The organism is Variovorax sp., from assembly GCF_965279555.1.
GTDB lineage: Bacteria > Pseudomonadota > Gammaproteobacteria > Burkholderiales > Burkholderiaceae_C > Variovorax.
The window spans coordinates 4,484,704-4,541,242 of record NZ_OZ257247.1; the positions used below are offsets into that span (position 1 = coordinate 4,484,704).

The window sequence follows — 56,539 nt, forward strand, 5'->3', positions numbered from 1 at the left end:
GGCCAGCACCTGTGCGCGATGCAGGTCGGCAAGCACGTCGACCGCCTTGAGCTCGACGATGACCGACTGCTCGATCACGAAGCCCGCGCGGTACACCTCGCCCAGCGACCGGCCCTTGTAGCTGGCCGACAGTGCCACGTCGCGCGTGAAGCCGATCTCGCGCTCGGCCAGCTCTATGGCCAGCGCCGCGGCATAGGCCGCTTCGTCGAGCCCCGTGCCGAGCACGCGCTGCACCTCGACGGCGGCGCCGATGATCTCGTGCGAGAAGTCGTTCTGAATATCGGGTGCGTTGCTCATCATTCCAGGCCTTCCTCGACCAGTTCGGCGGCACGCAGGAGTGCGCGCGCCTTGGCTTCTGTTTCCTTCCACTCGAGCTCCGGCACCGAGTCGGCCACCACGCCGGCCGCGGCCTGCACGTGCAGCATCTGGTCCTTCACGATGCCGGTGCGAATGGCAATGGCCACGTCCATGTCGCCCGCATAGCTGATGTAGCCGCAGGCGCCGCCGTAGAGGCCGCGCTTGGTGGGCTCCAGCTGGTCGATCAGTTCCATCGCATGCACCTTGGGGGCGCCGGTCAGCGTGCCGGCCGGGAACGTGGCCTTCAGCACGTCGATGGCGGTCATGCCGTCCTTCAGCGTGCCTTCGACGTTGCTCACGATGTGCATCACGTGGCTGTAGCGCTCCACCGCGAAGGCCTCGGTCACCTTCACGGTGCCGGTCTTGGCGATGCGGCCGATGTCGTTGCGCGCAAGGTCGATCAGCATCACGTGCTCGGCGCGCTCCTTCGGGTCGTTGATGAGTTCCACCTCGGCGGCCTTGTCGAGCTCGATCGAGGCGCCGCGCGGACGCGTGCCGGCCAGCGGGCGGATGGTGATCTTCTGCTCGCCGTCGCCCGTGTTCTCCTGGCGCACCAGGATCTCGGGCGACGCGCCCACCACGTGGAAATCGCCGAGGTTGTAGTAGTACATGTAGGGCGACGGGTTCAGCGAGCGCAGCGCGCGGTACAGCGACAGCGGCGACTCGGTGTAGCGCTTGCTGATGCGCTGGCCCACCTGCACCTGCATGAAGTCGCCGGCGGCGATCATTTCCTTGGCGCGCTCCACCGCCGCAAGGTAGTCGGCCTTGGCGAAACTGCGCTCGGGCGGATGCGGCTGCGTGGGCTTCACGATGGGCGCGCTCACCGAGTACTTGAGCTTTTCCTTCAGTTCGCGCAGGCGGCGCTTGCCCACGGCATAGGCCTCGGGCTGCTTCGGATCGGCATAGACGATGAGGTAGAGCTTGCCAGACAGGTTGTCGATGACGGCCAGCTCTTCGCACTGCAGCAGCAGGATGTCGGGGCAGCCCAGCGTGTCGGGCGGGCAGCTTTTTTCGAGCTTGCGCTCGATGTGGCGCACGGTGTCGTAGCCGAAGTAGCCCGCGAGGCCGCCGCAGAAGCGGGGAAGGCCCGGGCGCAGCGCCACCTTGAAGCGCTTCTGGTATTCAGCGACGAAGTCGAGCGGATTGCCCTTGACGGTTTCCACCACCTGCCCGTCGGTCACCACCTCGGTGACGGCCTCGGCGCCGAAGCCGCTGGCGCGCAGCAAAGTCCTTGCGGGCAGTCCGATGAAGCTGTAGCGCCCGAAGCGCTCGCCGCCCACCACGGATTCGAGCAGGAAGCTGTGCTTGCCGCCGCCCTGCGAATGGGCGAGCTTGAGATAGAGGGAAAGAGGCGTCTCGAGGTCGGCGAAGGCCTCGGCCATCAGCGGAATATGGCTGTAGCCCTGGGCGCTGAGGCTCTTGAATTCAAGTTCGGTAATCACGGGTTCGTTCTCCAATTGCCAGCCGGCGCTCCTTTGGCCGGGGGCAAGGTCATTCACGGGTGGTCCGGCGTCGTCGAGTATGTGTCGATCCGGAACCGCGGGCGCACGGCGTGCGCCGTGCAATCAAACAGTCAGCGAAGTATGGCTACGCCAGGGCCAGGCTCCCCGGCTGCCTTCACCTGTTTGATTGATGTGATGAACGAACATGGAAAGCCGAGTTTAGCCCACGAAAACGCCGGTTCGCACGACAACAGCCGTTCCAGGGCGGCTTCAGGGTTCCCCCCGAGGCTGGCCGTAAAACAAAAAGATACATTCGCACGACCGTTCGAAAAATAACGAGGAGACCTTCCGTGCCAGCTTTTTCGCTCCCGACCGCGTTCTCCCGGCTCACCCTGGCGGCCTGCCTTGCCACTGCCGCGCTCGGCGCCGTGGCGGCACAGGTCGACGTGGCCGGCGTCAAGCTAGAAGACCGCATGGACCTGCATGGCAGTCCGCTGCAACTCAACGGCGCGGGCATTCGCTACAAGGCCATCTTCAAGGTCTACACGGCGGGGCTGTATGTGGGCAAGAAAGTGTCGACGCCTGAGGAGGCGCTGGCCGCGCCGGGCCCCAAGCGCGTGGCCATCACCATGCTGCGCGACATCGACGCCAACGAACTCGGCAAGCTCTTCACCAAGGGCGTGGAAGAGAACTCGCCCAAGAGCGAGATGGTCAACCTCATTCCGGGCCTGTTGCGCATGGGCCAGATGTTCGCGGACCAGAAGCAGCTGAAGACCGGCGACACCTTCAACATCGACTGGGTGCCCGGCACGGGCACCGTGATCACCGTGCGCGGGGTGCCGCAGCCCGACCCGGTGAAGGAGCCGGCCTTCTTCAACGCCCTGCTGCGCATCTGGCTGGGGCCGAATCCGGCGGACTGGAAGCTGAAGGACGCGCTGCTCGGCAAGCAGTAGTCAGGCGGGCGCGAGTTCGGCCAGCGAATCCACGAAGCCATCGGCATCCACCGCCCGCACCGGCTCGCCGTGGTTGTAGCCATAGGTCACGAGCACCACGGGGCAGCCGGCGGCGCGCGCGGCACGCGCGTCATTGCTCGAGTCGCCCACCATCAGCGTGCGCGCGGGCGCCGTGCCCAGCGCCTCGCAGGTCTTCAGCAGCGGCAGCGGATCGGGCTTCTTGCGCTCGAAGGCGTCGCCGCCGAACACCAGTTCGAAGAATCCGTCGAGCCCCTTCTCGGCCAGCAGCGGCTTCGCGAACGAGGTCGGCTTGTTCGTGAGGCAGGCCAGCCTCAGCCCGTGGGCGCGCAATCCCTTCAGGCCGTCGATCACGCCCGCGTACACGGCCGAGTGCTGGCCGTTCACCGCCAGGTAGTGATGCTGATAGCGCTCCCAGGCGTGGTCGAACGATGCGCGCGCCTTTGCTTCGGCGGCATCGCCTTCGGTGGGCGCCATCACATGCACGAGCGCGGAATGGATCAGGTGCTCCGACCCCTTGCCCACCATGCGCTCGATCGCAGCAGGCTCGACCGCGGGCAGGGAAAGATCGGCCAGCATGCCGTTCAGCGATGCGGCGAAGTCGCCGAGCGTGTCGACCATGGTGCCGTCGAGGTCGACGATGGCGGCGTCGAAGCGGTTGGGGTGGAAGCTGATGGAGTTCAAGACAGATCGATCGAGTTGCGATAAGGGAGGAACGGCGGGCAAAACATAGCAGACCCGGGCGCGAGTCCCGCCGTCTCTCTCAGTCGTCGCCGTCCCGCGCGGCGAGCCTTGCCACCTCGCGATCGAAAACCTCGTACTGGCCGTCGCAGAAAAGTTCGCAAAGGCGATCGACCTCCGCGCGGCTGCACTCATCCACGACCGCCGCGTCCTGCTCCGGCTTCGCCTTGCCGAAGAAGCCTTTGCGCATCTGAATCGACACCGACTGCAGCTGGTAGCTGCGGTTGCGTTCGTCGCCCAGCGCCGAGATCCAGAGCTCCCGCTGATCGGGCTCGTTCTGCAGCACCAGCGTCGGCAGCGGGCCGTCCTGCTGCTCGTCCCATTGCGCGAGCTGCTCGGTCCACGGGAAGGCGTCGATGGCGGCCATGAAGGCGATCAGGTTCGTCTCTCCCTGCGGGTCCGTCTGCTTGTAGTCGTAGCCAACTCTCTGGATTGCGTAGGTCAACATGGTGTGTGGATCGGCGAATGCCCCGGGGGTGTTGATGAGAGCGCCATTCTGTGGTCCGGTGGTGCCTGGCGCCAGCACGCGGGGATAATGGCCGACCGATGATCGTCCGACCCCGCCCTCATTGGCTGCGCATGCTCTTCGTGTGGCGCGGCTCGGTTCTGCCGGACATCGTGCCGCAGCTGTTGTGGACCACCGCCTTCGCGGTGCTGGTGACGGTGCTGCACGGGCGGCTTTTTCAATGGAAGGTGCCGCTCAACTTCGTGCCCTTCTCGCTCATCGGCCTCACGCTGGCGATCTTCCTGGGCTTCAGGAACAGCACGAGCTATTCGCGCTACTGGGAAGCCCGCACGCTGTGGGGCACCCTGCTCAATGAAACGCGCTCGCTGGTGCGCCAGGCGCTGACATTGGGCGACTCCCACTCCGACTCCACCGCGCACGCCGGCGTGGCGGCCGCGCGCCTCATCGCCTTCGTGCATGCGCTGCGCCATCAGCTGAGAGGCACCGATCCCTCCACCGACCTCGCGCGACTGCTGCCGCCCGAAGACTGCGAGCGCCTGCGCACAGCGCGCTTCAAGCCGGCCATGCTGCTGCTCATGGTCGGCGAATGGCTGCGCGACCAGCGCAAGAGCGGCCGGCTCGACCCGATGCTCGCGCAGGCCATGGAAATTCCGCTGGGGCGGCTGACGGAGGCACTGGGCGGCTGCGAGCGCATCGCCAGCACGCCTATCCCCTTCACCTATTCCGTCATCATCCACCGCACCATCTATCTCTACTGCGTGCTGCTGCCCTTCGGCCTGGTCGATGCCATCGGCGCGATGACGCCGGTGGTGGTCGCGTTCGTCGCATACACCTTCTTCGCACTCGAGGCACTGGGCGCGGAAATCGAGGAACCCTTCGGCACACAGCCCAACGACCTGGCCCTGGACGCCATGTCCCGCATGATCGAAGCGACCCTGCGCGAAATGATGGGCGAGCCCCGATCGCCGGAAACCACTGACGCACGAACCGTTGGTTACATCCAGACCTGAAGAAGCTTAAGAAGCATTCCGGAAACTTTTCGGGGCTTTCGGACACCTACGTTCCGGCGCTGTCTTCCGCGAACGCGCAAGACAGCCATTCATTCAATGTCTGTATTCCAGACACATCCATGAGGAACACTCCATGCGTCTGACGACGAAGGGCGGCTTCGCCGTGACGGCCATGATCGATGTCGCGCTGCGCGAGCAGGCCGGCCCCGTGGCCCTGGCGTCCATCGCCAAGCGCCAACACATTGCCCGCTCGTCGCTGGAGGCACTCTTCAGCAAGCTGCGCCAGCATGGGCTGGTGAAGGCGACCCGAGGCCCGGGCGGCGGCTATACGCTGATGCGCAAGGCGTCGGAGATCACCGTTGCGGACATCCTGTTCTCGGTCGACGGCCAGGCCACACCGGAGGTCGAGGCCGAAGCCGCACCGCCGCGCCACAAAGCCGGCACCAGCGCCGCAGCCGGCGATTCCGGCTGCTACTCGACCGACGCGCTCTGGGCATCCGCCAACCACCATGTGATGGAGTTCCTCGACTCCGTCACGCTGCAGAGCCTGGTCGTCGACCAGCTGGCCAAGGGCGTACGCGTCGAAGAGGAATCCCCCCGCAAGAAAGAGCCGCAGCCGCGCCCCGTGCCCAGCCTGCGGCATGTGAACGCACCCAACTCCGTGTTCGCATGGAGCGGCGTGTTCGCCAAGCGCTGACCGACTGACACCGCTCTCGCCCCGCCCGCGGGCGGTCAGCGCAGCGTGGCATGCGGATGCAGCGGATGCGCCAGCGTGTCCGCAATGAGCCGCAGCGCCTGATCGCACTGCTCGCGCGACATCGGCCCGCCCAGGCAGATGCGCACCGCATCGGGCGGATCGCCGTCGGTGGAAAAGGCCGCGCTCGCCACCACGCCCACGTTCTGCGTGCGCAGGTAGGACGCAAACTCCACCGGACTCCAGCCCGGCGTGAGCGGCAGCCATGCATGAAACCCCTCCGGATGCGCCTGCAGGCCGCTCGCGCCCAGATGGCGCGTGGCCAGCACCTGCCGCGCCATCGACTCGGCGCGCACCGCCTGCAGCATTTCTTCGGCGGTGCCGTCTTCCACCCACAGCGTGGTCAGCGCATTGGTGATGGGTGAGGCCATCACCGTGGTCGCGCGCATTGCGCCGGCCAGCCGCTGCGACTGCACCACCGTCGGCGAGCACACGTACGCGCTGCGCAGCCCCGCGCCGAAGCATTTCGAAAATCCGCTCACGTAGTAGGTGAGCCCCGGCGCCAGCGTGGCGAGCGACGCGGGCACCTGGCGCGGGAGCATGCCGTAGGCGTCGTCCTCGATGATCGGTACCGCGTAGCGCAACGCCACGTCCGCCAGCGCCTCGCGCCGGGCGCGCGACACCGTGGCGGAGGTCGGATTCAGCAGCGTGGGGTTGCAGTACAGCGCCTTGGGCTTGAGCGTCTTGCAGGCGTGCTCGAAGGCGTCAGCGATGGGGCCGTCGTCGTCCATCTGCAGCGCATGCAGCTGCACGCCCAGCTGCGCCGCGATGGCCTTCACGCCGGGGTACGTGAGCGACTCCACGCACACCAGTTCGCCCGGCCGTGCGAGCTGCGAGAACAGCGCTGTCAGCACGCCGTGGATGCCGGGGCACACCAGGATGCGGTCGACGCTCGCATCGGGCACGAAGGGCCGCAGCCAGTGCATGGCGGCGGCGCGGTCGTGCGGGGTGCCGCCGAAGTCCTGGTAGCGCAGCAGGTCGTGGAAGTCGGCCTGCGCGAAAGCCCGGCTCGCGCTGTCGTGCAGCCGCGCCATCAGGTGTTCGTCGTCGGGCTCGGGCGGCATGTTCATCGTCATCTCGGCGCCGCTGCCGCCGCGCAGCCGCAGGCTCGGGCTGCCCGAGCGGATGAAGGTGCCCGTGCCCGCGCGCGAATCGATCAGCCCGCGCTTGCGCGCCTCGGCATAGCCGCGCGCCACGGTCGTGTAGTTCAGTTCCAGGTCGTTAGCCAGTTCGCGCAGCGTGGGCAGCCGGTCGCGCACGCCGAGTCGCCCGGTCTTGATGTCGTCGGCGATCAGCTCGGCCAGTTGCAGGTAGGCCGGACGGGCGCTGTTGCGCAGTTGCCTGCGCCAGTGGGCGGTGATGGTGGTCATCGGGGGGCTCCGGCGAAGTTGATCGCATTCATTGATTGCATCCGGCCACCGATCAACACGCAGGATTCGCGCCCGCCCCAGAGGGCCCGGATGCTTCGATCAGGTGCGATCAACCCCATTGATCGGGTGCATTGATCGCACGGTGCATGCGTCTTGCCGGTGCGCGGCGAGCCGCCCGGCCCGGCCGCCGGCCGGCCTTTGCACCTGTCCGAAAAAATTTTTGCGGCTTGCGGCCCGCGCCGCTGCGCGTTGATCGCGACTTGATTGCACACAGCCGCGCGAACGCTGGCACATCGCCTGCGAAGAGGAAGGCACGCAAGACCTGCGTGTCCAACCACCCAACCGGAGTCCCACATGCCCAAAGTCACCCGCCCCCGCAACGAAAAAGGCGAGTACCTCGTCGACTACGAAGAGAAGGTGTTCGAAGACGTCAAGGCCGAACCCGGCGAGAAGGCACTCGTCACCTTCCACACCGTGGCCTTCGAAGGCTCCATCGGCTTCGTCAACCTGCTGCAGGCCACGCGGCTGCGGCGCAAGGGCTACGAGACCTCCGTCCTGCTGTACGGCCCCGGCGTGACGCTGGGCGTGCAGCGCGGCTTTCCCACGCTGGGCGACGAGGCCTTCCCGGGCCACCAGAACTTCAACAAGCAGATCGTCAAGTTCATGGAAGAAGGCGGCAAGGTCTACGCCTGCCGTTTCGCGCTGCAGGCGCTGTACGGCCACGGCGAAGGCGCGCTGATCGAAGGCATCACGCCGATCAACCCGCTCGACGTGCTCGACCTCGTGCTGCTGCACAAGAAGGCCGGCGCCGTCATCCTCGACACCTGGACACTGTGAGCGAAGGCGCGGCGATGGCATCCACACCCACCACCGTTCGGGCGGCGGCGATCCAGATCGCACCCGACTTCGAGCGGCCCGACGGCACGCTGGAGCGCGTGTGCAGCGCCATCGACGCGGCCGCTGCCAAGGGCGCGCAGCTCGCGGTCTTTCCCGAGACCTTCGTGCCCTATTACCCCTACTTCAGCTTCGTGCTGCCGCCGGTGCTGCAGGGCGCGCCGCACCTGCGGCTGGCGGAGCGCGCGGTGGTCGTGCCCGGCCCGGTCACGCAGGCCGTGGCGGAAAGGGCCCGCGCACGGAACATGGTGGTCGTGCTCGGCGTGAACGAGCGCGACCACGGCAGCCTCTACAACACGCAGCTGGTGTTCGACGCCGACGGCACGCTGGTGCTCAAGCGCCGCAAGATCACGCCGACTTATCACGAGCGCATGGTCTGGGGCATGGGCGACGGCGCGGGCCTGAAGGTGGTCGACACCGCCGTGGGCCGCGTCGGCGCGCTGGCCTGCTGGGAGCACTACAACCCGCTCGCGCGCTACGCGCTGATGGCGCAGCACGAGCAGATCCACTGCGCGCAGTTCCCCGGCTCGCTGGTCGGCCCGATATTCGCGGAGCAGATGGAAGTGACCATCCGCCATCACGCGCTCGAATCGGGCTGCTTCGTGGTCAACGCCACCGGCTGGCTCACCGACGAGCAGATCCGCTCGGTCACGCCCGATGCGCAACTGCAGAAGGCGCTGCGCGGCGGCTGCCACACGGCCATCGTCTCGCCCGAGGGCAAGCACTTGGCGCAGCCGCTCACCGAGGGCGAAGGCATGGTGGTGGCCGACCTCGACATGGCGCTGATCGCCAAGCGCAAGCGAATGATGGATTCGGTCGGCCACTACGCGCGGCCCGAGCTGCTGTCGCTCGCCATCAACGACCGCCCGGCGCAGACCACCGTGCCCATGCACCTCACGCAACCTTTCGCCCAACGGAGCCCCGACCATGACCACAACACCCATGACGCCGCAGCAGCAGGACAGCCGGCAACTGATGACCGAGCTCCAGTCCTTCGGGTTGCGGCTGGTTGATCCGTCGGCCGGCGTCTCGAGCCGCCGCGGCGGCGCTGGCCCTTCGGACCACAAGGCCGTGACCGTCGACGGCCACACGATCATGGTGCCGGTGCACACGTCGACCGCCTGGCACTCGCCCTTCACCGCCGAGGCGCCGGACGCGAGCGGCATGAGCCGCGTGATGCGCGGCAGCATCCCCATCGCGAGCATCAGCTTTCCGAAGCAGCCGCGCTTCTACGCCATGCAGACCTTCGACGGCGTGCCCTACTCGCACATCGCCACGCTGCACGGCAGCGACGTGCTGGCCACCACCGTGCTGCAGACCTGCATCCGCTACGAGAGCCGCAAGAAGAGCTGCAAGTTCTGCGCGATCGGCCAGTCGCTCGCGGCCGGCCGCACCGTCGCGCGCAAGACGCCCGAGCAGCTCGCCGAAGTGGCGCGCGCCGCCGTGCTGCTCGACGGCGTGAAGCACATGGTGATGACCACCGGCACGCCCAACGCCACCGACCGCGGCGCGGCCGTGCTGTGCGAGAGCGCCTTCGCCATCAAGGCCGCGGTCGACATCCCCATCCAGGGCCAGTGCGAGCCGCCCGACGACGATCAGTGGTTCCACCGCATGAAGGCCGCCGGCATCGACACGCTGGGCATGCACCTCGAAGTGGTCACGCCCGAGGTGCGCGAACGCATCATGCCGGGCAAGGCAAGCGTGCCCGTCTCGCGCTACATGAGCGCCTTCGAGGCGGCCGTGGGCGTGTTCGGGCGCGGGCAGGTCAGCACGTACATCCTGGCCGGGCTGGGCGACACGCGAGAAGCCATCCTCGACACCTGCGACCAGCTGCTGGCGCGCGGCGTATACCCCTTCGTCGTGCCCTTTGTGCCGATCAGCGGCACGCCGCTGGAAGACCATCCGGCTCCCACGCCGGAGTTCATGAAGTCGCTGCTCGCACCGCTGGGCGAACGCGTGGTGGCGGCGGGCCTGCGCTCGGCCGACATCAAGGCCGGCTGCGGCAAGTGCGGCGCGTGCTCGTCGCTGTCGATATACGAAAAAGAAAGCGAAAGCTGACCATGCTGTGCATCGACGACCTCTGCGAGATGGCGGACCACTACGCGCCCGTCGAATACCTGGTGCGCGAAGCCGCCCAGCAATGGGAGCGCGACGAAGCCATGGCGCTGCGCCGCGCGGTGTTCTGCATCGAGCAAGGCATCTTCGTGCGCGACGACCGCGACGCCATCGACGACCACGCGCGCCTGCTGGTGGCCATGTCATGCAACGGCGGCATGCCCGAGCAGGTGGTGGGCACGGTGCGCATCCATCGCGGTGAGGCCGAAGGCGAATGGTGGGGCTCGCGGCTGGCCGTGCACCCCGCCTTCCGCAGCCAGGGGCACCTGGGCGCCACGCTGATCCGGCTGGCCGTGTCGCGTGCCCATGCGCTGGACTGCGAGACCTTTTTCGCGCAGGTGCAGATGCAGAACGTGCCGCTTTTCAACAAGCTCGGCTGGACGACGCTGGAGGAGACCAGCGCTCACGGCCGTCCGCATGCGCGCATGCAGGCCGACCTTGCGTGGTATCCGCCTTGCCACGATCCCGTCAGCGGCTTCGTCACCCGCGCCAAGGTGGCGGCATGACGCAGCACGTCCACGACATCGCCGAGGCCCTGCGCGCCACGCGCGGATTCGCCCACAAGCGCGACATCAGCGACGTGGTGTCGGCGCTGGGCCGTTCGCTGCCCGGCGGCCATGCCGCGCTCGCGCAGGCCGTGCCCATCGGCGACGACTGCGCGGCCATTCCGGACGGCCACGGCGGCTACCTGCTGTTCGCCATCGAAGGGCTGGTCGAAGACTTCATCGTGCGCATGCCGTGGTTTGCCGGCTACTGCGGCGTGATGGTCAACGTGAGCGACATCTACGCCATGGGCGGGCGCCCAACGGCCGTCGTCGATGCGCTGTGGAGCACCGGCATGAGCCCCGCCGACGACGTTCTGCGCGGCATGGCGGAAGCCGCCGTGCGCTACGGCGTGCCCATCGTCGGCGGCCACAGCAACAACCGCAGCGAGCGGCCGCAACTGGCGGTTGCCATCCTCGGGCATGCGCGCCGGCTGCTGACCAGCTTCGACGCGAAGCCTGGGCATCTGCTGGTGATGGCGGCCGACCTGCGCGGCGCCTACGAAGAGCCTTTTCCGTACTGGAACGCATCGACCCGCGCACCCGCCGCGCGGCTGCGCGCCGACCTCGAGCTGCTGCCGGCCATTGCAGAAGACGGCCTGTGCGGCGCCGCCAAGGACATCAGCATGGCCGGCGCCGTAGGCACGGCCATGATGCTGCTCGAATGCTCGGGCGTGGGCGCGCGCATCGACCTTGATGCGCTGCCACGGCCCGACGGCGTGCCGCTGCTGCGCTGGCTCTCGTCGTTCCCGAGCTACGGCTTCGTGCTCAGCGTGGCGCCCGCGCAGGTGGCTTCGGTGATGGCGCGCTTTGCCGCGCGCGACATCGCCTGCGGCGTGATCGGCGAGGTCGATGCCACGCGGCAGGTGCGCCTGCGCGCCGGAGGCGAAGAGGCGCTGCTGTGGGACTTCGGCAGCGACGCCTTCATCCAGCCGCCCAGCCTGCAAGCGGAGGCCGCCGCATGCCCGTGACCCACTTCCGCGTGCGCTGGCCCGACGCCAGCGAGACGCGCTGCTACTCGCCCTCCAGCGTGGTGCGGGAGCATCTCGCGCCCGGCGAGCGCTATGCCCTCGCCGACTTCATGCAACGCACCCGCGAGGCATTGGGCCAGGCCTCCGAGCGGGTTCGCGCGAAGTACGGCTTCGCATGCTCGCAGGCGATGGACCAGCTCGCGCAGATCGAGCAGACCGCCGCACGCTTCGCGGCCACCGCCGACCCCCATGTCACCGTAGTCGCCATCGACTGACGCGTTCCCCACATCCAGAGAAAGAAGCATCCCATGTCACATCCCTACGGCGGACGCAGCCACTACAGCGTCGTCATCGTCGGCGGCGGCCAGGCCGGCCTGTCGCTGAGCCACTGCCTGCAGCAGCGCGGCATCGACCATCTCGTGATCGAGAAGCGCAGCCTGGTGCACACCTGGCGCACGCAGCGCTGGGACTCGTTCTGCCTCGTCACGCCCAACTGGCAGTGCCAGTTGCCGGGCTGGGGCTACACCGGCGGCGATCCGCACGGCTTCATGGTCAAGGACCAGATCAACGAATGGCTCGCGGGCTTCGTCGAGCACGTGAAGGCGCCGGCCATCGAGGGCGTGACTGTCGAACGCGTATCGCGCGACGGCGAGCGCGGGCGCTTCAGCGTGCAGACCGACGCCGGCCTCTACACCGCCGACCAGGTGGTGGTGGCCTCCGGCGGCTACCACCGCCCCATCGTGCCGCGCCTGGCCGAGAAGCTGCCTGCGGGCGTGGCGCAGTTCCACTCGGCGCAGTACCGCAACCCGGCGCAGTTGCCCGAGGGCGCGGTGCTGGTGGTGGGCTGCGGCCAGTCGGGCGCGCAAATCGCCGAAGACCTGCACCTGGCCGGCCGCAAGGTGCACCTGGCCACCGGCAACGCACCGCGCTGCGCGCGCTTCTATCGCGGCCGGGAGGTGGTCGACTGGCTCGCCGACATGAAGTACTACGACATGCCCGTCACCGAGCATCCGCTGCGCGAAGGCGTGCGCGACAACACCAACCACTACGTGACCGGCCGCGACGGCGGGCGCGACATCGACCTGCGGCGCTTCGCGCTCGAAGGCATGGAGCTGTACGGCCTGCTGAGCGGCTTCGACGACGGCAGCTTCGAATTGCAGCCCAACCTGCGCGACAACCTCGACCAGGCCGACGGCACCTACAACCGCATCAACGCATCGATCGACAAGCACATCGCCGCGCAGGGCATCGAGGCGCCGCCGCCTTCGGTCTACATGCCGGTATGGGAGCCGCAGGAAGAACGCACGCGGCTCGACCTTGCCGCAGCGGGCATCACCAGCGTGGTGTGGTGCATCGGCTTCTCGCCGGATTTCGCATGGGTCGATGCACCGGTGTTCAACGGGCGCGGCGCGCCGGTGCACCTGCGCGGGATAACGAACGAGCCGGGGCTGTACTTTCTGGGGCTGCCCTGGCTGCACACGTGGGGGTCGGGTCGCTTCTCGGGTGTGGCTCGCGATGCCGAGTTTCTGGCCCAAGCCATTGCGCAGAGAAAAGAGGGACTGCGCGGCAGCGCCGATACCGCACCGCCCCCTGAATTGCGCGCAGCCTAGGCCTGCTGCGCTTCGGTCAGTGCCTGCGCCGCCACCACCGCCTCGGTGCGGTTGCGCACGTTCAGCGCGCGGAAGATGGCGGCCAGGTGGATCTTCACCGTGCCTTCGCTGATGCCCAGGCTGCGCCCGATCAGCTTGTTGGGCTTGCCCTGCGACAGCAGCTGCAGCACCTCGACCTGCCGCTCGGTCAGCACGTTGCGAAGGTGTTCCAGCGTCTGGCTGCCGGCACCGCCGCGCGACGGCGTCTCGACCGCCTGCGGTGCCACGCCCGCCACGATGCCGGGCGGCAGCGCGGTGAGCATCATCGGCGGCACGTACACGCCGCCGGCCAGCACCAGCCGCACCGCCGAGAGCATCACCTCGGGTGAATAGGCCTTGGGAATGAAACCGAGCACGCCGCGCTCCAGCGCGCTGCGCATGATGGCCGGGTCTTCGTAGCCAGACAGCACCATGACGGGCAGGGCCGGATGGCGCTGGCGGATCTGGTCGATGTGCGCCTGCCCGTCGGCGCCGGGCATGTTGAGGTCGATCAGGGCCAGGTCGAGGTCGTCGGAAGCACCCGCAAGCAGCTCGTCGACGCTCATCGCCAGAACGAACTCGATGCCGGGCTCCAGCTCCGACAACTTGGCTTTGACCGCCTCGATGACGAGCCGGTGGTCGTCGGCGATCAGGATTTTCATGTCTTTTTTCCCGTGCCCCAGCACGCGTTGAACTACCGGGTGCAGAAGATACCGGTGATTTCCCCGCACAGCAAGGCCACGGCCCCACCAACGGCATAGGCCCCAAGCGGTATGGCGCCCCCGCCGGCCCCTTTGAAACAATGAAGGCCTACTCGAAGGAACCGGGGACATAGGCATGTGCCATCGCTGCAGACGCCGGTACAAGGCATCCTTCGCAATGCACGCCTGAGCAGGCACCTCCATGGCTCGCCTGCTCGACTGCTTCTCCGGCTTCATCGCATACGGCCTCGCCCTCGATGCATCGGTCGCCGCCGGGCGCCCGATGCCCGCGCTCGCGACGGTGCAGCACAAGGCCATGCAGCTGCTCGACACTGCCCGCGCCGACGCCGCGGCTGCGGGCAAGCCCGCGCCGCAAGTCGAGTCGGCAGTATTCGCGATGGTGGCGTGGATCGACGAGATCCTCGCGCGCCACCCGGAAGCAACGGTGGGCGCGGGTGCCGGCAGCGGCCCCTCGCCGCTGCAGGCGCAGCTCTTCAACTCGAACAATGCGCACAGCGAGTTCTTCCACCACCTGTCGGCCCTGGGCGCGCAGGACAACGACGTGCGCGAGGTCTACTGGCACGCGCTGGTGCTGGGCTTCAAGGGCCAGTACTACTTCGAGGACGGCGACCAGGGCGAACTCGGAAAACTCAAAGACCTGCACGGCCGCCAGCTGCAGCTGCGCCCGCTCGCGGCCGACAGCCTGGCGCACGACCGCATCACGCCGCAGCCGTACAGCGTGCCCGACCCGCGAGGCCCCAACGACACGCACCGGCGCGACCGCGCGCTGCTGCGCGCCGGCGCGGCGCTCGCACTGCTGCTGCCGCTGCTCTACCTGCTGTGGCTGTGGTCCACCGGGCCGCCCACGGCCGGCTCCGGGCTGAGCCAGCGCATCGAGCAGCACCTGCAGACTTTCGCCTGTGCCGACCTCACGGCCACCGTGGACACGGAGGGCCGCACGCGCGTTTCCGGCTTCGTCTCGCTGCCCGGCGACCTGTCGCGGGTGGAGCGCGAAGTGATCATGGTGCCCGGCGTGAAATCGCCGAGCTTCGACGTCGGCCTGCGCGTGTGGCCGCACTGCGAGGTGTTCGCCATCCTCAAGCCCTACCAGGCGCGCAACCGCGAGCGGGCCTACGGGCTCGACATCGACTCGCCCTCCGCGCTCGAAGGCAAGCTGCGCGAAGGCGACCCGGTGCGCGTGCAGGTGGTGGCGCCGCGCCATGACAGCTACATCTGGGTCGACTACTACACGGCAGACGGCGCGGTCATGCACCTCAACGCCGGGCAGGCGCCCACCAGGCTGCAAGCGGGCGAAACACTGACGCTGGGACGCGAGATCCCTTCGAGCTGGCTCGTGAGCCCGCCCTTCGGCAGCGTGCTGATCACCGTGCTCTCGGCGCCGACGCCGTTCACCGAAACCGCCGACCGGCCGCCCTTCGAACTCGCGTCCGACTACCTGCTGCGGCTGCGAGAGACCGTCGCGGCCGGCAAGAACAGCGACCGGCTGATCGCCGACTTCGTGTTCCTGGAGACCGTGTCGCGATGACCGCCATGCTCCCGCACGACCATCGCTTCTGGCTGCTGCTGGTGCTGTGCCTCGCAGGCTTCGCGCTGCTGTGCGGCGTGGTGCGCGATGCCGGACGCGGAGCACGGCGCCGCGCGCTGCAGCGGCGCATCGAGGCGCTCGGCGCCCCCGCCTCGGAAGCCGGCGACACGGAGCTGGCCGCCGCCGCACTCAGGGAAGGCATGGCACAGGCACAGCAGGCCGTGAAGCGCAGCCGCCCGCGCGCGCCTGTTCCATGGTTCCTGTTCTTCGGCGATGCCGCCGCCAACCTGCCCGGCCTGCTTTCGGCGGCGCATGGCGAACGCCTGCCCGCGCACGAAGCAGGCGAAGCCAAGGCCGACGCCTGGTGGCACTGGTGGCTGACCGGCGCCACCGTGTCCGTCGAGATTCCCGCCTGCACGGTCGGCGAGGCCGCCGACACGCCAGCGCAGCGCGGCCTGTGGCTGCAGTCGCTGCTGGCACTGGCCGAGCGGCGCCATCGCCTGCCGCTCAACGGCATGGTCGCCTGCGTGTCCGCGCGCGACCTGCTGCATGCGGACGAGAGCGAGCTCGCGGCCCTGGCCGCGCGCATGCGCCGGCTGCTCGACGAGACCGGCGACACCCTGCGCCTGCAGATTCCCGCGTATCTCGTCGTCACCGGGCTCGAACAGCTCGCGGGCTATGCGGTGCTGCGCGACGCATTGCCTCCCGAAGTGCTGTCGCAGGCCGTGGGCCATCGCCTGACCGACGCCTCTGCCGTCATCGCCACGCCGCCGCGCGAACGGCTCGATGCGGTGTTCGATCCGCTCGCACGGCACCTGCATGCGCTGCGAATGAGCCTGCTGCACCGGCAGGCCAGCGCCGCGGACCGGCTCGCGGTGCATGAGTTCGTGGAGGCGGTGCGCGCGCTGCAGCCCGGGCTGCGCACCTTCGCACAGGTGCTGTTCGAGAACCACGGCAAGGGCACGCGCGCGCCGCGCTGGCGCGGCCTCTACCTGACGGCTGCGGCATCGCCTTCGCACGGTGTGGGAGCAGCCTTCGTGGATGACCTGTTCAGCCGCTTCCTGCCGGCCGATCAGCCACTGGTGCGGCCGGGCCGCCCGTCGCCCGCCGGCGCCACGGCCTGAGCAGGCTGGCCGCCTGTGGCGCTACTTCGCGTCGATGCGCATCTGCCGCGCACCGAGCAGCACGTCGAGCGACTGCGCCTTGCCGGTGGTGACGGGGCGCACCTCGCGCCAGCGCGCGCGGTCGAGATCGCGGAACGCCGCCATCACGCCGATGGCCTTGGCGTCGGGTGGCAGGTTGAAGTCGAGCTTCTTGCTTTCGCCGGGCCGCAGCAGCACTTCTTCGCGCTGCACGAGTTCGGCGCCGAGCGTGGCCTGGTCTTTCTCGAACAGCGAGAAGAAGTCGGCGCCCTCGAACGGGCCGGGCGACTTCAGCGCATACACGCGCACCGTGAGCGGCGAGGCGCGTCCGCGCGCATCGGGGTTGGCGTCGGGGCCCGCCGTGAGCGAGACCGCGACGGTCGTCACCACCGGCTTGCTCGCGCATCCCATGAGCGAAAGACCCGCTGCAGCAAGGCCAAGAACGGCGATGCGACGCCGCGGCAATGCAGCGGAGTAGCTCTCATAGGACGAATGGTGTGTACCCAGCGTGCGCATGCTATTCCCTTCGTTGCATTGACCGGTCAAGACGCATCTTTGATTATCACCAGCCAACTTCAACAGGCAATATGCTGAACAACCAACTTGCCGCCGCACTGCTCACGCCCATCGGCGAAGCATCGCCGTGCGGCGACGACCTGGAGTACGACGCGGACTTCACCGCGCTCGTCTCGGCCGCGCAAGGCAAGCCGGAGCAGCAGTTCGGCGACACGGTGATTCCCGCGGTCGAGCCCGAGTGGCGCGAAGTCGCCGAGCAGTCCGACGCCATTCTTCGCCGCAGCAAGGACGTGCGCGCCGCGGTGCTGCTGCTGCGCGCCGCCACGCGCTTGCAGGGCGTTGTTGGTTTCGCCGCGGGGCTGCGCCTGCTGACCGACCTGCTCGACAGTTTCTGGGACGGCATACATCCAAAGCTCGATGCTGACGACGACAACGATCCGACGATGCGCCTGAACGCGCTCGCGCCGCTGACCGACGAAGGCATGGGCCTGCGCGACCTGTACGACGCGCAGGTCGGCATGGCGCGCGGCGTCGGGCCGATCCGCGTGCGCGACATCGCCATTGCGCACAACACGCTCACCGCCGTCGGCGGCGAGGCCGCGTATTCCATGGCGCAGGTCCAGGGCGGGCTCGAAGCCATACAGGCCGAGCGGCCCGAGGCCATACAGGCTGCCGTAGAAGTGCCCGCGCTGATCGAGCGCCTGCACAGGCTCATCGTCGATCGCACCGGGCGTGCCGACGCGGTCGACTTCGACGCGCTGCGCGGCATCGGCCGCGTGCTGCGCAAGGCCTGCACTGCCGCCAGCGGCGCACCGGCAGATGCCGCGGGCGCGGCTACCGGCGAGGGCGATGCGGGCGCGCAGGACGCAAGCGCCACGGCCGCACATCCCGCAGCCCCGCGCGGCGAGATCCAGAACCGCCAGGACGCGGTGCAGATGCTCGACCGGGTGATCCGCTACCTCGAGCAGGCCGAGCCCGGCAACCCAGCGCCGCTGCTGATCGAGCGCGCGAAGAAGCTCATCGGCGTGAGCTTCCTCGAGATCATGGCCAACCTCGCGCCCAACGCGATGGACACCATCGAGACGGTCACGGGCCGACGCCCTTCCGAATGAGCAAACGCCATCTCGCACCAGACACCCGTCCCATCCCCACCCGCAAGGAGCATCTTCCATGGCCAAGAGCAGTCAGAAATTCATCGCCCGCAACCGGGCGCCCCGGGTCCAGATCGAATACGACGTGGAGCTGTACGGAGCCGAGAAGAAGGTACAGCTGCCCTTCGTGATGGGCGTGCTGGCCGACCTGTCGGGCAAGCCCGCCGACCCGCTCGCGCCGGTGGCCGAGCGCAAGTTCCTGGAGATCGACGTCGACAACTTCGACTCGCGCATGAAGGCGATGAAGCCGCGCGCCGCGTTCGCGGTGGAGAACTCGCTCACAGGCGAAGGCGACCTGAAGGTGGAGCTCACCTTCGAGAACATGGAAGATTTTTCGCCCGCCGCCGTGGCCCGCAAGGTGGGCGCGCTGAACAAGCTGCTCGAGGCGCGCACCCAGCTGTCGAACCTCGTCACCTACATGGACGGCAAGGGCGGCGCCGAAGACCTGCTGGCCAAGGTGCTCGAAGACCCGGCCCTGCTGCAGACGCTGGCCGCGAGCAAGAAGCCCGAAGACGGCAGCACGCCCGCCGCCTGACGACGCCCCCCATCCGAGCAAACGAGGAGTACACAACCATGGCCGAAGCACTCGAACAGAGCGCGCTGAAAGATGTCGCGTACGCGGGCAGCGACTTTTCGTCGCTGCTGCAGAAGGAATTCAAGCCGCGCAGCGACGAAGCCAAGAGCGCCGTCGAGGCCGCCGTGCTCACGCTGGCGCAGCAGGCACTGAGCAACAGCACCGTCATCGGCAAGGACGTGACCAAGTCGATCCAGGCCATGATCGCCGCGATCGACGCCAAGCTCACCGACCAGGTGAACAAGATCATCCACCACCCCGACTACCAGAAGCTCGAGAGTGCGTGGCGCGGCCTGCACTACATGGTGAACAACACCGAGACCGACGAGAACCTGAAGATCCGCGTGATGGACATCTCCAAGACGGATCTGGCCAAGAGCCTGAAGAAGTTCAAGGGCGCGGCCTGGGACCAGAGCCCGATGTTCAAGAAGATCTACGAGCAGGAGTACGGCCAGTTCGGCGGCGAGCCCTTCGGCGCGCTGGTGGGCGACTATCACTTCGACCAGAGCCCGCCCGATGTGGAACTGCTCGGCGAGATGGCCAAGATCGCCGCTTCGGCGCACGCGCCGTTCATCACCGGCGCAAGCCCCAACCTGATGCAGATGGAGTCGTGGCAGGAGCTCGCCAACCCGCGCGACCTGACCAAGATCTTCCTCACGCCCGAGTACGCCGGCTGGCGCAGCCTGCGCGAGTCGGACGACTCGAAGTACATCGGCATGTGCATGCCGCGCTTCCTGGCTCGCACGCCCTACGGCGCCAACACCAACCCGGTGGAAGAGTTCGACTTCGAGGAAGACACCGCCGGCGCCGACCACAACAAGTACGCCTGGGCCAATGCGGCCTACGCTATGGCGACCAACATCAACCGTTCATACAAGCTCTACGGCTGGGGTTCGCGCATCCGCGGCATCGAGTCGGGCGGCGCGGTGGAGAACCTGCCGCTGCACACCTTCCCGAGCGACGACGGCGGCGTGGACCAGAAGTGCCCCACCGAGATCGCCATCAGCGACCGGCGCGAGGCCGAACTCTCGAAGGCCGGCCTGCTGTCGATGATCCACCGCAAGAACTCCGACTTCGCGGCCTTCATCGGCGCCCAGTCGCTCAACAAGCCGGCCGAGTACGACGACCCCGATGCCACGGCCAACGCCAACCTGGCGGCGCGCCTGCCCTACCTCTTTGCCTGCAACCGTTTTGCGCACTACCTCAAGTGCATCGTGCGCGACAAGATCGGCAGCTTCAAGGAGCGCGAGGACATGCAGCGCTGGCTCAACAAATGGATCATGAACTACGTGGACGGCGATCCGGCCAACTCCTCGGAAATCACCAAGTCGCAAAAACCCCTGGCTGCCGCCGAGGTGGTCGTCGAGGAAGTGGAAGGCAACCCGGGCTACTACACGTCCAAGTTCTTCCTGCGCCCGCACTACCAGCTCGAAGGCCTCACGGTTTCGCTGCGCCTGGTGTCGAAGCTGCCTTCCGCCAAGGGCGGCGCATGAAAAACAGCCCGAACTTTTCTTGAAATTCCGGCTTCCGTTTCGTTCTATCAACAGCTGCCGCGCATCGGTCTTCACTACAGGCCGCCGGCAGCCCGGGTAACCGTCTGGATCATCATCAACCGCCCGAACGCAATCGGGTTCCAAGGAGTAGGAACATGTCTTCTGACTTTCACATCAAGCTCGACGGCGTAAAGGGCGAGTCTTCCCACAAGGATCACAAGGACGAGATCGAGATTTCGTCGTGGTCCTGGAACGTGAGCAACTCGTCGGGCGCGGGCTCGGGCGGCGGTTCGGGCAAGGGCAAGGCCACGCCCGGCGAGTTCCACTTCACGCACACCTACGACAAAGCCTCTCCGGTGCTGGCCAAGAACTGCGTGAGCGGCAAGCACTTCAAGGACATGGTGCTGACCTGCCGCAAGGCCGGCGAAGGCCAGCAGGAGTACCTGAAGGTCACCATGAAGGAGGTCTTCATCTCCGGCGTGAGCCCCGGCGGCGCGCAGGGCGGCGACGTGCATGAGCAGGTGCTCTGCTCCTTCAAGGACATCGAGTTCGCCTACAAGGCGCAGGACGACAAGGGCGCGGCTGGCGGCGAAGTGAAGTTCGGCTGGAACGTGCCGACCACCGAAACCCGCTGACGGGCGACGGCCACGCCAAAGTGCGGCATCGGGCGCGCAAGTGCCCGGGCCTGTCCCGACGTGTCCTCACCGGAGAAATGCCATGGCATTCAGCACCACATTCATCGGCTCGAGCGGCAATCCGCGCACGGCCTACAACATCGACTGGTCCGTCGGCCTGATCGGCTCCAACACGCGCGAAGACGTGATGCTGGTGCAGGCGCTGTTCAGGATCTTCTACTACGAACTGCTCGGCTTCAACGACGGTTTCGATCCACCGCCCGGGGAGAACGAAGTGATCGTCGTGGACGGCCAGAAAGGTCCGATCACGCAGAAGCACATCGTGCACTTCCAGGAACAGGCGATCGCGCGCGGACAGAACTTGAAGCCGGACGGCATCTTCGATCCGTACCGGGCGCCGGGCGCGAGCAGCACGATCAGCAAGACGCGCTACGCACTCGACCTGCTCAACAACGGCTGCGCCAACCTCTGCGACGCGCAGGGTATCGACAACTACAACAACTTGCCGAACCGGCAGGACATGCCGCTGTTGCTGCGCAGCGCGCTGAAGCGGGTCAAGAAGACGGCCAACAAGTACACCTACGTCGCGCCGGTGGTCGTTCCGTCCACGGGTGGCGCCTGACCGGCTGCCAGCCTGCTGTTGCGGCAACGGCCAAGGCCTGAAGCACCCGTCCGCCGGACGAGCGCTTCAGGCCTTTTGTTTTCCGGGGGAAGAGTCAGGAATCGGTCGACGCGGCACTCTCGGGCATCAGCCGGGTCACGTCGTCCTCGTCGTCCTCGATCACCCACAGCGTCAGCGCCGTGTAGTTGTCGTAGCCCGGCTTGGCGTTGGCCTTGACTTGCGCATCGATCAGCTCGGTCCATTGGGTGGGCGTGCGCGAGGCGTGCAGCGTGTCGATCAGGCACTCGTCACCGAGCGGCTCCCACACACCGTCGCTGCAAAGCAGCAGCACGTCGCCGGGCAAGAGGCGCATGCGGTCCGACACCGCGATGTCGGGCGCCTCCTCGACCGAGCCCAGCGCCGACAGCAGCATGTTGCGCTGCGGATGCAGCCGCGCACCCTCTTCGTCGAGCATGCCGCCGGCCACCATCTGCTGCACCAGGCTGTGGTCGGTGGTGCGCGCCACGATGGCGCCGCCGCGGAACAGGTAGGCCCGGCTGTCGCCGCTGTGCACCCAGGCGAGCGCATGGTCTTCCAGGTCGATGGCCGCGAACACGATGGTCGAGCGCATGCCCGCGAGCTTGCCGCCCTCGGCCTGGCGCGCCACCACGTCGAGGTTGGCCTGCTCCACCAGCCGGCGCAGCGTGGCTTCGTCCAGCCCCGGTGCGGCCGAGAAGCCGCCCAGCATGCTGCCGCGAGCGGTGGCCGCCGCCACGTCGCCGCCGCCATGGCCGCCAGCGCCGTCGGCCACCAGGCAGGCGACATGGCGCTCGTCGTGCCAGTGGCCATGCACGTCCTCGTTGTAGGTACGGCCGCCTTGCCGGGAGAGCGTGACGATTTCGATTTCCAAGCGGGGTGCCTCGCGAATGCTGCGGTTGTCGTTGTTGCTGCCGTGTTTTTCTTCTTCAGGCGTCCGACTTCAGGCGCGCCATCTGCTCTTCGTAGGCCTGCAGGAAGGCCTTGCCGAAGAGGCTGTGGAAGTCGTCCTCCGCCTCGCTCGCGATGCCGCCGTACAGCGACACGAACTGGTCCCATAGCCTGGCCTTGCGGTTGGCGCTGAAGAGCGCGTCGAGCGCGGTCTTGGCGCTGATCTTCTTCTCCAGCTCCGCCGGCTCGAAGCGCGCGATGACATGGGCCAGCGCCGCGCGCATGCCCACCATCACGCCGAACTGATGCGCGCGCAGGTCGTCGAAGGCGTCGCGCATCGCGGCCTCGGGCGGCATGAAGCCGCGCACGCCGGGCCCCAGCAGGTGCGCGAGCGCGACCTCGACCGTGGGCGAGAACTTCAGCGGGTTGTTGGCCTGCGCCGCGATCATCGTGACCTCGGCGCGCACCTCGCGCTTGAACTCCTGGCGCGTGAGCAGCAGCTGCAGCGTGCCTTCGGTGGCGCTGCGCAGCATCGAGCCGATGCGCTCCATGAGGCCGGGCGTGAGCATGTCGGGCGGCTGGTGCGTGCTGGCCAGGCCGCGCAGGAAGGCGGCGAGCAGTTCGTCGTCGCTCGCCGCGCGCCTGGGCGCAGGTGGTGCGACCGGGACGGGCGCCACAGGAGGCGCGGGCGGCTCGAAGGGCTTGCCTGAACTCTCGGGGCCGCTGATGCGTATGGGCTGGCCGGTCATGTCGTCGAAGTTCGCGACCGGCTGCACGGGCGCCGGGCTGCTGATCGCCTTCGGCGGCGTGAAGCCGAACTGGTCGATCGGCAGGTGGTCCGCGCGCGCTGGCGGCGTGGCAGGCGCGGCGCGCTGCAGCGCGGCCAGCGGATCGGCGTCCGATGCGGTGTTGGGCTGCAGCAGCGGATCGGCCAGCGGCGACAGCGCGAGCGGATCGCCGCCGATGCCGCCGCCACCGCCGTGCATGCCGCCGAAGAGATCGTCGATGCCCGAGGCCTTGCCGTGCGCGGGCGGCGCGCCGAGGTCGGAGAAATCGTCGAGCGCGCCCAGGCCGGCCACGGGTGTCGATGACGACGTGGATCCGAGCAGGTTCGCGAAAGGATCGATCTGCGCGGCCTGCGCGTTGCGCGAACCGCTTTCCATCGGGTCGGGGAACAGCAGCGATTCAGGCGGTGCCGCTGCAGGGGCCGGGGCGGGCGCTGCGGCTGGCGCGGCCGGCGGCGCGAGGCCCGCGAGCAAGTCGGCGAAGGGGTCGTCGCTCGTCGGCGCAGCAGGCGCGGCCGCAGAGCCCCCCAGCACGGTGTTCGGGATGGCCAGCGACGGCGGCGCGGCGGCGGCCGTCACGCGCACCGTGAGCTCGAAGCTGCCCACCACCAGCCGTGCGCCATCGGTCAGCGCGGCTTCCTTGCCCGAGCCCAGCGACACGCCGTTGCACTGCATCGGGTTGCTGCCCCGGTCGATGACGAAGTACTGCCCGTCGCGGCACAGCACTTGCGCATGCACGCGCGAGACGGTGCGATCGGGGTCGTCGAGCACCAGCGTGTTGGTGTCGGCCCGGCCGATGGTGCCGCCATTGGGGCCGAAGTCCGCGGCAATGGCCTGCCCCGCCGGAGCGCCTTGCCGGGTGATGACAGCGATATGGATCATGAATCGGCCCCCGAAGGCTCTGTGCCTGAATGCGCCCGAACAAACTCGCAAGGAGTATTCATTCCGTGGGGCATGTTGGCAATCTCGCCTAAAGAGGTATGCCGTCGCCGAGCCAGCGCTGCTGCCGCCACGCCGGCGCGCTGGTTGCGAACAGCGGCGCGCCCGCGTCGAGCAGCGCAAGGTGCAGCGCCGCTGCCACGCGCTGGCGCTGGAAGCCCTCACGCAGTACACCAGAGCAGCTGTCGGGCGAGACCGGCTGCCCCATGAAGAGCCGCACGCCGGGGGCGAAGCGTGCGCCGTTCTGCTGCCACCATGCGCGGATCTTGTCGATGTCGGGCCAGGGCAAGGCGATGTCCTCGGGCAGCTCCACGTTGTCGTCATCGGGGTCGTCGGTCGGCCCGTCCTCGAAGCCGTCGGGCGGCGGAACCTCCATCTGCGCGAGGTTGAAGTCCACGCCCGTGATGGTCACGAAGGCCTCGGCCGCGATGCGCGCCGTGGCCGGCTGCGCCATCTGCTCGATGAGCCAGGGCACGTAGCGCGCGTCGCCGATGAAGCCCGAGCCGATGATGCGCAGGCGCTGCGCCTCGGGCAGTGCCGCGCTGTCGAGCAGCAGCGCGTGGCCCGGTGCCGGCTCCATCGCCTGCAGCGCGAGCTGGAACGCGCGCGGCTGGCGCGGCCCGCTCTTCAGCGCGAAGGCCGAGAGCACGTCCAGCGCCTGTGCCCTGTCACCGAGCAGCACCGCCGCCCACGCGGCCCAGAAGCGCAGCTCGGGCTTGGCCTCTCCGAGCAGCGACCGGGCCTGCGGCAGCAGGTCGGCACGGCCCAGCTCGCCGGCTGCACGCAGCGCGCGGATGCACACGCTGTCTGGCGCACCCGCGAGCAGCTGCCCAAGCAATGCGCCAGGATCGCGTCGATGCAGCGCGCAGGCCGCCACACCGAGCTTCTGCCGCAACGGCGAGGCGTCTTCGAGCAAGGCCTTGACGCGGCCGCCAAGATACTTCGGCTCGACCCAGCCCAGCGCGGAGACCAGGCCGGGCACGACCTCGGGCAGGTCCTTGGCGCGCTCGACCAGATCGTCGAAGCGGGAATCGACCGCCTCGATGGCGAGCACTGCGGCGACGAAGAAGTCTTCGGGGCCTTCGTTGTCGGTGAGCGACAGGGCATGCTGCCAGCCTTCATCGCCGGCTACGCGCAAGCCGTCGATGTGGGCGGCGAGGCGTTCGTCGAGGTCGGCGAATTGCTGGGGCGAGTAATTGGGGGCGTGGACTGCGCTGTCGCGTTGGAGCCAGAGGAAGGAGGCTTCGTCGGCGTGCTCGGCGACAACGGAAGACAGCGTGTCGGAGTCCACGGGCAAGCTCCTATTCGAAGTGCAGCCGCACGATGGGCAGTGTCTCGTGCCAGGCGCAGCACAGATTGACGATCAGATCCCATGCCTGTGCGTCCGCGTTGTCCCAGATCCATTCGTAGTAGTGGATGGTGCGCGGATCGTTGAACATGGCTTGCGCACCGCTGACTTCCACCGCATCGTCAGGGTCGGATCGATACGCAAGCGTCAACGCGTCCCACAACGCAAGGGTTTCGAGCAGGCCCTGCCCGACCTCAGGCTGCACCGGCAGTGCGAATTCGATCTCGACCAGCAAGGCATGGTTACCACCCAGGTTCTCCGGGAACTCAACGGCAAACGGCGGTTCCTCCGGAGCGGCCGGACGCACGCCTCTCTCGCTCAGCAAGTCAAGCTCGCGCTGGCCCAGCATGGCACGCGCCGCGTGGAAAAAGACTTCGTGCTGACGGCAATCCGCCAGCATGCCACCCAGCACATCCAAGGCCGCAACAGGGAGATCCACGACTTGCAGCCGCGCCTGCAACGACATGCCGGCGGCGCGAAGCTCGGCAGGCACAGAAGGAAGCCGCCTCCCCGGGAAGAAGAACCCCGCATCGACCGCATCGAGAAAGACGCGAACGCGCCGCTCCACGAGCCCGACCGATCCTTCCGGGCCGTGCTCCAGCATGGCCTGGAGCAGAACCGGGCCGCTGTAGCGCTCAGACGAAGAAGCGTCGAAGCCAGTCATGGGCCGCCTCCTCGGACATGCCTTTGATGAATATCTGGTCCAGCGCCTCGTCGGGCGCGACCACATGTGCGACAAGCTTGCCCACGGCGCCATAGATCGGCACGGTCTCTTGCCGATTCACGTCACCGATCTGCGGCGCATCGCCGGCGCGCAAGATCACGCCGGCCTTGCCGAGCGCAAGCGCGGACACCCCCAAGGGGGCACTTCGCTCAAGGGCTGCCAGACCGCCAAGCGCCGCCGCCGCATCGGCGCCGAGGAAGGTCAACCAATTGACGGCCGCGACACCATGCAGCGCTCCATTCGACATGCGCAAGGCGTCGCCGTAGCCGAGGCCCGGATACCGCAGCATCAGCGGTATCGACCATTGGAGGACTTTCCGATCCACCAGTGAATCCGCGTCCTCCCAGAGCAAAGAGTAGCCGGCATATCCACTGTGAAGCGGGAGTTCGGCAAGCGCCTCCCGGGCCAGCGCGATCACCTGCTCGGGATGGTCTCCCCACTCGACGGGGAGCGCCATGCGCAGCACAAAGCGCGACGGATCCAAGGGTCCGGCCAACGACATCCTTATCGCGGGCGACTGAATCTGGCCGGCCTTTTTGCCCGAATGCGCTCGGTGGCTCAGTATTTTGGTTGCGAGCATGTCCGGGTCCGAAAACCAGTGATTCGGTCCCTCAGTCGCCTTGGCATCCTGAACGCGGAAGCGCTTCATGTCGCCAGTGCGATAGAAACGCTGCTGATTGCCAAAGGCGTCCATGTAAGCGCGCAGAAATCGCGCAAGGCCCGCTCCAATGTTCTCGGGCAAGCCGTAGGCAAATGCGACGATTTCGACGCAGGGCGTCGCCAAGCTCTCGCCATCGTCCGTCAGGGTGAACAGGGACTCATCCATAAATTTTCCTTTCAGGTACACAGGCAGTCGGCGTCTTTGGCGTCCTTTGCCCCTTTTTTCCTGACCTTCATCTCCGTCAGCTTCTTGTCCGTCTCCGGGTGTGTTTTTCGCAGAATGTCTTGATTGTCCGTAGGCGAGTCATTGGGAAACTTCACCTCGACGATATGTTTCACATCGGCGAGTGTCAGCGCCTTTTTCCCAACGGCTACCCCTGCCTCGAGCAGGATGATGTCCCACCTGGCTTTTCCAAGACTACTGCTGACATCCTTGCCATATCTGCCGATGAGTTTCCCAGCATTCGACTGCGAGACCTCCGTGAGCAGGCCCGGCCTGCCACCGCGCACACCGGCGACCTTGGGATCGATGATGTCGCGCATGCGGCGCTGGTATTGGTCAGTGGAAGTCTTCCCTGGCGGTAGTTTGGCGTCAGCCGCTTCCTTGTCTTTCAAGGCCTGGCACGCGGCTTCGCAAAGCTCTTGCGCCAGGGCGGCATCCCCCAAAGCATCGATCAGCGGCTGCTGCGCAACCCCGCCCAGATTCGCCGCGTTCTCGGAGTTGTGGAACATCTTGTCCGTGAGCCGGGCCGTGTTCTTGCCGTCCATCTTCACGTCGAAGGAGTAGAGGATCCAGGTCGCCTCCTTCATGAAGGTGCTGGACTTCACGCCCCCCGCCACACCTGCGTTGTCGCCGTTGGAAATGGCGAACTTCGAACCCTTGTTCGCGGCCATCGCCTTGTCGCCTTTGACGGTGCTGGTGCCGCTCGACAGCGTGATCGAGTTGGCGATGTTCGGATAAGGGACCGGCACTGGCCCCCCGGGGCTGGGCGTCTTGCACACGTCGGGGATGGTCGCGGTGCTGATGCCGATGCTGAACTTGTGGACCAGCGTGAGACTGGTGCCGTTGACCCTGATGGTGAGCGGCATGACTCAGCCTCCCACCGGTTCAGCGCAGCGCACCAGCAACGCCCCGCGTTCGCCCGACTCGGAACTGCCCCATACCATCGACAGTGGCCCTTTGGCGTAGCGCTTGCGATTGGCGATGACAGCCAGCGCCATGTGCAGCGGCGAACCCGCCGCACCCACGTCACCCCAGCAATCGGCTGGCGCGATGAAATCCGACGCCGCGCGAAAGTGTTCTCCGTTGCGCAGCGCGGCAAAGCCGAACTCGTCGGCTCGGTAGGGCTCTCCGTTGAGATCGCAGAACACGTTGTGCACTTGCTCGCCAGGCGCAAGGGCCCGCAGCGCGGCGCGGAAGGCCTGGGTCAAGCCCTCGCCAATGCACACCGTGTCCGTCTTGATGAGCCTGGACTCGATGCCGATGCCAACCGACACCAGTTCGCCCAGCGGCACGATGCCGCTCAGCTGCGCCATACGCGGCGTGCCAAGCAGCACCGCGCCAGCGGCCTCACCGGGGATGAAGCCCCATGCATTGTTGAGCGGGCCGCCGCCGTGGAGTTGATCGCAGGCTTCGACCCATTCGAGCGTCTCGGGTGCGATGTACGAGTCGGTGCCCGCCACCACACATGCATCGAAGGCATCACGCGCGCAACCAGCCTCGGCGGCAGCCACGGCCATGTGGCCTGCTGCATGGCCGACTTCGAAGCGCGCGATGCGGGCGAATCGATCCCCCATGCGCTCCCGTATTGCCTGCAATACATCATCGGCCAAGCCATCAGGCTGCCCGGGGCGCGGCGGCGGCAGCGCCAGTGCAAGGCCGATGCGCGGCGACACGTTTCCGCCAAGCTGCGTCAACGGTGCCAACGCCTCGTCGATGGCCGGCAGCAGCAGAGCGCCCAGGCGCGCGGCACCGTCGAGGCCCACGTCGAGCCAGGGCGCTCGCGCGATACGCATCGCCTCGCCGGCCGTGTCGACCATGTACGGGTGCTCGGAGAAGCCACACACACCGGCGCGCACGGCTGCGGCGCTAGCCCACACATTGCGTCCTATCGGCGTGCTGGCGCCGAGCCCCAGGATCTGCAACGCGTTGCCGGCCATGCTCAGGCCTCCACCGCCTGCTCGGGCACAGCCTCGCCCAGTCGCAGCAGCCGTTTCTCGAAGATGCGCGTCTTCAGCAGTTTATGAACCTTGGGATGGCAAGGCAGCGCGCTGTGCCAGACCAACGAAACGCGCATCACTGCCGGCTCGAGAATCACCGTGTGTAACTGCGGCCGCTCATGCAGCACCTGCGTGCCGTCGGAGAAGAAGGTTTCGAAGCCCAGCAGTACACGAGGCAGCGAGAAGCGGATCTGCGGCTGCGGCGCCAGATGCACCAGCACCACCGGCTCTCCGCCCACAAGAAACTGCGGCGCCTGCTGGTCCCCCGGCGCGCACTGGTAATGCCGGTCATCGAAATCCACCGGCAACAGCGGCAACCTGTCGCGCTGCCAAGCTTCGTCGTACGTCCCCGCAAACCCCGCGCGCGGCTGCCAGTGATTGCACAGCGGCCCGAAGCCCGCAGGCTCGGGCCTGTCGCTCCACGCCTGTACGCATTGATCCGGGTACTCGATATTCGGCAGCCGCACGCCTTGCGCATGCGCCGCCTCCATCACGAAGCCCGTGCCCACCGGATTGCGCACGTCGAACTGCGGCAACGGCGCGTCACGCGTCCACGGATCGACGCCGCCGTATGCGCGCTCCCACACCAGCGGCATGACGGTGAAAGGCTCGGGCTCCGATGGCGCGCCGCCGAGCCACACGCGGTCGCCGGTCACGCGCAGGCGCTTGGCGATCGGGCCGACGCGCAGGCCCACGTCGAGCTGCGTCACGGGCACGCCGCCGGGCGCATGCGCATTGCCGATCAACAGCACGTCGGTCGTCTGCTTGGTGCGCACCAGGTCCATCTCGTAGAGCAGGCTGGGCCGGGGCGCGGCCTCGTCGACGAAGACGGGCGCCTGCGCGACAGGTGCTTGCTCGGGGGCAACGCTCGTCTCGCCATCGGGCGAAATATCGAAGCTGCACTTCACCGCCACGAGCCAGATCTCCGCTGCGTCCCGGTCGCGCACCCAGGTGCGTTCGGCGGCATAGGGTGTGCGGTTTTCGAGCTGCCACATGGCGTGTGTCTCGTTCGTCAGTTGATGCCCACGTAGGCACCCTTGACGCGGTTGGCACCGCGCGAGCGCGTGAGCACGTAATTGCCGTTGATCAGCACCTTGCCCGCGCGCGTGAGCACGATGCTGGCGTCACCGCAGCGCAACTCGATGCGCTCGCGCCCCTGCAATACGACGCGCTCGCCATCCACGCACGCGTCGAGCACAGGCGGTGCCTCTGTGCGCAGCGGCTGCACGCGCCCGACGATGACCGGGTGCCGCGCCTCGCCCTGCTCGAAGGCCACGACGATGGCCGCACCGGCATCGCCGGGCGCCAGGCCTACCGTCGAGAGCGCCTGCACCGGCGCCATGCCTTCGCCCAGCGTGACCAGGAAGCGCCCCTCGGCATCGAAGCCGGCAAAGGCAGCCACCGCCACGCCCTGGCCCGACAGCTTCGACCAGGCCGCCACGCTGTGCAGCACGCTGCGCGCGCTCCGGAGATCGGTGTGGTCTTCCACGGCTCAGTCCTCCCCCAGGTTGGAGCCCTTGATCTTGATCGAGCCGCCGGCCTTGAACGACGCGGTGCCGTCGGCCTTGATGGTGATCTTGGCGCCCTTGATGGTGATGCCGCTGGCGTTCATGACGATCTTGCTTCCGCCCGCCTTGAGCATGATGGTGGGCGCCTCGACCATGCAGATCGCGCCCGCCTTGATCTTGATCGGCCCCTTCGATGTCTCGGCGATCACCGCCGCCGAGAGCTTGTGCGGGCCGCCGACCGAGATCGACTGCAGCGCACCCACGTTCACCTTCTGCACGCCGCCCACGCTCACCATCTGCGCACCGCCCACCGACACGGTCTGCACGCCGCCCACGTTGATGGCCTCGCCCGCGCCCACGCTGTGCATGCGGCCCGCCCCCACGGTGTGCGCCTCGGCCACCGAGATGGTGGTGGTCTGCATGCCGTTGACGGTGTGGCTGCGCCCGCCGGTCACGGTCACGGTCTCGCCGCCGTTCACGGTCTCGGTGCGATGGCCGGTGATGGTGATGGTCTCGGTGCCGCCCACGGTCTCGCCACGGTTGGAGCCTATGGAGATGGTCTGGTCGACGCCCACGTGCTGCGTCTGGTTGTTGCCCACGCTCTCAGAATCGTCCACGTCGACGATGTCGGTGCGGCTGTTGTGCACGGTGGTCGTCTGGTTGTGCTCCACCGTGGTGTTCATGTCGTACTGGCCGTGGATGGTCACCTTCTCCTTGCCGGCGGTGTCGTCCATCGACAGTTCGTTGTAGCCCTTGCCCTTGTGCGTGTTCGACTTGATGCCGCTCACCACGGCGCCGGCCGGCAGGCCGAAGGGCGCCATCGATTCGCCGTTGTAGAAGCGGCCCACGATGATGGGCTGGTCGGGGTCGCCATCCAGGAAATCGACGATGACTTCCTGGCCGATGCGCGGAATGCTGACCGCGCCCCAGCTCTTGCCGGCCCAGGGGTGCGACACGCGCACCCAGCATGAGCTGTTCTCGTCGTTCTTGCCGTAGCGGTCCCAGTGGAACTGCACCTTCACGCGGCCGTGCTCCTCGGTCCAGATCTGCTCGCCGCTGCGGCCGGTGACGATGGCGCTCTGCGGGCCGGGCATGGTCACGCGCGGCGTCAGGCGCGGCGGGCGCCAGGGCGTGTTCAGCGGAATCACCGTGAGCAGGAAGCTGCTGCTCGCGCGCTGGCCGGTGCTCAGCGCCGGCGTCTCCGCGATCAGGTCGCCCACCAGTTCGCCCAGCCCGGTGTTGACGGGGTCGTCGGCCAGCGCGTCGTGCAGCACGACGTCGATCGAACGCCGGCTCTCGGGAAAGTTCGCGCCCTCGTAGCCGGGGTGGCTCGCGACGAAGGTGCAGGCCGCGATCAGGTAGTCGCCGTCGCGCTTGCCGTCGGGGTCGCCCTTGAACGCGAAGCTGCGCCCGGCCGTCACGTCGGGCCAGCCGGTCAGAGCCCAGTGGCGCTGGCGCCGGCCGATGAGTTCGTCGAGCCGCAGCTGCGCGAGGTTGTCGGTGTCGTCGCCCGACTGATAGCCGCCCGGGAACTCGAACACTTCGAGGTCCGACAGCTCGTGCGTATCGGGGTCGCCCTTGTCGGCGCGCAGCTGCTTGCTGATGACCTTGAAGTCCCGGTCGCGCGACGCGAACTTGCCCGATTCGAACTGGCGCGAGCTGATCCAGCGCGTGATCTCGTTGAAGCGCCCTTCCGATGCGCCGCGCTCGACGTGGCTCAGCGTGTCGGCAACGGGCAGCTTCTCGTGCGCCAGCGTGCTGGTGTCCGAAAGGTACAGGGTGCCCGGCGCGTCGTGCGCGTCGAACCAGTAGTAGATGCCCTCTTCTTCCAGAAGGCGCGAGAGGAACTGGTAGTCGCTCTCCCGGTACTGCACGCAGTACACGTGGGGCTCATGGGGGCCGACCACGCCGCCCGCCTTGAGCTTCTTGAGGCTGCCGACGGGGCTGTCGTCGAGCACCGCATCGATCACGCCCAACACCGGCTTGTTCTGCAGGATGCGTGCGTTGACGCGCTTGCTCAGCAGCCAGAACCACGAGCGCAGGCTGATGCGGTATTCGAGGAAGCGCCCGCTCTGTGCCACGCGCGTGAAGCGCACGGCATGCCCCTGGCAGTGCCGCTTGTGGGTGCCGCCGTCGGCATCGGCGAACTCGATCACGACGTCGAAGGAGCGGCCCAGCACGTCTGCGGCATCGATGCTTTCGTTGTCGGTCAGCACGGTGAGTTCGTAGGCCGACGGGCGCGCCAGCACCTCGTGGCCCACGATGCGCCAGAACATGAGCTTGTCGACTACGGGCGAATCGCCCTGGATGCTGAACTTGTGATCGGCCATGCTTTGCGCCCCTTTTCTTTCGTTGCCCTCCCGAACCGCACCGCCACGCCACCCCGCCCGCGCGGCCGCGGAGCCTACGGCGCCAGCAACAGCACCAGCGGCTGGCTCGGCACCGTGCGCACACCGGGGCAATTGGTGCTGTTCTGCAGCGACGTGCTGGTAAGCCGCGACGCGGGCATGCCCATCCACAGCACCGTGAAGGCACCGGTGAGATGGCGGCTCGGCCCCATCACCGTGCCCGAGGCCACGCCCAGCATCACGCCCGCGTTGTCGCCGTTGGTCATGGGAATGGTGGTGCCCAGGTTGTGCGCCGGCCCGCCCATGATGAGGATCGTGGGGCAGTTCGGAATCGCCATCGGCCCCATCGCGATGTTCGGATACGGCACCGGAATGGGCGACGGCGCGGCGGGCGTGATGCAGACATCGGGAAAGCCCATGTCGGTGCCCATCAGCTGGCAGTTGGCGAACATTTTTTCTCTCCCCTTGGCGCTTCAACCGAAGTGGATCTGCGCGCCGCGCGCCTTGATGAGCTCGCGGCCGTTGACCAGCGTGTGCTCGCCTTCGAGCCGCAGCAGTTGCTTCGCCTCGCACTCCAGGTGAGTGGCCGCCACGCGGTCGATGCCGTCGGTGGTGCGCAGGTAGTGTTTGCTGAAGTGCTGCACGCGGTCCATCACCGACGACAGCACCGAGCCGACCAGCTTGATGCCGGTGCCCACCACCGTGAGCTGGCGGCCGACGACGTCGGCGGTGTCGGTGGCGAGGCGGGTGCGCCGGGTGGCCACGTCGAGCTCTTCGGCCGCGAGCTCGAGCCGGCCGCCCTCCACGGCAATGCGCATGTTGTTGCCTTCGCAGCACACGACGTTGGTGGTGCCTTCCTCGCGCTGCAGCACGGCCATGACCCAGACTTCGTCGGGCGCGATGCGCAGGCAGGCAACGCTGTCGCCGGCGGCAGGCTCGAGCAGGCAGCTCGCCGCGCGCCGCGTGCGAAGCCGCAGGCCGCCGCTGTCGACGACGGGCGCCCCGACCTCGTCGAGGCCGAGCACGCCGACGCACCACTGGCCGGTGATGGCCTGGGCGGGCGCCGGTTTCAGGCTGCTTGTCTTCATGGGGTGTTCCTCCGTTGCTTGGCTTCGATGTGGGGTCATGCGACCAGCGGCTGCCAGCGCTCGGATTTCTCGAGCTCCGGGTCGCTCTCGATGGCGCGCGCGCGGTCGGTCATCTGCGCGTCTTGCGTGTTGGCGCCATGCAGCACGGTGCGCATCAGCGTGGCGTGGCGCAGGTCGGCGGTGCTCAGGTCCGCATGGCGGAAATCGGCATAGGTGAGTTCGGCGCCCGTGAAGTTGGCGCCGCGCAGCTTCGCGCCTGCGAAGTGCGTCTGGTACAGGTCGCAGCCCGAGAAGTTGGCCTGCGGCAGCACGGCCCCGGTGAACAGCGCCTGCCTCAGCTTCGCGCCCGAGAAGTCGCACCCGGTGCCGCCCGCCTCGCAGAAGATCGACGAGGGCGCCACCGCCTCCGCGAACTTCGCGCCGTCGAGCCGCGCGCCCTGGAAGTTGCACTGCCGCAGCATGATGCCGCTGAAGTCCGCGCCGCCCAGGTCGGTGGACGAGAACTGGCAGCCCTCCAGTTCCAGCCCCGCGAACGACATGCCCTTCAGCGAGGTCTGGAAGAACACGTTGCGCAGCATGCGCGCCCCGGTCCATGTGAGGTGAGACAGGTCGCACTCGTTCACCGTGGTGTAGTGCCAGCTGGTGTCGTCGGCGCACACGTCCAGCAGCACCGACTGGCTGAACACCGCCGAGTCGAGTTGCGCGCCGCGCAGCACCGCATGGTCGAGCCGGCACTTCGCGACAGTGGCCATGGTGAGCACGGTGCCGGCCAGTTGCGCGTGCGTCAGGTCGCATTCGGTGAACACCGCGCCGTGCAGGTTGGCCTCGCGCAGGTCGACGTGGTCGAGCAGGCAGCGGTTGAACACGGCCTTGCGAAGGTTCGCGCCCGAGACGAGCGCGCCGCGCAGGTCGCACTGGTCGAACACGGTCTCGCGCAGGTCTGCTGCGCGCAGGTCGGCTTCGGCAAGGTTGACCCTGGAGAACACGCCGCCGCCCAACGGCAGTTTCGCGAACTGGCCCTTGCGCAGGTCGAGGCCTTCCAGCGTCTCCCCGACGCCCACTGCAATGGCGAGCAGTTGGGGTGTCATGCCGCAGCCTGCTGTTCAGGAGTGAGCCGGGGCCAGGTGCGCGCGCGCTGGAGCAGTGCGCCGTCGAAGCTGGTCGAGCCGTCGAGCCGCACGCGGCTAAGGTCGGCACCGAAGAGGTTGCTGCGCCGCAGGTCGGCGCCGCGCAGGTCGGCCGACTGGAACACCGCGTCGCTGAAGTTCACGCCCGACAACAGCGCTCCGGTGCACACGCTCTTGCGCATCAGCGCGCCCTTGGCGCTGGCCAGCCGCAGGTCGGCCCCGTCGAGCCGCGCGTCGCAGAGGTTGGCGCCGTCGAGCACGGCACGCACCAGCTTCGCGCCGCGCAGGTCGGAGGCGCCGAAGTTGAAGCCGCGCAGGTCGGCCAGGCCCATCTCGGCATCGGCGAGGCTGGTGCCCTTCACGGCCACGGCACCGGCGCACTTCGCGCCCATGAGCCGGGCGGCGTCGAGCTTGCAGGTGACGAAGGTGGCGGCTGCGAGCGTGGCGTCGTGCATGTCCACGCCCGTGAGGTCGCATTCGATGAAGTTGCAGGCCGACAGGTCGGCCTCGGGCCAGCGCATGCCCTTTAGGTCGAGCTTGTGGAAGACCTGGCCCGCGAGCAGCGCGCCGGTCCAGTCCGCCTCGCCCCAGGTGGTGTCGAGCAGCCGGGCTTTCGTGAAGTTGGCGCGCCGCATCTGGGTGCCCCCGAAGGCGCAATGCGTGAGCATGGCCTGCGAGAAATCGCAGCCGTCGAACACGCCGCGCGCGAGCCGCGCCTTGCCGAGGTTGGCCTCGCGAAAGCCGGCGCCGATGGCGATGGTGCCTTCGAGGTTCGCATGCGCGAGCACCGCCCCCGAAAAAATGGCGCCCGAGAGGTTGGCATTGCTGAAGTTGGCGCTCTCCAGCCATGCGCCTTCGAAGTTCACCTCGCGCAGGTCGAGGCCGGAAAAGTCGGCACCCGTGAAATCGGCGCGCGGAAAGAGCTTGATGCCGGCCGCGATGGCGCGCGTCATCTCCGCGCGCAATGCCGCTGCCGCATCGGCCGGCATCGCAAATGCCGGCGGCTGCACGTGCGCGGACTGCAGGTAGCCCTTGCGCTGCACTTCCTCGAGTTCGCAGAGCCTGGGGAACATCGGTGTCAGGTCGACCTTGCGGGTACTGCCCGCCGCCTGCGCCTGCATCCCGGCCAGGTGCTTCTCGGCGCTGTAGAGCGGCGGCCCACGGTGCTGAACCTTGGCGAGGTCGATGCGGTGCTGCTGCGCCGCTTCCAGCGCCTTCTCGAGCACGGTCACGGCGTCTTCGACGGCGGCCCAGCCTTGCGCGTCGGCCTCTTTCATCTTCTTCTCGAGGTACGGGGGCAGCTCGTCGCCCATGGGCACCTTCTCGCGCGGCGGCATCCTGATGCCGAGCGCGTCGGGGTCCTTGCCCATTTCCACGGCCTTGTCGCGCGCGAACTCGACGTCCATCTCCGCCCGGCGGTACTGCGCCTCGCCCTGCAGGCCGTCCATGCCGAATGGTGCCTTGGCGGCTTCCACATCGGGGTCGAGCGTGCCGATGCCTTCGGGTAGCAGGTCGCTGTCGATGATGGCGTAGACGGGGCCCATCTTCGGGTCGGCGCGCCTGGCGGCGGCTTCGAGGTAGTGCGCGTCGCTGCGCGGCTCGCCGGTGCGCTCTACCGCGCCCATCAGGCTGGCCACGTCTGAGCCGTCGTCGGTACCGACTTCGGCCAGCCCCTGGAAGATCGCGATGCAGCGCTCCGCGTGCGGGAAGAACCACACGGTGGTCAGCCGCAGCGGCACCTCGCGCACCTTGGGCTCGCTGCTGCCGGCAATCCTGTAGCCGACGAACACGCGCGCGCGCAGGCCCGGCAGGCGGCCTTCGATGCGCGGCTTTTGCGGGTGCATGTTGTCGAAGGCGAAAGGCTCGTCGCCGGCGAGCGGCGCGGCCATCCACTGGTCGGGAGGCGCGAGGTTGAAGTAGCGCCAGTCGGTGTCGGGCGCAAAGCCCGGTGCATGCAGCTTCAGGTAGTCGGCGTCGTAGGTGCCGCGGTATTGCGCGCGCTGCGGATGCATCAGGTCGAGCGCACCGAAGCCGGCAGGCGCAATGGCCTGGTCGGGCCGCAGAAGACGGTCTTGCGGCAACTCGATGTTCGGCAGCCACAGCACGCCGTCGCGCGCCTGCCGGCCCCGGCCTTGCGGGTTCTGCGCGAAATCGGCGCCGCCGTATGCGGCGGCCCAGTCGAGCGGCAGCGACTCGAAGGGCCGCGGCGCGCTGGCGCGCGTGCCCTCCCAGTGCCGCTCGCCGAAGACCAGCAGGGTCTTCTCGCATGCGCCGAAGCGCGCGCGCACCGCGCAGGCATCGGGCCGGCCGGGCGGCGCGAAGGCCTTGCCGTGCACCAGGAACTCGGGGGTGAGCTTGGCAACGCCTTCGTCGATCAGCGGCTGCGCCATTTCCTTGGCAAGAAAAGACCACATCGACTGCTCGGCCCACAGCGTGCCGCGCTCGCCCTGCGCGAAAGGCAGGTGCAGGTACGCGCTGACGCTGAGTCCGAACCGCTTGCGGAACTCGATGGGCCGCGTCGAGAGGCCGAGCGCTTGAGGCTTGAGGACTTGCATTCGGCGCCCCGGCTAGTCGTCTTCGGGCTCGCGCTCCGCGGGCGGGCGGGCCGAGCCGTCGGGCTCGACGGCGTTGTTGACCTTGCCCAGGTCGGCGGTGCCGCCGGGGTCGCTGGAAAAGACCTCCGCGATCGGCAGCCCCAGCCCCATGATCGGCACCAGCCCGAGAATGGCGTCGACGCGCCGGTTGCTGGCCTTGCCCGCCAGCGACCGCAGCCGGTCTTCCAGGCTGTGCAGGCCTTCGGCATGCGCATCGTCGGCGGCCTTGCCCAGGGCCTCGGCCGCATCGGCGTACTGCTTGAGCGTGGCGCCGATGTCGACGTAGGCCGAGGCGGCGCCCGCCACTGCGGCCAGTCCGCCGGCCACCGCTGCTGCCCCGGCGCCAGCGCCGCCGGCGCCCGGCGTGAAGGTGTGCAGCGCCGATTGCTTGACATCCATCGCCACCGCCGCGATGTCGGGTGCCGCGCAGTTGGTCAGCTTCACGCCCGCCGTGTTCTCGATGTTCACGCCCAGCACGTTGGCCATGGCCAGCGCCAGCGCGTTCTCGATGCTCATGCCGATGAAGGTCGAGCGGGTCACGCCCATGTTGGCTTCGCTGTTGGTGCCGATGTAGCCGCTCGAATTGGAGCCCAGCACCGTGGTGTTGGAGCCGATGGAGGTGGCGTTGATGTCGCCCACCGCCATCATCTCGATCTTGGTGTTGCTCACCAGCTTGATCTTGTCGGCCATCAGCCCCAGCGGGCCGCTGGGCACGGTGATGTACTTGGAGCTCGCGCCCGTCACCAGCCAGTCGATGTGGCCGGCCTCGAAGCTCATCTTCGCGGCCTTGTACGTCAGGTTCCCGCTGACGGTGATGGTCTGGTTGCCGGTCACGTTGCGGGTTTCTCCGGCGCGCGAGGTGTCGGTGCGCGCGCCGGTCACGTCGCTCAGGCTGGTGCCCGTGACCATGGTCTTGTCGTCGGCGTCGACGAAGGTGGTGCGGTTGCCCACCACCTGGTTGTTCTGGTTGCCCTTGACGGTGTTCTTCTGGTCGACCACCACCATGTTGGTGTCGTTGCGCGTGACGGTGCTCTTGCGGTCGCGGTCGACCAGGCTGGTCTGGTCGCGCTTGACGGTGACGCTCTGGTCGCGGTCGATGGTGGTCGAGTCGTCGCGCTCCACGCTGCGGCTCATGTCGAGCTCGGCATGGATGTTGATGTTCTCCTCGCCTTTCTTGTCCTCGAACATGATCTCGTTGTAGTTCGCGGGACCGCCGCCGGGCGTGGAGCGGGTCTTGAAGCCGCTCTGCGTGGGCGACTTGTAAGGAATGGGCTGCTCGTCGTTGTAGACGCGCCCGACGATGACCGGCCGGTCGGGGTCGCCGTTGAGAAAGTCGACGATCACCTCCTGCCCGATGCGCGGAATGAAATAGCCGCCCCAGCCCTTGCCGCCCCAGGGCTGCGACACGCGCACCCAGCAGGTCGACTTCTCGTTGCTCTCGTCGTAGCGGTCCCAGTGGAAGTGCACCTTCACGCGGCCGTGGTCGTCCACGTGCAGCTCGTCGCCCTTGGGACCGACCACGATGGCGGTCTGCGGGCCCGGCATGACCGGGCGCGGCGTGAGGCGCGGCGCGCGGAACGGCCGCTCGGCAGGCATCACGGTGAGCAGGAAGGCGCTGGCGCCGGTCTGTCCGGCCGCCATTGCGGGCGTGGCGGCGATCAGGTCTTCGAGCACCTGCAGCGTGTCGGCGTTGACGGCGTCGTCGCGCAGCACCTCGGCCAGCGCCGCCTGCACCGGCCGCGCGGCCGACCCCGCGCTCACGCCCTCGTAGCCGCGATGGCTGGCGACGAAGGTGCAGGCGGCAATGATGTAGTCGCCGTTGCGCGTGCCGTCGGGGTCGCCCTCGAACTTGAAGCTGCGGCCGGCGGCGGCGTCGGGCCACGGCGTCAGCGCCCAGTGGCGATCGCGGCGCGCATTGAGTTCGTCGCCGCGCAGCTTGGCGCGGCTCTCCCCGTCGTCGCCGGTGAAGTAGCCGCCGGGGAACTCGAACATTTCGAGCGTGGCCAGTTCGTGTTCGTCCGACGCATCGATGTCGGCACCGAGCTTTTTCTTGATGGCCTTGAAGTCGCTGTCGCGCGACGCATGCTTGCCGGTGTCGAACTGCCGCCCGCTCACCCAGCGCGACACTTCGTTGAAGCGCGCCTCGGCCGCGTCGGTGGCCATGTGGTGCAGTGTGTCGTTGGCGGGCAGTTTCTCGTGGGCGATGTCGCTGGCGTCCGACAGGTGCATGGTGCCGGGGGCATCGTGCGCATCGAACCAGTAGTACACACCCTCGTCCTCCAGCAGGCGCGAGAGAAAGCCGTAGTCGCTTTCCTGGTGCTGCACGCAGTAGCGGCGGGGGTTGTGCGTGCCGATGACGTTGTCGGCCCTGGTTTTCTTGAAGCGCTTGATGGGGCTGTCCTCGAACACGGCATCGAGCACTTCGAGCACTTTCTTTTCCTGCAGGATGCGCGAGTTCCTGCGCTTGGTGAGCAGCCAGAACCAGGAGCGCAGCGCGATGCGGTATTCGTAGTGGCGTCCCACGTGGCCCGTGCGCACGAAGCGCACGGCATGGCCCTGGCAGTGGCGCTCGTGGGTGCCGCCGTCCGCGTCCTTGAATTCGATGACCACGTCGAATGCGCGCCCGAGGATGTCCTTGGCGTCGATGGCCTTGTTCTTCGACAGCACCGTGAGTTCGTAGGCCGACGGGCGCGCCAGCGCTTCATGGCCGACGATGCGCCAGAACATCAGGTCGTCCTTGGCGGGGGAGTCGGTCTCTATGCGGAACTCGTTGTCGGCCATCTTTTTCTCTTTTTGTCTTTTAAAGCGCTTGTTTCGGGGCGCGTGCGCAGGGCACCGGGTACTCCCCTCCGCGAATGTCCCCCGGGCTTCGCCCTCCTCCTTTATTTCGCTGCGGGGAGCACCCGGCGCCCTGTGCACAACGAGCGCTGCCGTTGTGCCGTTCGATCAACGAGTGCGCTGTACAACGATCACGCCGACGGGGTGCCTTGCGCAGCGAAATAAAGGAGGAGCCCGAAGGGCGGGGGACATTCGCGGAGCAAGGTACCCCGTCGGCGTGATCGCGCCCCGAACAACCAGCCCCCAATACTGAAAAGCAGATAGTCATTTCAGTCAAAGGCATAAGTGAAGTCAGCGTCCTTCACATCCAGCGCCACTCGCCGGATCTCCCCACCCGATGCCAGCCGCTGCAGGTACTCCACGGAGATCGTCGGCAAAACGGTATTGGTGAGGATCGCGTCGATCACCCGCCCGCCCGACTCCGGGTCCTGGCAACGCGCCACCACCTGGTCGACCACCGCGTCGCTGTAGTCGAACGGCACGCCGTGGTTGGCTTCCACGCGCTTCTTGATGCGGCCCAGCTGCAGCCGCACGATCTTCTTCATCATGTCCGGCGACAGCGGGTAATAGGGAATGGTGACGATGCGCCCCAGCAGCGCGGGCGGAAACACCTTCATCAGCGGCGTCTTCAGCGCATCTGCCAGCGCGTTGGAATCGGGCAGCAGCTCGGGGTCGCGGCACATACTCATCACCAGTTCGCTGCCGGCGTTGGTGGTCAGCAGGATGATGGTGTTCTTGAAATCGATCATGCGGCCCTCGCCGTCTTCCATCCATCCCTTGTCGAACACCTGGAAGAAGATCTCGTGCACGTCGGGGTGGGCCTTCTCCACCTCGTCGAGCAGCACCACGCTGTAGGGCCGGCGGCGCACCGCCTCGGTCAGGATGCCGCCCTCGCCGTAGCCCACATAGCCCGGAGGCGCACCCTTGAGCGTGGAGACGGTGTGCGCCTCCTGGAACTCGCTCATGTTGATGGTGATGATGTTCTGCTCGCCGCCGTACAGCGCCTCGGCCAGCGCCAGCGCGGTCTCGGTCTTGCCGACGCCGGAGGTGCCGCACAGCATGAACACGCCGATGGGCTTCTGCGGGTTGTCCAGCCGCGCGCGCGAAGTCTGGATGCGGCGCGCGATCATTTCCAGCCCGTGCTTCTGTCCGATGACGCGCTGGTTGAGCGTGTCGGCGAGCTTGAGCACCGCCTCGACTTCGTTCTTGACCATGCGGCCGACGGGAATGCCGGTCCAGTCGGCAACGACCGAGGCCACGGCCTGTTCGTCGACCGAAGGCAGGATGAGCGGGCTTTCGCCCTGCACGGATTGGATCTTCGCCTGCAATTCATGCAGCTCCGCGAGCAGCGCCGCCCGGTCTTCGCTCCCTCCCCCGCTGGGGGAGGACTGGGGCGGGGACACGTCGGCCTTCGCATCGCCCCCGGAACTCGGACCATCCACCGGCTTGCTCCCCGCACGCAGCTTCGCACGCAGCTCCAGCAGCCGATCGACCAGCCCCTTCTCTTCCTTCCAGCGCGCGTTCAGCGCGTCGAGCTGCACTTTCGACTCGGCCAGCAGCGCGGCAACCTGCGTCGCCCGCTTCGTCACATCGATGCCGATGGCCTCTTCGCGGCCGATGATCTCCTGCTCGACCGTGAGCCCCTCGATGCGGCGCATGCAGTCTTCCACCTCGGGCGGCGTCGCGTGCTGCGACACGGCCACGCGCGCGCAAGCGGTGTCGAGCAGGCTCACGGCCTTGTCGGGCAACTGGCGCGCGGGAATGTAGCGGTGGCTCAGCTTCACAGCAGCCTCGATGGCTTCATCGAGCAACTGCACGCGGTGATGCTTCTCCAGCACGCTGGCCACGCCGCGCAACATGAGGATGGCCTTGGTCTCGTCGGGCTCGGGCACCTGCACCACCTGGAAGCGCCGCGTGAGTGCCGGGTCTTTCTCGATGTACTTCTTGTACTCCGCCCAGGTGGTGGCGCCGATGGTGCGCAGGTTGCCGCGCGCAAGCGCGGGCTTCAGCAGGTTGGCCGCGTCGCCGGTGCCGGCTGCGCCGCCCGCCCCCACCAGCGTGTGGATCTCGTCGATGAACAGGATGATGGGCGTGGGTGAACTCTGCACCTCGTCGATCACCTGGCGCAGCCGTTGTTCGAACTCGCCCTTCATGCTCGCGCCGGCCTGCAGCAGGCCGATGTCGAGCGTGAGCAGCTTCACGTCTTTCAACTGCGGCGGCACGTCGCCGCGCGCCAGGCGCTGCGCGAAGCCTTCGACCACCGCCGTCTTGCCCACGCCGGCCTCGCCGGTGAGCAGCGGATTGTTCTGGCGGCGGCGCATTAGGATGTCGACGATCTGGCGGATCTCTTCGTCGCGGCCCGTCACCGGGTCCATCTCGCCCTTCTTGGCCTTCTCGGTGAGGTCGACCGCGAACTTCTTCAGCGCATCGCCCTTGCCCATGGCGGCCGGCGCCATCGCGCCCGAGTCTTCGCCCGGCGCGCCGCTGCCAATGCCGGTGCCGTCCTGCGCGCGCATCTGCGATTCGGGCGATGCATCGCAGATCTTCGCGAAGTTGTCGGCCAGGTCCTCGACCTTCACTTTCTCGAATTGCTTCGAGAGGCCGAACAGCGGGTTGCGCAGGCTCTGCGTCTTGAGCATGCCGACCAGGATGTAGCCGGTGCGCACCTGCGCCTCGCCGAACTGCAGCGTGGCATAGGTCCACGCGCGCTCGATGGCGTTTTCGATGTGCGGCGAAAAGTCGCTGATGGCGGTGGCGCCGCGCGGCAGGCGGTCGAGCGCGACGGTCATGTCCTTGGCGATGACCGACACGTCGAGCCCGTAGTGCTGGATCACGCGGTGCAGGTCGGAGTCCTGCGCCTGCAGCAGCTGCGCGAACCAGTGCTCCAGCTCCACGTAGGGGTTGCCGCGCATCTTGCAGAACACGGTGGCGCCCTCGATGGCCTTGTAGGCCAGCGAATTGAGCTTGCCGAAAAGTGCGGTGCGGCTGATTTCACTCATGGGGAACTCCGTATCTCTTCTGAACGAATGAAGATGGGTTTATTGAAAGACGCGCTGGCTGCTGCCGATGCGCACGTCCGCCGCATCCTTTGACCGGGCGGAATGCCCGAGCCAAGACACCCAGCCGAGGCGCGGGCCGTTGCCCTTCGCTTCGCCCAGGCGCGTGGCGGGCACCTGCTGCTTCTCGAGCACCAGTTCGGCGTCCCACTCGAGCTCGTCGCCGAGCAGTTGCTGCATCCAGCGCTGCAGCACCGGACGCGCATCGCCGGTCGGCAGGAACATGCGGTACTGCGCCAGCGTGAGCGGGCCCACGTGCAGCCGCACGCGGTGCTGCCGGTCCCACGCGCGGGTGCCCAGCATCGCGCCCATGCCCATCGAGCGCGAGCTCTCGCCCTGCCCCAGCCGCGTGAGTTCTCCGGCCGGCAGGCTCATCCAGTGGCCGACCCAGCGCTCCAGTTTCACCGGCACGCCGAAGTAGCTGCACAGCACCGACTCCACACTCTCCACGTTGTGCACGCGCCGCGCGAGCCAGCCCGAAAAATGCAGCCGCGCGTCGTCATGAATCTCGTCGCGCCCCACGCGCCCCGGCGTGCCGATGCCGACCAGCGCGCCCACCTGCAGCCGGAAGCGGTCTTCACCCGGACGGTCCAGCGCCACGGCCGGCCGCGACTGCGCCCATGCGCGGTAGAAGTGCAGCGAGAAGCGGTGCGAAAAACTGTCGAGGAACGCCAGCCACGTCGGGTCGCCATGGTTCAGGCTGCGCTCGCGGATGAAGTCGCTCAGGTGCACCGGCAGCGGCCCGTTGGGCCCGATGTAGCCGAAGAACTGCTGGCGCAGCCGCGGCGGCGAATGCGCGGTAGCGGGCTCGAAGCGGCTGAAGCTCGCGGGCGCGAACGACAGCGACGGCTCCTGCCCCACGCGCACCGGCTCCGCGCCGGGCAGCAATGCACGGCCCCAGCGCGGCGTGGTCTTCGCGACCGACTCCAGCCGGCGCATCACGGCGAAGTAGTCGAAGGCCCACGGCTCGGCCGACCACTCGCGCAGCGCGGCATCGACGCGCATGCTCACAGGATCTGTCGCGTCCCGCACAGTGGCCTCCAGCGCATGGTCTCGCCCTTGCCCGCTATGCGCAGCACGGTCTCGACGAAGTGATTGACCTCCACATGGCGCGCCAGAAAGCGCGCGAGCACGGCACCGAACAGGAACACGCTGTGACCGTGAAAGGCGTCCTTGTCGACCTCGAGCGTCACCTCCAGCCCGCGGCCGAAGGCGATCGGCCCCTTCAGCGGCAGGCGCCGTGCCACGGGCTTGCTCTTGACCGACAGCAGGCCGCGCACCTGGCCCTGGCGCATTTCGTCGGCATGCACCGCATAGAGCATCAGCGTTTCGCGCAGCGCGGCGGCGCCCTGCTGGGGCGTGCTGTCGGACAGCGACAGGTAGTTGATCGCAAGGTGGTCGACCACGCGCCAGCCCAGCCCCTGGCTCACCACCGGCGACACCGGCCGCGAAGGTCCGCGCACCATGCGCACGCGCTGCACGGGAAAGGAATCGACGCAGTCGAAGTCGTTGTCGCGGCCCAGCGGCATCAGCAGGGGCAGGTCGCGGTTGGTGCACAGCGCCGTCACCGCGAGCTGCCGCAGCGCGGCCGAGTACGGCGCCTGCTGCGGATCGACGATCTGCATGTAGACCTCGGAGCCGATGTGGCTGCTGCGGTTGCCTTCGGTGCGCTGCCGCACCGACAGCATGCGCGGCTCGCGCGTGGTCGTGAAGTAGGCGGGGTGGCTGAGCCGGCTGCCGTGGAAGGCCGAGTAGAACGGGCGGAACGGCTGCTCGGCCGCCGCTGCTTCGGCGCCGGGCGCGCCGTGGCCGATGACTTCGGTGACGGTGTGCACCTCGAAGTCCTGCGGCCGCGTGCGGTCGGGCACCAGGTGGAACTGGCTCACGCCTTCGGTGAGGGCCACGCGATCCAGCCGCTTGGTGAACAGGTTGATGGCCGGCACGCAGTGCAGCTGCACGTTGTCGGCGCTCACCAGCTTCTCGAGCGCCGCATCGCCGCGCGAGAACAGCAGCACGATCTCCACGTCGGCCACCGGCATCGCGGCCAGCACGTCCTTCAGGCCGCCGATGCGCGCGAACTGGAAGCGCTGTGGAAAGGCGAAGTACTCCTGCAGCAACCGAAAACCCGAGAAGCCGGTGGCCGTGGCGGGCAGCAGTGCTTCGTCTTCCTCGAAGCCGACCGCGCCGATGGCGCTGGCCGGCAGGCTCTGCGCCGCGCCCTGCAATGCACCGGATGGCGACAGCGGGCGCACCAGCACGCCCACCGGCTGGCCCAGCGCGCATTCGTGCAGTTGCCAGGCCACGTCTTCCGCGCCGCTGAAATGCAGCACCAGTTCGTCGAGCGCGATCTGGTCGAAGTTGAGCCCCGCCGTTGCATGCAGCGCGATGCGCAGGCCGCCGCGAATGGCGCGCGACTGCGGATGCGTGTTGAGCGGCAGGTCGGGCGCATAGGTGAAGTACTGCGCGCGCTGCACCTCGATCGGCCACACGCGCAGCGCGCTCGCGGTGCGGAACTCGCAGTGCGTGTTCTGCCCCACGGCCTGCCGCGCACGCAGTCCACTGCCGCGCGGCAATGTGGGGCCGTTGGCAAGGTTCGCATCGTCGGGGTCGGGCACGAAAGACACGACCACCATCGCCGGCGTAGGCGCAAGAAAGTGCGGATAGACGATGTCGAGCAGATGGCCGGTGAAACGCGGGTACTCGGCATCGAGCTTCAGCCCCACGCGCGCCGACAGGAATGCGGTGGCCTCGATGAGCCGCTCCACGTACGGGTCGGCCACTTCCTGGCCCTCGATGCCAAGTCGATGCGCAATCTTTGGAAATGCCCGCGCGAACTCGGAAGCGCTTTCGCGGAAGTAGCGCAGCTCCTGTTCGTACAGGCTCAGCAGCCGAGGGTCCATGTGCGTTACTCCCGGAAGGCGGCCGCCGCCGGGCCGCCCCAAGGCGAGCCGCGCCTCCCCCTCGGGGGGTGGCGAATTACACGCAGCGCAGCGAAGTGAAAAGCCGGGGGGCTCATAGTTTCTGCGCCATGTCCACGATCTCGATGCGTCCTTCTTCCAGGTCGACGCGGCTTCGCATCAGGAACTCCAGCGGCACCGGCTGCGCCCACAGCATGCCGCGTATCTGCAGGCCGATGCTGTTGTGGGAGTCCAGTGCCGGGCCTTCCATGACGAGTTCCACTTCGAGTGTGCGGGACAAAATGCGCGGCTCGAACTGCAGGATTGCGTTCTTCAAAGCCTGTTCCATGCTGACACGCTGCACCGACGAGGTGAACTGGCCAGACAGCATAGGCAATCCGTAGTTGATGACCGAGCGCGCCGCGTTCGGGTACTGCCTGTCGTCCATCGAGAGGCCGTAGCCGGTGGCGTTGAACAGCCAGCCCAGGTCGCGCAGCACGGCCTGGCGCAGCGCCTGCCTGGTGAGGGTGCGCTTCTCGTCGCCCTCCTTCTTCTCGTCGGGCGCATGGTCGACGAGGCGGTCGAGCAGCGAGGGCTGCAGCCGCTCCTGCGCGGTGAGCTCAGCCATCGACGTCGCCCTTGCCTTCGTCTTCCGCGGCAGCCGGCGTGAAGAGAATTTCGCGCACGTCCATCAGCGCATGCTCGCTGCCGTCGCTGCTGCTCAGCACGCGCTGGCCGTGGCCGGCCCACACCTCCGGCCGCAGCTCGCGCCACTCGGTCTTGCGCGCGAGAAGCAACTCGCCGTCCTCGGTCTTCTCTGTGCCTTCGTAGCGCGTGGGAATCAGCGCGAGCGTTTCGCCGCCGTTCTCGAACTGCAGGTGCGCGGGCATCCACACGCAGTCGCGCAGGTCTTCGGGCGGCTCGATCTTGATGTGCGCAAGGCGCGCATACGGAACCCAGTAGTACTTGCCGTTGACGAAGGCCTCGAGCACCGGGCCCAGGCGCATGTCGGCATCGGCCAGCCATTCGAAGGGTGCGCCGTCGATGGTGCCGCCGATGGCGGGCGCGCCGTCGAAGGCGCGCTGGCGCAGGTCCTCGGCCAGATCGCTTTCGCCGCGGCCCTGCCGCAGCAGCGACTCGATGAGCAGCGCCAGCCATTCGTCGGGCTGGCCGAAAATCATCGGCGTGCGCTTGCCCGCGAACACGTCGGCGCGCAGGCCCTCGCAGCGCACGGCGTCGCCGTAGACCTGCTTCATGGGCACGGCCAGCGCGTCGAGTTCGGCGGCCACGGTGAGCTGGTTCAGCGCGCGCTCCCACTGGCCCAGCACGCACAGCAGCTGCGCCATGAACACGCGGTGCTTGCTGTCGGCGGGCCTGGCGCGCACATCGTCGCTCAGGGCCTTGAGGGCGGCCGCGGGGTCTGCGGCCTTGATGAGTTCGGCGGCGGTCGTCATGTATGCGGCTCCTGTGGCGTGTCTGCGCTCAGGCGCGCGTGAACTGGCATTCGCGCACCGCGCCACGCGCGCCGGTGGTCTTCTGTGGCGCCGACTTGACCTTGGCCGTGCGGTAGCTGATGGAGATCAGCTCCGAGGGCACGCCCCACTGCCCGCCGGAGTTCAGCACGAGGCGGCAGATGCGCGCGTTCTCCAGCGCCAGCTCGAATGTCGACTGCGCATCGGTCGAGCGCTCGTCGCCGCCGGACTTGAAGACGCTGATGACGACCTTCAGGTCTTTCTCCTGCGCGCGCAGCAGGCTGGCGATGGTGGCGGTGGCCGCGTCGCTGCGGCGCGCGACGATCAGGTTGTTGGGCACCACCTGGTTCTGCGCCGAAGACTCGGGCACCTGCACCGACCAGTAGTAGCCGCCGATGCTCAGCCGTGCCTTGCCGTCGTCGAAGGCGCGCTCGAGTTCGCCTTCGACCGGCGCGCCCTTGTTCTCGATCATCATGACCAGGTCGGTGCCGGTCGAGCCTGTACCGATCAGTTCATAGAACCGCCGGGCGTCTTCAGGGCTCCAGGAGCCGTCTTCTACAAATGCCATGTCACCTCCGGGTGCTTTGGAAAAAAATTCGAACCGGCGTCACGGCCGGGCTCCGTCGGCGGGCGCGCCGCCGTTCCTGCGCAGCAAGGCCGCGAACACCTGCCGCTCGCGTTCGCCACTGCCGGCCGGCGGCTGGCCGCCGCGCACGCGCACTTCCGACAGCTCGGCCTGCGCCGACGCCACGCCGAACAGGCGCGGCGCGCTGTAGGGCGCGGCGGGCACGGCCATGACGAGCAGGCGCGCGTCGCCAGGCGCATCGAGCCAGGGCAGGTCGAAGCGGCGGGCCGAAGGCTGCTCCGGCGTGCCGCGCTTGAAGCGGTTGGTCTCGCCCGACGTGTCTGGATAGACCGGCTGCAGGTTGCCGCGGCCGTCGATGCCCGCGACGACCAGGTCGATCGAACGGCCGCTGGTGTTGCGCACGGTCAGCCGCAGGCGCTCACCCGTGCGCAGCGCGGGCAGCGCACCCGAGGCCTCGTCAACGGAAGCGCTGCGTAGCAGCCGCTCGCCGCTCCAGACTTCGAGCATGGCGTCGAAGCCGTCGAGCCGGCCGTCCTTGCCGTAGTCCTGCAGCCGGGCAAGCCACTTGAGCTGCGCCAGCGACTGCAGGCGGCGGCGCAACGCGGCGGTGTCGGGCAGCACGACGGTGGAGAGCGTGGCGCCGAACAGCGGTGCCAGCAGTTCGATGCGCTGGCCGGAGGGGCCGAGGTCGGTCCAGCGCACGTCGGCGGGCGATGCGTCGTCGGCCGGGCGGATCGCGGCGGGGTAGTCCAGGCTCAGGCCGGCGGGCAAGGGCTTGTCGGCGCGCACGCGCAGGGCGGTCGCGGCCGGTTCGCCGACCGGCGTGATGCTCCAGAAGGCCGCGCCCGACACATCTTTCAGCACAGCGGGCACGGCAAGCCCCGCGCCGCCGGGCGCGACCTGCGCAAGCGTTGCGGGCGCGCCGCGCACGGTGCCGTCCTCCAGCGTCGCGAGCACACGCACCTCCTGCTGCGGCACGAGGCCGTCGAGCAGGCCGGCCTTCACGGCCAGGCTGTCGCCGGTGCGCTGTGCGCGCCACACGGGCCGCGTGGATGCGGGCGCGCCGCTGTTGGCGAACAGCGGCGCATCGAGGTTGCCTTCGGCTACCGGCGACGGCAGCTCGCGCGTGGGAAAGCGCTGCGCGAGCTCGTCGATGACGGGTGGATAGAGCGCGAGCACGCCGTCGAACAGTTCGCGCCAGGTGGCGGGCTTGCGCGACAGCGCCTCCACCACGGCCCAGGTCAGCAGGCCCTGCGGCCGGGCGTCGCGTGAATCGCGCGCGTTGCGTGCCTTGCGGGGCAGGCGCAGCTCCGGCGTGATCTGGTGGCTTTCCGAAGCGAAGAAGGCGACATAGCGGGCGCGCGGCACGGCCTCGGCCGCAGCGGGTGCGGCCATGCCGGAGCGCACGGGCGCATTGCCGCCCCCCACAAGCTGCGTCGCGCGCAGACCGCGCCAGCGCACCTCGTCGTCGGCCGGGCCTTCCGCCGTGGCAGGGGCATCGGCGGCACCGCGCGTCATGGAATTGGCGGCGCAGGTATCGAACACCGAGGCAATGAAGACGTTCTTCGCGAGGAAGGCCTGGATCCAGGCGTCGAAGTCGGCATCGCGCAGGTCGCCGGTCAGCGTGCTGTCGCTGCCGAGCATGCCGCGCACGTCGCGCGCGAGGAAGTTCTCGGACAGGCCGTCGGGCTCCTGGTAGCGCTTGGCCACGTCGCGCAGGCGGGTGCCGTGGCCGGAGAAATACAGCAACACAAAGTCGCCGCTCTTCGACTGCGCGAGCAGCCGCGCGAGCGCGTCTTGGATGGCCTGCGAATCGGGCAAGGCGGCACCGCTCACGCCGTCTGCCAGCACGGTGATGTCGGCCGCGCCGAAGCCCTGCCTGAGTAATGCATCGCGCATGAGCATCACGTCGTTGCGCGGCGCCTGCAGCCACAGGGCCTGCGGCTGGTTGACGAGTTCGGAGACGCCGACGAGCAAGGCGCGCTGCGTGGCGAAGGCGAGGCTGCCGCAGGCGAGCAGCCAAAGCACGAGCAATGCCTGCAGCCAGCGAAGTTGTCTTGCCCCTTCCCCCTCTGGGGGAAGGCCGGGATGGGGGCGGGCGGAGCGCCCATTGGATACGCCGCTTGCCCCCACCCCTGCCCTCCCCCAGCGCGGGAGGGAGAAAGACCAATGCGGGCGGCGCGGTGTCATGGCGGCTCCTGCGCCGGTCCGGCCGACTCGACCAGCGGCGACGCCGCCAGCACAGCCAGCGCATCCACCGGCTCCGGCACGCGCAACCGCCACGCGCCGTTGCCGCCAGGGCCGCCCACCACGTCGGCCGAGATCGACTGCAGCAGCCGGTCGGCCTCGTCCATGCGCACGCCTTCTTTCCAGCGCACCAGGAGGTCGGCGCGCGTCGGCACGGGCGCCGTGGGCACCGCGCGGAAGCGCACGTCGTCTTCCTCCGCCGCGTCGCGCCCGCCGAGCAATCCGACGTTCTGGATCACCACGCACAGCGCGAGCACCGCGAAGGCCGGGCGCACCCAGCCTTCGGCGCCGAACCAGCGGCGGATGCTGCCCCACCAGCCGCCTTCGGGCCGCTCCTGCGGCCGTACGCGCGGTGCCTCCGCTTCAGGCTGCACCAGCGCGCGGGCCAGCTGCAGCCCCGCGTTGCGGTACAGCGCCTGGTAGTCCGCGCGCGGGTCCTGCGGTCCGAGCGGCGTGCCCGACAGCACAGGGAACGCGCCACCGGCCACGCTGCGCAGCGCGATGCGCCCCGGCTCCGGCGCGATGGACAGCGCCGCATGCGCGGCCCACTCGTCGTGCACCGCGCGGATCGCCGCGAGCCGCGTGGCCGACACCTCGCCGAGCACGCGCGCGCACAGGCGCGGGCTGGGCTCCAGCGTGAGCACGTTCCAGGCCTGGATCACGCCGAACATCGGCTCGAAAGGCTCGTCCTCGGGCTCCAGCAGCACGTCGAATGCACTGGCCCAGTCGGCCTCGCCCGCGGCCATCCAGCCTTGCCAGAGTTCGCCGTGGATGCAGCGGTCGAGCAGCACGCCGAGCAGCCGCCCCTCATGCACCACGCTCACGAGCCGGCCCGGCGCCCAGCGCGCCGGAAATGCGCGCAGCGCCACCGCCTCGCGGCGCCGCGCCAGTTCGGCCAGCGGCAGCAGCAGGCTGGACATGGCGGGCATGCGCACGGGCTTGCCACCCGTTGCGGGTGTCGCACCCGGCATGGCCACGACCGCGAGGCCGGGCTCTTCATCCGCGCCGTCCTCGGGCACGGCCGAGCCGGTTTCGAGCGCGTTGCGGATCACGCTGAGCGGGGGCCAGAGTTCGGTGGGCATGGCGTCTGTTCCTGAATGGCTATGTCTTCAGGCGTAAGACGCTTCAGCACCGAGGATTTTGAAAACCTGCAGGATCGCGTCCATGTTGCCGGGCTCGATGGCGATGCCCAGCGTCTGCTGCAGCCAGCCGCCGAGCCGGGTCTTCGCATAGTCCGCGGTCATGCCCTCGCGCTTGTGCACCAGGCCCAGCCGGCCCGCGCGGTAGTGGTACGACGCGATGGCATGGCGCGAGGCGATGCCCGACAGCCCGCCGTCGGCCTCCTTGCCGAAGCCCTCGCACAGCAGGATGCGCTCGGGCTCCGGCAAGTCCGCGATGAATGCACGCGCGGCCAGCTGCACGGCCTTCATGCTCAGGCCGTGCTCGGCAAGGCAGCCTTCGAGGTCTTCGCCCGCGCCCACTTCGTCTTCCAGCTGCGCCTCGGTGATCTGCTCGCCGATGGACAGCTTGCGGCGGAACGCGCTGGCGCGCGTGCAGTCGATCAGGTAGCGGCGGAAGTACGCGCACAGCGCGAATGCGGTCGAAGGCGCGCTGTGGCTCGCGCGCTCTTCCGAATCCCCGGGGTCGGCATCGAGCCGCAGCACCTTGACGTAGATGAACTGCGCCACCAGCTCCTGCCGCCCCTCGCCCAGCACCTGCAGCTCCGGCGGATTGCATGCCGAGAGCGCCTCGCCAACGATGCGGTACATGGCGCCCATGTCGTTCGCGGACAGCGTCTGCCTGCGCCGCCAGAGGCGGACGAGTTCACTGCTTTCCGAAGACGACAGGGTTTCCTGCATGAGCTCAGCGGCCGCCGCCGGGCCGCCCCAAGTCAGGCCGCGCCTCCCCCCCGGGGGGTGGAGTTACACGAGCGCAGCGAGTGAAAAGCCGGAGGGCAGACATGGCTAGTCGTCGACGCAGCTGCCTTCGGAAGGCACCAGGCATTGGGGCAGGTTCGCGCCCACCGGCCCGCCGCGCGTGCGGATGGCCGACGACGTGGCCGCCTGCGCCACGGCCAGGCCGCGCGGCAGCAGGATCCACAGCTGGCCGCGCTCCTTCATGCGGCGCGCGTTGGTCGCGGCCTGCTGGCCGTTGCCGAAGAAGTAGTCGGCGCGCACAGCGCCGCGAATGGCGCCGCCCGTGTCCTGCGCGATGGTCAGGCGCTGCATCGGCGCGCCGCTGCCCGGCGTGCGGGTCGAGACGAACACCGGATAGCCCAGCGGCGTGCTGCGCGGATCGACCGCGATGGAACGCCCCGCCGACAGCGGCACGCCGAACGCGCCCACCGGCCCGCCGACCGGCGAGGTGGCTTCCTTGAAGAAAACATAGCTCGGGTCCTTGATGCCCGAGCCCGCGACCGCGCCGGCCGCGCGCCGCCCCGGCACCACCACCGCGCCGCTGGCGACCGGCCGCGCGAGCGTGAAGCCGCGCGTGCGGATGGTGCTGTTGTCGACCGCACCCACATCGTCGTCGTCGCCGTCGTCCAGCTGCAGCTCGATGGACGAGCCGCGCACCTTCACCGGGCTGCGCGGCTTGCCGTTGGCGGCCTGTGCCAGCGTCGGGCGGAAGGGCTGGCCGTTCTGCTCGGCGTAGGCCACGCGGATCAGCTCGCCGCTGGGCAGCTTGATGCGGCCCGAGCCCTGGATCTGCATTTCGTACAGCGCGCTGGCGCTGCTCACGAAAGCCAGCACCTTGGCGTTAGGCGCGCCCTTGGTCTCGATCTCCTCGCGCGTGTAGTACGGCAGCAGTTGCTTGCCCTCGATACGCAGCCGCACCTTGCGGTCGAGGGTGTCGCGCGAGACGGCCGACAGGTCGAGCGCATAGAGGCCCGGCGCGCCCATGTCGCGCGTGCTCAGGCCGGTCTGCACCACCACGTTGCGCCCATCCACCCGCGCGGCCACCGTGCCGTTGCCGGCCGGCAGCTTGCGCGCGTCGGCGAACAGCATGTCCTCGGGCTGGCCGTAGACCGGGTAGATGAAGGGCGCGCCGTACTGCCGGCTGCCCGCGATCTCGGGCTCGAAGTAGCCGGTGACCACGCCGTCCGGGCGGCGGTCGTCGTCGCGGATCTGGTAGGCCGAGAACTCGCCCTCGAAGAAGCCCCGAATCGCGTTGTTGTTCCTGCCGTCGACCTTGAGCGCGCGCGCGCACACCTCCTTCCATTCGGCGCCGCGCCCGGTCAGCACCTTGCAGCTGCCGAGGAAGGCGGGCCAGCTTTCTGAGAAGTCGTCGCGCGACCAGCCCGGCACCGAGTCGAAGCCGACCGATGTGTAGGTGGCGAGCTGGGTCGAGAAGGTGCGCGCCTGGCCGGCCACGCTGGCGCCGGTGGGCGGCGGCGGGCGCGAGGCGGCGGCGGTGTCGGGCGTTGCAACCGCGGTGTCGGTCTGTGCCGGTGGCGGCGCGGCGCAGCCGGCCAGTGAAGCGACGGCAGCGGCGACGCTCCAGCGAAGAAGCGTGGCGGCGAGGCGGGGGGTCGGGCGTGGCGGCAGTGAGGGGTGCATGGAGGTCTCCTGGTCCGGAAAAGGGAGCCCTCGCGCAGAGGGCCGGCGCTCTGCAGACGATTACTTCTCGACGATTTTGAAATTCGCGACGCCATAGACGTCGTTGCACGGCGCGCTGCCGGGCGCGCACACCGGCTTGCCCAGCAGCGGCGAAGGACCGGTGCCGCGCGTGGCTTCGAGCGCGGCCAGCACCGGCAGCGGGAACACCGGGAACACGCCGTCGTTCTGCACGCCGGCGGCACTGAAATCGCGCTCGTGCTCGCTCACCAGCACCGCGAACTGGTCGGTGCCGGGCGGGCCGCCCGCGTCCATCGGCCACGAGGCGCGCGGCAGCGAGAGCGAGCCGCCGGCGGTGATCTTGTTGTACTTGTCGAGCAGGTTCGGGAACAGCAGGAACATCTCGCCGCCGCTGGACAACAGGAACACGTAGACGAAGCCCTCGCGCTTGCTGCGGACCTCGAACGCGAGCCGGTCCTTGCCGACGGTGACCTCGGGCTTCTTGGGCGCGGCGGTCACGTCGAAGCCCGGTGCCGCGCCGGCGGCAAGCGACTGCAGCGATTCGAGCGGCGTGCGCGGAGCCGGCGCGGGCGCGGGAGGCGGCGGCGGCGCAGGCGGCGGCGGTGCCTCGGCGACCTTGGTGTCGGGCGGTGGCGCTGGTGTCGGCGCGACGGCGGCCTGCTTGCTGTTCGTGCCGGCTTCCGGGCCGCCACCCGTGCGGCCCTGCAGGAACCACCAGCCGCCACCGGCCACGGCCGCGAGGGCGACGGCCGAGGCGATCACGGTGGCAGTCTTCCTGCCGGCGGGCGCGGGAGACGATGCCTTTGCATTGCCCGGCTTGCCCGTGGCTTTACCGCTGCCCACGATGACGGTCGCCGCGTCTGCAGCAGCATTGCCGCCGCCACCTTGAACGCGTGGCGGCTGCGTGCGCGGCACGGGCGCGACGGTGTTGCCCGCATCGAGGTCGAGCGCAGCGCGCAGCTCCGCCATCGACTGCGGCCGCTGCTCGGGCCGCACGCCCAGGCCCGCGTCGATGGCCTCCAGCAGCCGCAGGCTGTAGCGCTGCCGCAGGATGTCGTTGCCCGCGAGCGGCACGTAGCTGTCCGACAGCAGGCGCGCCACCGAAGGCGGCGGCGCGCGTCCGCACACGGCCACATGCATCACCGCCGCGAGCGCATAGACGTCGGTCCACGCGCCCTGCGACATGTCGGGCATCTCCGCGTACTGCTCGATGGGCGCATAGCCCGGCTTGAGGATGACGGTGATCGCCTGCGTCTTGTCGGTGATCACGCGGCGCGCGGCGCCGAAGTCGAGCACCACCGGCCGGCCGGAGCCTTCGAGCAGGATGATGTTGTCGGGCGCGATGTCGCGGTGATAGCAGTTGGCGCTGTGCATCACCGCCAGCGCCTGCGTGACGCCGTCCATGATGCGGATCAGCCATGCCTCGTCTACGCCTGCGGGGATGGCGACCAAAGCCTCTCTCAGCGTGTCGCCCCTGTAGAAGGGCATGACCATGTAGGTGGTGCCTTTTTCTTGCCAGAAGCGGTAGACCTTCAGGAGCGACGGGTGGTCGAACTGGGCGAGCAGGCGGGCTTCGTTGATGAAGCTGCGCATGCCGAGGTCGAAGGTTTCCCTGTGTCTTTCGGACAAGGGGACCACGGTGCCGTCCTGCTGTCTTGTGGACAGTGACGTGGGGAGGTATTCCTTGATCGCTACCACGCGTTCGAGGGTGTGGTCCCAGGCTTCGTAGACTACGCCGAAGCCGCCCTGGCCTATGACTCTGGTGACTTCGAATTCGGCCAGGCGGCTGCCTACTGGGAGCAGGCCGGCGTCGGTGCTTCCCGTGGCGGGGCTGGTGACTGGCTGAGCTGCTGCACCGGCTGTGATGACAGTGGCGGATTGGTCTGCAGTTGTTGTTGACCGGGGGACTACTCGGGTCCGGTCGTCGTTGGAGTCGGTCATTGACTGGCTCCTTTTTGAACTTTGCTTTTGGTTTGCTTT

50 protein-coding genes (1 of these 50 cut by a window edge) are annotated in these 56,539 nt (G+C 68.3%); 17 read left to right on the forward strand and 33 right to left on the reverse strand.

Features of this window, described 5'->3' with window-relative positions:
* Positions 1-300: the 5' portion of a GxxExxY protein gene (locus tag ACQY8B_RS21055; RefSeq protein WP_422088479.1), read on the reverse strand. Its footprint begins 96 nt before the window's first position; the window shows 300 of its 396 coding nt (coding positions 1-300); its start codon is at positions 298-300; its stop codon lies off the left edge, out of view.
* Complete coding sequence (gene trpE / locus ACQY8B_RS21060) at positions 297-1,799, reverse strand: anthranilate synthase component I (protein WP_422088480.1); 1,503 nt, start codon at positions 1,797-1,799, stop codon at positions 297-299. Before trpE ends, ACQY8B_RS21055 begins: the two co-directional genes overlap by 4 nt.
* Before the next feature lie 350 nt (positions 1,800-2,149).
* On the opposite strand from trpE, the gene ACQY8B_RS21065 reads away from it, so the two are divergent.
* Complete coding sequence (locus tag ACQY8B_RS21065) at positions 2,150-2,752, forward strand: chalcone isomerase family protein (protein ID WP_422088481.1); 603 nt, start codon at positions 2,150-2,152, stop codon at positions 2,750-2,752.
* Here the strand turns inward: ACQY8B_RS21065 and ACQY8B_RS21070 are convergent, their stop codons facing one another.
* Entirely contained in the window at positions 2,753-3,454 is a 702-nt protein-coding gene (locus ACQY8B_RS21070) for a phosphoglycolate phosphatase (RefSeq protein WP_422088482.1), read from the reverse strand. It abuts the gene before it with no gap.
* A gap of 79 nt (positions 3,455-3,533) precedes the next feature.
* The gene (locus tag ACQY8B_RS21075; RefSeq protein ID WP_422088483.1) at positions 3,534-3,959 is read right to left on the reverse strand and encodes a hypothetical protein; all 426 of its coding nucleotides are present in this window, start codon (positions 3,957-3,959) and stop codon (positions 3,534-3,536) included.
* Between the two features lie 98 nt (positions 3,960-4,057).
* Here ACQY8B_RS21075 and ACQY8B_RS21080 point away from each other — a divergent pair, with 98 nt between their 5' ends.
* Positions 4,058-4,987, forward strand: a complete 930-nt coding sequence (locus ACQY8B_RS21080) for a bestrophin family protein (protein ID WP_422088484.1) — start codon at positions 4,058-4,060, stop codon at positions 4,985-4,987.
* Positions 4,988-5,120: 133 nt separating this feature from the next.
* Positions 5,121-5,684, forward strand: coding sequence for an Rrf2 family transcriptional regulator (locus ACQY8B_RS21085; RefSeq protein WP_422088485.1), 564 nt, complete (start codon positions 5,121-5,123; stop codon positions 5,682-5,684).
* Positions 5,685-5,719: 35 nt separating this feature from the next.
* On the opposite strand, the gene ACQY8B_RS21090 is transcribed toward ACQY8B_RS21085, so the two are convergent.
* Positions 5,720-7,111: a PLP-dependent aminotransferase family protein gene (locus ACQY8B_RS21090; protein ID WP_422088486.1), complete on the reverse strand. Its 1,392-nt coding sequence runs from the start codon at positions 7,109-7,111 to the stop codon at positions 5,720-5,722.
* 354 nt (positions 7,112-7,465) lie between these two features.
* Here ACQY8B_RS21090 and ACQY8B_RS21095 point away from each other — a divergent pair, with 354 nt between their 5' ends.
* The 7 genes from ACQY8B_RS21095 to ACQY8B_RS21125 are packed head-to-tail and all read left to right on the forward strand — an operon-like array spanning position 7,466 to position 13,243.
* Positions 7,466-7,948 (forward strand): MSMEG_0572/Sll0783 family nitrogen starvation response protein, encoded by a 483-nt coding sequence (locus tag ACQY8B_RS21095; protein WP_081268458.1) that lies wholly within the window; start codon positions 7,466-7,468, stop codon positions 7,946-7,948.
* 14 nt (positions 7,949-7,962) lie between these two features.
* On the forward strand, positions 7,963-9,018 hold the full coding sequence (locus tag ACQY8B_RS21100) for a Nit6803 family nitrilase (RefSeq protein ID WP_422088487.1): 1,056 nt from the start codon (positions 7,963-7,965) through the stop codon (positions 9,016-9,018).
* Positions 8,981-10,063 carry an MSMEG_0568 family radical SAM protein gene (locus tag ACQY8B_RS21105; RefSeq protein WP_422089088.1) on the forward strand — a complete coding sequence of 361 codons (1,083 nt, stop codon included), beginning with the start codon at positions 8,981-8,983 and terminating at the stop codon, positions 10,061-10,063. The genes ACQY8B_RS21100 and ACQY8B_RS21105 overlap by 38 nt, the downstream gene beginning before the upstream one ends.
* A 2-nt stretch (positions 10,064-10,065) precedes the next feature.
* On the forward strand, positions 10,066-10,626 hold the full coding sequence (locus ACQY8B_RS21110; RefSeq protein WP_422088488.1) for an MSMEG_0567/Sll0786 family nitrogen starvation N-acetyltransferase: 561 nt from the start codon (positions 10,066-10,068) through the stop codon (positions 10,624-10,626).
* Positions 10,623-11,633 (forward strand): sll0787 family AIR synthase-like protein, encoded by a 1,011-nt coding sequence (locus ACQY8B_RS21115; protein ID WP_422088489.1) that lies wholly within the window; start codon positions 10,623-10,625, stop codon positions 11,631-11,633. Before ACQY8B_RS21110 ends, ACQY8B_RS21115 begins: the two co-directional genes overlap by 4 nt.
* Positions 11,624-11,908, forward strand: coding sequence for an MSMEG_0570 family nitrogen starvation response protein (locus tag ACQY8B_RS21120; RefSeq protein WP_422088490.1), 285 nt, complete (start codon positions 11,624-11,626; stop codon positions 11,906-11,908). Before ACQY8B_RS21115 ends, ACQY8B_RS21120 begins: the two co-directional genes overlap by 10 nt.
* A 33-nt stretch (positions 11,909-11,941) precedes the next feature.
* A complete protein-coding gene (locus ACQY8B_RS21125) occupies positions 11,942-13,243 on the forward strand; it encodes an MSMEG_0569 family flavin-dependent oxidoreductase (RefSeq protein ID WP_422088491.1) in 1,302 nt (433 codons plus the stop codon).
* Here ACQY8B_RS21125 and ACQY8B_RS21130 read toward each other — a convergent pair.
* Positions 13,240-13,923 (reverse strand): LuxR C-terminal-related transcriptional regulator, encoded by a 684-nt coding sequence (locus ACQY8B_RS21130; RefSeq protein WP_422088492.1) that lies wholly within the window; start codon positions 13,921-13,923, stop codon positions 13,240-13,242. The genes ACQY8B_RS21125 and ACQY8B_RS21130 overlap by 4 nt on opposite strands.
* A gap of 241 nt (positions 13,924-14,164) precedes the next feature.
* On the opposite strand from ACQY8B_RS21130, the gene ACQY8B_RS21135 reads away from it, so the two are divergent.
* Both ACQY8B_RS21135 and ACQY8B_RS21140 read left to right on the forward strand, forming a co-directional pair.
* Entirely contained in the window at positions 14,165-15,508 is a 1,344-nt protein-coding gene (locus ACQY8B_RS21135; RefSeq protein WP_422088493.1) for a DotU family type IV/VI secretion system protein, read from the forward strand.
* Positions 15,505-16,632 carry a type VI secretion system protein gene (locus ACQY8B_RS21140; RefSeq protein WP_422088494.1) on the forward strand — a complete coding sequence of 376 codons (1,128 nt, stop codon included), beginning with the start codon at positions 15,505-15,507 and terminating at the stop codon, positions 16,630-16,632. Before ACQY8B_RS21135 ends, ACQY8B_RS21140 begins: the two co-directional genes overlap by 4 nt.
* 21 nt (positions 16,633-16,653) lie before the next feature.
* Here the strand turns inward: ACQY8B_RS21140 and tssJ are convergent, their stop codons facing one another.
* Positions 16,654-17,166, reverse strand: coding sequence for a type VI secretion system lipoprotein TssJ (gene tssJ / locus ACQY8B_RS21145; RefSeq protein WP_428744983.1), 513 nt, complete (start codon positions 17,164-17,166; stop codon positions 16,654-16,656).
* A gap of 71 nt (positions 17,167-17,237) precedes the next feature.
* Between tssJ and tssA the strand changes: the two genes are divergently transcribed.
* From tssA to ACQY8B_RS21170, 5 genes are all read left to right on the forward strand, one after another.
* Positions 17,238-18,278 (forward strand): type VI secretion system protein TssA, encoded by a 1,041-nt coding sequence (gene tssA / locus ACQY8B_RS21150; RefSeq protein ID WP_422088496.1) that lies wholly within the window; start codon positions 17,238-17,240, stop codon positions 18,276-18,278.
* Between the two features lie 58 nt (positions 18,279-18,336).
* Positions 18,337-18,852 carry a type VI secretion system contractile sheath small subunit gene (gene tssB / locus ACQY8B_RS21155; protein WP_422088497.1) on the forward strand — a complete coding sequence of 172 codons (516 nt, stop codon included), beginning with the start codon at positions 18,337-18,339 and terminating at the stop codon, positions 18,850-18,852.
* A 38-nt stretch (positions 18,853-18,890) separates the two neighbouring features.
* Complete coding sequence (tssC, locus tag ACQY8B_RS21160) at positions 18,891-20,384, forward strand: type VI secretion system contractile sheath large subunit (protein ID WP_422088498.1); 1,494 nt, start codon at positions 18,891-18,893, stop codon at positions 20,382-20,384.
* A 155-nt stretch (positions 20,385-20,539) separates the two neighbouring features.
* Positions 20,540-21,019 carry an Hcp family type VI secretion system effector gene (locus ACQY8B_RS21165; protein ID WP_081268470.1) on the forward strand — a complete coding sequence of 160 codons (480 nt, stop codon included), beginning with the start codon at positions 20,540-20,542 and terminating at the stop codon, positions 21,017-21,019.
* Positions 21,020-21,101: 82 nt separating this feature from the next.
* Complete coding sequence (locus ACQY8B_RS21170; protein ID WP_422088499.1) at positions 21,102-21,641, forward strand: peptidoglycan-binding domain-containing protein; 540 nt, start codon at positions 21,102-21,104, stop codon at positions 21,639-21,641.
* Positions 21,642-21,735: 94 nt separating this feature from the next.
* Here ACQY8B_RS21170 and ACQY8B_RS21175 read toward each other — a convergent pair whose 3' ends face one another.
* The 26 genes from ACQY8B_RS21175 to ACQY8B_RS21300 form a co-directional block, all read right to left on the reverse strand.
* Positions 21,736-22,530 (reverse strand): PP2C family protein-serine/threonine phosphatase, encoded by a 795-nt coding sequence (locus tag ACQY8B_RS21175; protein ID WP_422088500.1) that lies wholly within the window; start codon positions 22,528-22,530, stop codon positions 21,736-21,738.
* Between the two features lie 55 nt (positions 22,531-22,585).
* Positions 22,586-24,214, reverse strand: a complete 1,629-nt coding sequence (gene tagH, locus ACQY8B_RS21180) for a type VI secretion system-associated FHA domain protein TagH (RefSeq protein ID WP_422088501.1) — start codon at positions 24,212-24,214, stop codon at positions 22,586-22,588.
* A gap of 88 nt (positions 24,215-24,302) precedes the next feature.
* A complete protein-coding gene (locus ACQY8B_RS21185) occupies positions 24,303-25,562 on the reverse strand; it encodes a TIGR02270 family protein (RefSeq protein ID WP_422088502.1) in 1,260 nt (419 codons plus the stop codon).
* 10 nt (positions 25,563-25,572) lie between these two features.
* Complete coding sequence (locus ACQY8B_RS21190) at positions 25,573-26,283, reverse strand: hypothetical protein (RefSeq protein WP_422088503.1); 711 nt, start codon at positions 26,281-26,283, stop codon at positions 25,573-25,575.
* Complete coding sequence (locus tag ACQY8B_RS21195) at positions 26,255-27,169, reverse strand: type VI immunity family protein (protein WP_422088504.1); 915 nt, start codon at positions 27,167-27,169, stop codon at positions 26,255-26,257. The genes ACQY8B_RS21190 and ACQY8B_RS21195 overlap by 29 nt, the downstream gene beginning before the upstream one ends.
* Positions 27,170-27,180: 11 nt before the next feature.
* Positions 27,181-28,092 carry a DUF4150 domain-containing protein gene (locus tag ACQY8B_RS21200; RefSeq protein WP_422088505.1) on the reverse strand — a complete coding sequence of 304 codons (912 nt, stop codon included), beginning with the start codon at positions 28,090-28,092 and terminating at the stop codon, positions 27,181-27,183.
* Positions 28,093-28,095: 3 nt separating this feature from the next.
* Positions 28,096-29,163 carry a hypothetical protein gene (locus ACQY8B_RS21205; protein ID WP_422088506.1) on the reverse strand — a complete coding sequence of 356 codons (1,068 nt, stop codon included), beginning with the start codon at positions 29,161-29,163 and terminating at the stop codon, positions 28,096-28,098.
* Between the two features lie 2 nt (positions 29,164-29,165).
* The gene (locus ACQY8B_RS21210; RefSeq protein ID WP_422088507.1) at positions 29,166-30,218 is read right to left on the reverse strand and encodes a DUF2169 family type VI secretion system accessory protein; all 1,053 of its coding nucleotides are present in this window, start codon (positions 30,216-30,218) and stop codon (positions 29,166-29,168) included.
* 17 nt (positions 30,219-30,235) lie between these two features.
* Entirely contained in the window at positions 30,236-30,712 is a 477-nt protein-coding gene (locus ACQY8B_RS21215) for a DUF6484 domain-containing protein (protein WP_422088508.1), read from the reverse strand.
* A gap of 3 nt (positions 30,713-30,715) precedes the next feature.
* Entirely contained in the window at positions 30,716-33,061 is a 2,346-nt protein-coding gene (locus ACQY8B_RS21220; RefSeq protein ID WP_422088509.1) for a type VI secretion system Vgr family protein, read from the reverse strand.
* Between the two features lie 74 nt (positions 33,062-33,135).
* Entirely contained in the window at positions 33,136-33,531 is a 396-nt protein-coding gene (locus ACQY8B_RS21225; protein ID WP_081268481.1) for a DUF4150 domain-containing protein, read from the reverse strand.
* 21 nt (positions 33,532-33,552) lie between these two features.
* On the reverse strand, positions 33,553-34,167 hold the full coding sequence (locus ACQY8B_RS21230; protein ID WP_422088510.1) for a DUF3540 domain-containing protein: 615 nt from the start codon (positions 34,165-34,167) through the stop codon (positions 33,553-33,555).
* Between the two features lie 35 nt (positions 34,168-34,202).
* Complete coding sequence (locus ACQY8B_RS21235) at positions 34,203-35,255, reverse strand: pentapeptide repeat-containing protein (RefSeq protein ID WP_422088511.1); 1,053 nt, start codon at positions 35,253-35,255, stop codon at positions 34,203-34,205.
* Positions 35,252-37,849: a DUF2169 family type VI secretion system accessory protein gene (locus ACQY8B_RS21240; protein ID WP_422088512.1), complete on the reverse strand. Its 2,598-nt coding sequence runs from the start codon at positions 37,847-37,849 to the stop codon at positions 35,252-35,254. Before ACQY8B_RS21240 ends, ACQY8B_RS21235 begins: the two co-directional genes overlap by 4 nt.
* A 12-nt stretch (positions 37,850-37,861) precedes the next feature.
* Positions 37,862-40,669 (reverse strand): type VI secretion system Vgr family protein, encoded by a 2,808-nt coding sequence (locus ACQY8B_RS21245; protein ID WP_422088513.1) that lies wholly within the window; start codon positions 40,667-40,669, stop codon positions 37,862-37,864.
* Positions 40,670-40,995: 326 nt separating this feature from the next.
* Positions 40,996-43,725, reverse strand: a complete 2,730-nt coding sequence (gene tssH / locus ACQY8B_RS21250) for a type VI secretion system ATPase TssH (protein WP_422088514.1) — start codon at positions 43,723-43,725, stop codon at positions 40,996-40,998.
* 39 nt (positions 43,726-43,764) lie between these two features.
* On the reverse strand, positions 43,765-44,787 hold the full coding sequence (gene tssG, locus ACQY8B_RS21255; protein ID WP_422089089.1) for a type VI secretion system baseplate subunit TssG: 1,023 nt from the start codon (positions 44,785-44,787) through the stop codon (positions 43,765-43,767).
* A gap of 2 nt (positions 44,788-44,789) precedes the next feature.
* Positions 44,790-46,682, reverse strand: coding sequence for a type VI secretion system baseplate subunit TssF (tssF, locus tag ACQY8B_RS21260; RefSeq protein WP_422088515.1), 1,893 nt, complete (start codon positions 46,680-46,682; stop codon positions 44,790-44,792).
* A gap of 112 nt (positions 46,683-46,794) precedes the next feature.
* Complete coding sequence (tssE, locus tag ACQY8B_RS21265; RefSeq protein WP_422088516.1) at positions 46,795-47,307, reverse strand: type VI secretion system baseplate subunit TssE; 513 nt, start codon at positions 47,305-47,307, stop codon at positions 46,795-46,797.
* The gene (locus ACQY8B_RS21270; RefSeq protein WP_422088517.1) at positions 47,300-48,133 is read right to left on the reverse strand and encodes a type VI secretion system accessory protein TagJ; all 834 of its coding nucleotides are present in this window, start codon (positions 48,131-48,133) and stop codon (positions 47,300-47,302) included. The genes tssE and ACQY8B_RS21270 overlap by 8 nt, the downstream gene beginning before the upstream one ends.
* A gap of 28 nt (positions 48,134-48,161) precedes the next feature.
* Positions 48,162-48,719: a type VI secretion system tube protein Hcp gene (locus ACQY8B_RS21275; RefSeq protein WP_422088518.1), complete on the reverse strand. Its 558-nt coding sequence runs from the start codon at positions 48,717-48,719 to the stop codon at positions 48,162-48,164.
* Positions 48,720-48,758: 39 nt separating this feature from the next.
* Positions 48,759-50,765, reverse strand: coding sequence for a caspase family protein (locus ACQY8B_RS21280; RefSeq protein ID WP_422088519.1), 2,007 nt, complete (start codon positions 50,763-50,765; stop codon positions 48,759-48,761).
* Between the two features lie 158 nt (positions 50,766-50,923).
* Positions 50,924-52,066 (reverse strand): hypothetical protein, encoded by a 1,143-nt coding sequence (locus ACQY8B_RS21285; RefSeq protein ID WP_422088520.1) that lies wholly within the window; start codon positions 52,064-52,066, stop codon positions 50,924-50,926.
* Between the two features lie 27 nt (positions 52,067-52,093).
* Positions 52,094-52,753 carry a hypothetical protein gene (locus tag ACQY8B_RS21290; protein ID WP_428744984.1) on the reverse strand — a complete coding sequence of 220 codons (660 nt, stop codon included), beginning with the start codon at positions 52,751-52,753 and terminating at the stop codon, positions 52,094-52,096.
* Positions 52,754-52,948: 195 nt separating this feature from the next.
* Positions 52,949-54,541: a murein transglycosylase A gene (locus ACQY8B_RS21295; protein WP_422088522.1), complete on the reverse strand. Its 1,593-nt coding sequence runs from the start codon at positions 54,539-54,541 to the stop codon at positions 52,949-52,951.
* Between the two features lie 60 nt (positions 54,542-54,601).
* A complete protein-coding gene (locus ACQY8B_RS21300) occupies positions 54,602-56,500 on the reverse strand; it encodes a protein kinase domain-containing protein (RefSeq protein ID WP_422088523.1) in 1,899 nt (632 codons plus the stop codon).
* Positions 56,501-56,539: the final 39 nt, after the last annotated feature.

What these genes read in the sequence shown, in the direction of transcription:
- ACQY8B_RS21075 (WP_422088483.1), bottom strand. Translation starts at nt 3,959, where the DNA reads ATGTTGACCTACGCAATCCAGAGAGTTGGCTACGACTACAAGCAGACG.
- ACQY8B_RS21080 (WP_422088484.1), top strand. Translation starts at nt 4,058, where the DNA reads ATGATCGTCCGACCCCGCCCTCATTGGCTGCGCATGCTCTTCGTGTGG.
- ACQY8B_RS21085 (WP_422088485.1), top strand. Translation starts at nt 5,121, where the DNA reads ATGCGTCTGACGACGAAGGGCGGCTTCGCCGTGACGGCCATGATCGAT.
- ACQY8B_RS21090 (WP_422088486.1), bottom strand. Translation starts at nt 7,111, where the DNA reads ATGACCACCATCACCGCCCACTGGCGCAGGCAACTGCGCAACAGCGCC.
- ACQY8B_RS21095 (WP_081268458.1), top strand. Translation starts at nt 7,466, where the DNA reads ATGCCCAAAGTCACCCGCCCCCGCAACGAAAAAGGCGAGTACCTCGTC.
- ACQY8B_RS21100 (WP_422088487.1), top strand. Translation starts at nt 7,963, where the DNA reads ATGGCATCCACACCCACCACCGTTCGGGCGGCGGCGATCCAGATCGCA.
- ACQY8B_RS21105 (WP_422089088.1), top strand. Translation starts at nt 8,981, where the DNA reads ATGACCGAGCTCCAGTCCTTCGGGTTGCGGCTGGTTGATCCGTCGGCC.
- ACQY8B_RS21110 (WP_422088488.1), top strand. Translation starts at nt 10,066, where the DNA reads ATGCTGTGCATCGACGACCTCTGCGAGATGGCGGACCACTACGCGCCC.
- ACQY8B_RS21115 (WP_422088489.1), top strand. Translation starts at nt 10,623, where the DNA reads ATGACGCAGCACGTCCACGACATCGCCGAGGCCCTGCGCGCCACGCGC.
- ACQY8B_RS21120 (WP_422088490.1), top strand. Translation starts at nt 11,624, where the DNA reads ATGCCCGTGACCCACTTCCGCGTGCGCTGGCCCGACGCCAGCGAGACG.
- ACQY8B_RS21125 (WP_422088491.1), top strand. Translation starts at nt 11,942, where the DNA reads ATGTCACATCCCTACGGCGGACGCAGCCACTACAGCGTCGTCATCGTC.
- ACQY8B_RS21130 (WP_422088492.1), bottom strand. Translation starts at nt 13,923, where the DNA reads ATGAAAATCCTGATCGCCGACGACCACCGGCTCGTCATCGAGGCGGTC.
- ACQY8B_RS21135 (WP_422088493.1), top strand. Translation starts at nt 14,165, where the DNA reads ATGGCTCGCCTGCTCGACTGCTTCTCCGGCTTCATCGCATACGGCCTC.
- ACQY8B_RS21140 (WP_422088494.1), top strand. Translation starts at nt 15,505, where the DNA reads ATGACCGCCATGCTCCCGCACGACCATCGCTTCTGGCTGCTGCTGGTG.
- tssJ (WP_428744983.1), bottom strand. Translation starts at nt 17,166, where the DNA reads ATGCGCACGCTGGGTACACACCATTCGTCCTATGAGAGCTACTCCGCT.
- tssA (WP_422088496.1), top strand. Translation starts at nt 17,238, where the DNA reads ATGCTGAACAACCAACTTGCCGCCGCACTGCTCACGCCCATCGGCGAA.
- tssB (WP_422088497.1), top strand. Translation starts at nt 18,337, where the DNA reads ATGGCCAAGAGCAGTCAGAAATTCATCGCCCGCAACCGGGCGCCCCGG.
- tssC (WP_422088498.1), top strand. Translation starts at nt 18,891, where the DNA reads ATGGCCGAAGCACTCGAACAGAGCGCGCTGAAAGATGTCGCGTACGCG.
- ACQY8B_RS21165 (WP_081268470.1), top strand. Translation starts at nt 20,540, where the DNA reads ATGTCTTCTGACTTTCACATCAAGCTCGACGGCGTAAAGGGCGAGTCT.
- ACQY8B_RS21170 (WP_422088499.1), top strand. Translation starts at nt 21,102, where the DNA reads ATGGCATTCAGCACCACATTCATCGGCTCGAGCGGCAATCCGCGCACG.
- tagH (WP_422088501.1), bottom strand. Translation starts at nt 24,214, where the DNA reads ATGATCCATATCGCTGTCATCACCCGGCAAGGCGCTCCGGCGGGGCAG.
- ACQY8B_RS21190 (WP_422088503.1), bottom strand. Translation starts at nt 26,283, where the DNA reads ATGACTGGCTTCGACGCTTCTTCGTCTGAGCGCTACAGCGGCCCGGTT.
- ACQY8B_RS21195 (WP_422088504.1), bottom strand. Translation starts at nt 27,169, where the DNA reads ATGGATGAGTCCCTGTTCACCCTGACGGACGATGGCGAGAGCTTGGCG.
- ACQY8B_RS21200 (WP_422088505.1), bottom strand. Translation starts at nt 28,092, where the DNA reads ATGCCGCTCACCATCAGGGTCAACGGCACCAGTCTCACGCTGGTCCAC.
- ACQY8B_RS21205 (WP_422088506.1), bottom strand. Translation starts at nt 29,163, where the DNA reads ATGGCCGGCAACGCGTTGCAGATCCTGGGGCTCGGCGCCAGCACGCCG.
- ACQY8B_RS21210 (WP_422088507.1), bottom strand. Translation starts at nt 30,218, where the DNA reads ATGTGGCAGCTCGAAAACCGCACACCCTATGCCGCCGAACGCACCTGG.
- ACQY8B_RS21220 (WP_422088509.1), bottom strand. Translation starts at nt 33,061, where the DNA reads ATGGCCGATCACAAGTTCAGCATCCAGGGCGATTCGCCCGTAGTCGAC.
- ACQY8B_RS21225 (WP_081268481.1), bottom strand. Translation starts at nt 33,531, where the DNA reads ATGTTCGCCAACTGCCAGCTGATGGGCACCGACATGGGCTTTCCCGAT.
- ACQY8B_RS21230 (WP_422088510.1), bottom strand. Translation starts at nt 34,167, where the DNA reads ATGAAGACAAGCAGCCTGAAACCGGCGCCCGCCCAGGCCATCACCGGC.
- ACQY8B_RS21235 (WP_422088511.1), bottom strand. Translation starts at nt 35,255, where the DNA reads ATGACACCCCAACTGCTCGCCATTGCAGTGGGCGTCGGGGAGACGCTG.
- ACQY8B_RS21240 (WP_422088512.1), bottom strand. Translation starts at nt 37,849, where the DNA reads ATGCAAGTCCTCAAGCCTCAAGCGCTCGGCCTCTCGACGCGGCCCATC.
- ACQY8B_RS21245 (WP_422088513.1), bottom strand. Translation starts at nt 40,669, where the DNA reads ATGGCCGACAACGAGTTCCGCATAGAGACCGACTCCCCCGCCAAGGAC.
- tssH (WP_422088514.1), bottom strand. Translation starts at nt 43,725, where the DNA reads ATGAGTGAAATCAGCCGCACCGCACTTTTCGGCAAGCTCAATTCGCTG.
- tssG (WP_422089089.1), bottom strand. Translation starts at nt 44,787, where the DNA reads ATGCGCGTCGATGCCGCGCTGCGCGAGTGGTCGGCCGAGCCGTGGGCC.
- tssF (WP_422088515.1), bottom strand. Translation starts at nt 46,682, where the DNA reads ATGGACCCTCGGCTGCTGAGCCTGTACGAACAGGAGCTGCGCTACTTC.
- tssE (WP_422088516.1), bottom strand. Translation starts at nt 47,307, where the DNA reads ATGGCTGAGCTCACCGCGCAGGAGCGGCTGCAGCCCTCGCTGCTCGAC.
- ACQY8B_RS21270 (WP_422088517.1), bottom strand. Translation starts at nt 48,133, where the DNA reads ATGACGACCGCCGCCGAACTCATCAAGGCCGCAGACCCCGCGGCCGCC.
- ACQY8B_RS21275 (WP_422088518.1), bottom strand. Translation starts at nt 48,719, where the DNA reads ATGGCATTTGTAGAAGACGGCTCCTGGAGCCCTGAAGACGCCCGGCGG.
- ACQY8B_RS21285 (WP_422088520.1), bottom strand. Translation starts at nt 52,066, where the DNA reads ATGCCCACCGAACTCTGGCCCCCGCTCAGCGTGATCCGCAACGCGCTC.
- ACQY8B_RS21290 (WP_428744984.1), bottom strand. Translation starts at nt 52,753, where the DNA reads ATGTACCGCATCGTTGGCGAGGCGCTCTCGGCATGCAATCCGCCGGAG.
- ACQY8B_RS21295 (WP_422088522.1), bottom strand. Translation starts at nt 54,541, where the DNA reads ATGCACCCCTCACTGCCGCCACGCCCGACCCCCCGCCTCGCCGCCACG.
- ACQY8B_RS21300 (WP_422088523.1), bottom strand. Translation starts at nt 56,500, where the DNA reads ATGACCGACTCCAACGACGACCGGACCCGAGTAGTCCCCCGGTCAACA.